Annotated in this window: 46 protein-coding genes and 1 pseudogene (2 of these 47 only partly in view); 27 read left to right on the top strand and 20 right to left on the bottom strand. The window is 70.2% G+C overall.

All coding sequences use genetic code 11. The features are described from left to right. The 6 genes and pseudogenes from ASE43_RS19800 to ASE43_RS19775 form a co-directional block, all read left to right on the top strand. Positions 1–1463, top strand: the 3' portion of a protein-coding gene (locus ASE43_RS19800) for a DEAD/DEAH box helicase (protein WP_057161663.1). 970 nt of this gene lie to the left of the window's left edge; 1463 of the gene's 2433 nt are visible here — the last part of the coding sequence; its start codon lies beyond the left edge, outside the window; the stop codon is at positions 1461–1463. Positions 1464–1582: 119 nt separating this feature from the next. Further along, positions 1583–2341 (top strand): annotated as a pseudogene (locus ASE43_RS19795) (ribonuclease H-like domain-containing protein); the annotation flags it as partial. A gap of 72 nt (positions 2342–2413) precedes the next feature. Further along, positions 2414–2710, top strand: a complete 297-nt coding sequence (locus ASE43_RS19790) for an I78 family peptidase inhibitor (protein ID WP_056177259.1) — start codon at positions 2414–2416, stop codon at positions 2708–2710. A gap of 96 nt (positions 2711–2806) precedes the next feature. After that, on the top strand, positions 2807–3127 hold the full coding sequence (locus tag ASE43_RS19785) for an I78 family peptidase inhibitor (RefSeq protein ID WP_082607400.1): 321 nt from the start codon (positions 2807–2809) through the stop codon (positions 3125–3127). 60 nt (positions 3128–3187) lie between these two features. Next, the gene (locus ASE43_RS19780) at positions 3188–3616 is read left to right on the top strand and encodes a ribonuclease domain-containing protein (RefSeq protein WP_057161661.1); all 429 of its coding nucleotides are present in this window, start codon (positions 3188–3190) and stop codon (positions 3614–3616) included. Next, positions 3613–4047, top strand: coding sequence for a barstar family protein (locus tag ASE43_RS19775; protein WP_057161660.1), 435 nt, complete (start codon positions 3613–3615; stop codon positions 4045–4047). The genes ASE43_RS19780 and ASE43_RS19775 overlap by 4 nt, the downstream gene beginning before the upstream one ends. Before the next feature lie 194 nt (positions 4048–4241). On the opposite strand, the gene ASE43_RS19770 is transcribed toward ASE43_RS19775, so the two are convergent. Next, complete coding sequence (locus ASE43_RS19770) at positions 4242–4490, bottom strand: hypothetical protein (protein ID WP_056177266.1); 249 nt, start codon at positions 4488–4490, stop codon at positions 4242–4244. A 68-nt stretch (positions 4491–4558) separates the two neighbouring features. Beyond that, on the bottom strand, positions 4559–5815 hold the full coding sequence (locus ASE43_RS19765; protein ID WP_057161659.1) for a TCR/Tet family MFS transporter: 1257 nt from the start codon (positions 5813–5815) through the stop codon (positions 4559–4561). A gap of 405 nt (positions 5816–6220) precedes the next feature. Between ASE43_RS19765 and gltB the strand changes: the two genes are divergently transcribed. Together gltB and ASE43_RS19755 are read left to right on the top strand one after the other, a co-directional pair. Then, positions 6221–10678, top strand: coding sequence for a glutamate synthase large subunit (gene gltB, locus ASE43_RS19760; RefSeq protein WP_057161658.1), 4458 nt, complete (start codon positions 6221–6223; stop codon positions 10676–10678). A gap of 277 nt (positions 10679–10955) precedes the next feature. Continuing rightward, entirely contained in the window at positions 10956–12479 is a 1524-nt protein-coding gene (locus ASE43_RS19755) for an FAD-dependent oxidoreductase (RefSeq protein ID WP_057161657.1), read from the top strand. A 160-nt stretch (positions 12480–12639) separates the two neighbouring features. Here the strand turns inward: ASE43_RS19755 and folE are convergent, their stop codons facing one another. From folE to ASE43_RS19705, 10 genes are all read right to left on the bottom strand, one after another. Continuing rightward, complete coding sequence (gene folE, locus ASE43_RS19750) at positions 12640–13233, bottom strand: GTP cyclohydrolase I FolE (protein WP_056177274.1); 594 nt, start codon at positions 13231–13233, stop codon at positions 12640–12642. Positions 13234–13319: 86 nt separating this feature from the next. Continuing rightward, entirely contained in the window at positions 13320–15005 is a 1686-nt protein-coding gene (locus ASE43_RS19745; RefSeq protein ID WP_056177277.1) for a diguanylate cyclase, read from the bottom strand. A gap of 116 nt (positions 15006–15121) precedes the next feature. Continuing rightward, complete coding sequence (locus ASE43_RS19740; protein ID WP_162258817.1) at positions 15122–16306, bottom strand: 7TM-DISM domain-containing protein; 1185 nt, start codon at positions 16304–16306, stop codon at positions 15122–15124. Positions 16307–16359: 53 nt separating this feature from the next. Next, positions 16360–17550: a 7TM-DISM domain-containing protein gene (locus ASE43_RS19735; protein WP_057161655.1), complete on the bottom strand. Its 1191-nt coding sequence runs from the start codon at positions 17548–17550 to the stop codon at positions 16360–16362. A gap of 389 nt (positions 17551–17939) precedes the next feature. After that, on the bottom strand, positions 17940–19403 hold the full coding sequence (locus ASE43_RS19730) for an efflux transporter outer membrane subunit (RefSeq protein WP_056177283.1): 1464 nt from the start codon (positions 19401–19403) through the stop codon (positions 17940–17942). Continuing rightward, a complete protein-coding gene (locus ASE43_RS19725) occupies positions 19397–20134 on the bottom strand; it encodes an SDR family oxidoreductase (RefSeq protein WP_057161654.1) in 738 nt (245 codons plus the stop codon). The genes ASE43_RS19730 and ASE43_RS19725 overlap by 7 nt, the downstream gene beginning before the upstream one ends. A 100-nt stretch (positions 20135–20234) precedes the next feature. Continuing rightward, positions 20235–23402 (bottom strand): multidrug efflux RND transporter permease subunit, encoded by a 3168-nt coding sequence (locus ASE43_RS19720; protein WP_056177287.1) that lies wholly within the window; start codon positions 23400–23402, stop codon positions 20235–20237. A gap of 172 nt (positions 23403–23574) precedes the next feature. Further along, the gene (locus ASE43_RS19715) at positions 23575–24801 is read right to left on the bottom strand and encodes an efflux RND transporter periplasmic adaptor subunit (RefSeq protein ID WP_082576406.1); all 1227 of its coding nucleotides are present in this window, start codon (positions 24799–24801) and stop codon (positions 23575–23577) included. Next, entirely contained in the window at positions 24798–25739 is a 942-nt protein-coding gene (locus tag ASE43_RS19710; protein ID WP_056177289.1) for an SDR family oxidoreductase, read from the bottom strand. The genes ASE43_RS19715 and ASE43_RS19710 overlap by 4 nt, the downstream gene beginning before the upstream one ends. Beyond that, positions 25736–26005: a DUF2798 domain-containing protein gene (locus tag ASE43_RS19705; RefSeq protein ID WP_056177290.1), complete on the bottom strand. Its 270-nt coding sequence runs from the start codon at positions 26003–26005 to the stop codon at positions 25736–25738. Before ASE43_RS19705 ends, ASE43_RS19710 begins: the two co-directional genes overlap by 4 nt. A 167-nt stretch (positions 26006–26172) precedes the next feature. Between ASE43_RS19705 and ASE43_RS19700 the strand changes: the two genes are divergently transcribed. Beyond that, entirely contained in the window at positions 26173–27258 is a 1086-nt protein-coding gene (locus ASE43_RS19700) for a LysR family transcriptional regulator (protein ID WP_056177292.1), read from the top strand. A 262-nt stretch (positions 27259–27520) separates the two neighbouring features. Here ASE43_RS19700 and recD read toward each other — a convergent pair whose 3' ends face one another. Genes recD through recC form a run of 3 tightly spaced genes read right to left on the bottom strand, consistent with a single transcriptional unit; the run spans position 27521 to position 36332 of the window. Then, entirely contained in the window at positions 27521–29338 is a 1818-nt protein-coding gene (gene recD, locus ASE43_RS19695; RefSeq protein ID WP_082607398.1) for an exodeoxyribonuclease V subunit alpha, read from the bottom strand. Then, positions 29335–32991, bottom strand: a complete 3657-nt coding sequence (locus tag ASE43_RS19690; protein ID WP_082607397.1) for an exodeoxyribonuclease V subunit beta — start codon at positions 32989–32991, stop codon at positions 29335–29337. The genes recD and ASE43_RS19690 overlap by 4 nt, the downstream gene beginning before the upstream one ends. Continuing rightward, a complete protein-coding gene (gene recC / locus ASE43_RS19685; protein ID WP_057161653.1) occupies positions 32988–36332 on the bottom strand; it encodes an exodeoxyribonuclease V subunit gamma in 3345 nt (1114 codons plus the stop codon). Before recC ends, ASE43_RS19690 begins: the two co-directional genes overlap by 4 nt. A gap of 464 nt (positions 36333–36796) precedes the next feature. Between recC and ASE43_RS19680 the strand changes: the two genes are divergently transcribed. The 6 genes from ASE43_RS19680 (at position 36797) to ASE43_RS19655 (ending at position 41293) form a co-directional block, all read left to right on the top strand. Then, entirely contained in the window at positions 36797–37585 is a 789-nt protein-coding gene (locus tag ASE43_RS19680; protein ID WP_056177298.1) for an ATP-binding cassette domain-containing protein, read from the top strand. Then, positions 37585–38334 (top strand): MlaE family lipid ABC transporter permease subunit, encoded by a 750-nt coding sequence (locus ASE43_RS19675; protein ID WP_056177300.1) that lies wholly within the window; start codon positions 37585–37587, stop codon positions 38332–38334. The genes ASE43_RS19680 and ASE43_RS19675 overlap by 1 nt, the downstream gene beginning before the upstream one ends. Positions 38335–38371: 37 nt before the next feature. Continuing rightward, the gene (mlaD, locus tag ASE43_RS19670; RefSeq protein ID WP_057161652.1) at positions 38372–38950 is read left to right on the top strand and encodes an outer membrane lipid asymmetry maintenance protein MlaD; all 579 of its coding nucleotides are present in this window, start codon (positions 38372–38374) and stop codon (positions 38948–38950) included. Beyond that, complete coding sequence (locus tag ASE43_RS19665) at positions 38947–39603, top strand: ABC transporter substrate-binding protein (RefSeq protein ID WP_056177305.1); 657 nt, start codon at positions 38947–38949, stop codon at positions 39601–39603. Before mlaD ends, ASE43_RS19665 begins: the two co-directional genes overlap by 4 nt. A gap of 2 nt (positions 39604–39605) precedes the next feature. Next, positions 39606–39887, top strand: a complete 282-nt coding sequence (locus ASE43_RS19660) for an STAS domain-containing protein (RefSeq protein ID WP_056177307.1) — start codon at positions 39606–39608, stop codon at positions 39885–39887. A gap of 74 nt (positions 39888–39961) precedes the next feature. Then, on the top strand, positions 39962–41293 hold the full coding sequence (locus ASE43_RS19655; protein ID WP_343123563.1) for a VacJ family lipoprotein: 1332 nt from the start codon (positions 39962–39964) through the stop codon (positions 41291–41293). 741 nt (positions 41294–42034) lie between these two features. Here the strand turns inward: ASE43_RS19655 and rmuC are convergent. Further along, the gene (gene rmuC, locus ASE43_RS19650; protein ID WP_057161651.1) at positions 42035–43390 is read right to left on the bottom strand and encodes a DNA recombination protein RmuC; all 1356 of its coding nucleotides are present in this window, start codon (positions 43388–43390) and stop codon (positions 42035–42037) included. A gap of 121 nt (positions 43391–43511) precedes the next feature. Here rmuC and ASE43_RS19645 point away from each other — a divergent pair, with 121 nt between their 5' ends. Continuing rightward, positions 43512–44081, top strand: coding sequence for a hypothetical protein (locus ASE43_RS19645; RefSeq protein WP_057161650.1), 570 nt, complete (start codon positions 43512–43514; stop codon positions 44079–44081). Continuing rightward, on the top strand, positions 44078–44440 hold the full coding sequence (locus tag ASE43_RS19640) for a hypothetical protein (RefSeq protein WP_057161649.1): 363 nt from the start codon (positions 44078–44080) through the stop codon (positions 44438–44440). The genes ASE43_RS19645 and ASE43_RS19640 overlap by 4 nt, the downstream gene beginning before the upstream one ends. Here ASE43_RS19640 and ASE43_RS19635 read toward each other — a convergent pair. Then, entirely contained in the window at positions 44437–45378 is a 942-nt protein-coding gene (locus ASE43_RS19635; protein WP_057161648.1) for a LysR family transcriptional regulator, read from the bottom strand. The two genes, ASE43_RS19640 and ASE43_RS19635, sit on opposite strands and share 4 nt — an antisense overlap. An 84-nt stretch (positions 45379–45462) precedes the next feature. Here ASE43_RS19635 and ASE43_RS19630 point away from each other — a divergent pair, with 84 nt between their 5' ends. From ASE43_RS19630 to ASE43_RS19620, 3 genes are all read left to right on the top strand, one after another. Further along, positions 45463–46398 carry a DMT family transporter gene (locus ASE43_RS19630; RefSeq protein ID WP_057161647.1) on the top strand — a complete coding sequence of 312 codons (936 nt, stop codon included), beginning with the start codon at positions 45463–45465 and terminating at the stop codon, positions 46396–46398. A 30-nt stretch (positions 46399–46428) separates the two neighbouring features. Continuing rightward, on the top strand, positions 46429–47127 hold the full coding sequence (locus ASE43_RS19625) for a hydrolase (RefSeq protein WP_200956290.1): 699 nt from the start codon (positions 46429–46431) through the stop codon (positions 47125–47127). A 114-nt stretch (positions 47128–47241) separates the two neighbouring features. Continuing rightward, positions 47242–47574, top strand: coding sequence for a hypothetical protein (locus ASE43_RS19620; protein ID WP_057161646.1), 333 nt, complete (start codon positions 47242–47244; stop codon positions 47572–47574). A gap of 659 nt (positions 47575–48233) precedes the next feature. Here the strand turns inward: ASE43_RS19620 and ASE43_RS19615 are convergent. Further along, a complete protein-coding gene (locus tag ASE43_RS19615) occupies positions 48234–49403 on the bottom strand; it encodes a class I SAM-dependent rRNA methyltransferase (RefSeq protein WP_057161645.1) in 1170 nt (389 codons plus the stop codon). Between the two features lie 138 nt (positions 49404–49541). On the opposite strand from ASE43_RS19615, the gene ASE43_RS19610 reads away from it, so the two are divergent. The 3 genes from ASE43_RS19610 (at position 49542) to ASE43_RS19600 (ending at position 51352) form a co-directional block, all read left to right on the top strand. Further along, a complete protein-coding gene (locus tag ASE43_RS19610) occupies positions 49542–50306 on the top strand; it encodes a rhomboid family intramembrane serine protease (protein WP_056177320.1) in 765 nt (254 codons plus the stop codon). Between the two features lie 81 nt (positions 50307–50387). Further along, complete coding sequence (locus tag ASE43_RS19605) at positions 50388–50759, top strand: hypothetical protein (protein ID WP_057161644.1); 372 nt, start codon at positions 50388–50390, stop codon at positions 50757–50759. A 20-nt stretch (positions 50760–50779) separates the two neighbouring features. Further along, entirely contained in the window at positions 50780–51352 is a 573-nt protein-coding gene (locus ASE43_RS19600; protein ID WP_057161643.1) for a cysteine hydrolase family protein, read from the top strand. Positions 51353–51362: 10 nt separating this feature from the next. Here the strand turns inward: ASE43_RS19600 and ASE43_RS19595 are convergent, their stop codons facing one another. Continuing rightward, positions 51363–53105, bottom strand: coding sequence for a phosphoethanolamine transferase (locus tag ASE43_RS19595; protein WP_082607396.1), 1743 nt, complete (start codon positions 53103–53105; stop codon positions 51363–51365). Positions 53106–53469: 364 nt separating this feature from the next. On the opposite strand from ASE43_RS19595, the gene ASE43_RS19590 reads away from it, so the two are divergent. From ASE43_RS19590 to ASE43_RS19580, 3 genes are all read left to right on the top strand, one after another. Then, a complete protein-coding gene (locus tag ASE43_RS19590) occupies positions 53470–55140 on the top strand; it encodes a M28 family metallopeptidase (RefSeq protein WP_057161641.1) in 1671 nt (556 codons plus the stop codon). After that, positions 55103–56002: a hypothetical protein gene (locus ASE43_RS19585; protein WP_157500127.1), complete on the top strand. Its 900-nt coding sequence runs from the start codon at positions 55103–55105 to the stop codon at positions 56000–56002. The genes ASE43_RS19590 and ASE43_RS19585 overlap by 38 nt, the downstream gene beginning before the upstream one ends. Positions 56003–56130: 128 nt before the next feature. Continuing rightward, positions 56131–56823 (top strand): aspartate/glutamate racemase family protein, encoded by a 693-nt coding sequence (locus ASE43_RS19580; RefSeq protein WP_057161639.1) that lies wholly within the window; start codon positions 56131–56133, stop codon positions 56821–56823. A gap of 136 nt (positions 56824–56959) precedes the next feature. Here ASE43_RS19580 and ASE43_RS19575 read toward each other — a convergent pair whose 3' ends face one another. Next, positions 56960–57436, bottom strand: a complete 477-nt coding sequence (locus ASE43_RS19575; protein WP_057161638.1) for an Lrp/AsnC family transcriptional regulator — start codon at positions 57434–57436, stop codon at positions 56960–56962. Between the two features lie 149 nt (positions 57437–57585). Here ASE43_RS19575 and phhA point away from each other — a divergent pair, with 149 nt between their 5' ends. Continuing rightward, positions 57586–57671, top strand: the 5' end (the start) of a protein-coding gene (gene phhA, locus ASE43_RS19570; protein WP_057161637.1) for a phenylalanine 4-monooxygenase. The gene runs 808 nt beyond the window's last position; the window shows 86 of its 894 coding nt (coding positions 1–86); the start codon lies at positions 57586–57588; its stop codon lies off the right edge, out of view.

Raw genomic sequence — 57671 nt, 5'->3', positions numbered from 1 at the left:
TGACCAAGTACCTCAAGGACGTGTTCGATCACGACCCGCGCAAGCCGGCGCGGATCCGCGCCTACCGCGGCGGCTACCTGCCCGGCGAGCGCCGCGAGGCCGAGCGGGCGATGCGCGACGGCCGCGTCGACGGCATCGTTTCGACCTCGGCGCTGGAGCTGGGCGTGGACATCGGCAGCCTGGATGCGGTGGTGCTCAACGGCTATCCGGGCTCGGTCGCCGCGACCTGGCAACGTTTCGGCCGCGCTGGCCGCCGCCAGCGCCCCGCTCTGGGCGTACTGGTGGCCAGTTCGCAGCCGCTGGACCAGTACGTGGTGCGGCATCCGGAATTCTTCGCCGATAGCCCGCCCGAGCACGCGCGCATCGCGCCCGACCAGCCGCTGATCCTGTTCGATCACATCCGCTGCGCGTCCTTCGAGCTGCCGTTCCAGGTCGGCGAGGCCTACGGCCCGATCGATCCGCAGGTGTATCTGGAGGCGCTGGCGGAAACCGAGGTGCTGCACCGCGAGGGCGAGCGCTGGGAATGGATCGCCGACAGCTACCCGGCCAATGCGGTCAGCCTGCGCTCGGTCGCCGACGGCAACTTCGTGGTGGTCGACCGCAGCGACGGCCGCCAGACCATCATCGCCGAGGTCGATTACTCGGCCGCGGCGCTGACCTTGTACGAAGGCGCGATCCACATGATCCAGTCCACGCCGTATCAGGTGGAGAAGCTGGATTGGGAGGGGCGCAAGGCCTACGTCACCCGCACCCACGTCGACTACTACACCGACTCGATCGATTACACCAAGCTCAAGGTGCTGGAGCGCTTCGACGGCGGCGAGGCCGGCCTGGGCGACAGCCACCACGGCGAGGTCCACGTGGTCCGGCGCGTGGCCGGCTACAAGAAGATCCGCTACTACACCCACGAGAACATCGGTTACGGCCCGGTCAACCTGCCCGACCAGGAACTGCACACCACCGCGGTGTGGTGGCAGCTGCCGGCGGCGGTGCTGCGCTCGGCCTTCGCCTCGCGCCAGGATGCGCTGGACGGTTTCCTCGGCGCCGGCCACGCCCTGCACGTGGTGGCAACGGTGGCGGTGATGGCCGACGCGCGCGATCTGCAGAAGGCGGTGGGCAACGGCGACGGCGCCTGGTTCGCCGCCGCCGATCGCAACGGCCGCGGCCAACTGCGCGGCGTCGAAGGCGGCGAGGTCGCCTTGCTGGAAGTGCAGCAGTTCGTGCCCACGGTGTATCTGTACGACAACTTCCCCGGCGGCGTCGGCCTGAGCGAACCGCTGTGGACGCGCCAGGCCGAATTGCTGACGCGCGCGTCCGAGCTGGTCGAGCGCTGCGACTGCCGCGCCGGCTGCCCGGCTTGCGTCGGCCCGGCCCTGGCCGCCGACGAACGCGACGGCACGGCCACGCCCAAGGCGCTGGCGCGGCAAGTGCTGAGCCTGCTGCGCGCGGACGCGGCGGCATGAGCGTCAGCGCCGAGAAGCTGCGCCTGCTGCAGCGACAGGCGCGCGGCGTGGCGGCGCCATCGTCCGTATCGGCGCCCGCGCCGGCCGCGCCGCCGGACGCGCAGCACAGCCTGGAACAACTGCGCCGCCTGCTCGGCGTGCGCGAACGCGCGCCGAACGCGTGGGCCATGCCGCGCGCACCGCTGGACCGCGACCTGCCCGGCGAAGAAATCGCGCCAGGCCTGCGCCTGATCCAGCAGCATCTGGCTTGCGAATCGCCCACGCAGGCGCTGTCGCTGGCCTTCGCCAAGCGCGCCGAGGACAGCGTCGATCCGCGCCGGCTGCTGTTCTTCGACACCGAGACCACCGGCCTGGCCGGCGGCACCGGCACCCGCGCCTTCATGATCGGCGCCGCCGACTGGCACCGCGATCCGCTGCACGGCGACGGTCTGCGCGTGCGTCAGTTGCTGATCGCCTCGCTCGCGGCCGAGCCGGCGATGCTGCGGGCTTTCGCCCAGTGGCTGCGGCCGGACACGGTGCTGTCCAGTTACAACGGCCGCTGCTACGACGCGCCGCTGCTGAAAACGCGCTACCGCCTGGCCCGCATCGAGGATCCGCTGCAAGCGCTGGACCACGTCGACCTGCTGTTCCCGACCCGGCGCCGCTACCGCGGCACTTGGGAGAACTGCCGCCTGGCCACGGTCGAACGCGAGCTGCTGCGCATCGTGCGCGAGGACGATCTGCCCGGCTCGCAGGCACCGGCGGCCTGGCTGCAGTACCTGCGCGGCGGCGGCGCCGGCCTGCTGCGGCGCGTGGTCGCCCACAACCACCAGGACGTGGTGACCTTGGCGCAGCTGATGCGACGCCTGGTCGAGGCCGAAGCCGCGAGCCCGCACTGAGGCGGCGCCTTCATGCCGCGCACACGCAGACCGCCGCAGGCTGCGTCCACCTCATCCTCGCGGAGCCGTGCCATGTCGCGCCTCGTCCTGCCCACCGTGCTGCTGTTGTCGATGACCGCCTGCGTCAGCGCCCCGCCGCCGCCCGGCGCCGCGGTCCCGCCCAGCGGGCAGTGCAATGCCGAAGGCGCGCGCTGGGCGATCGGCCGCGGCATCGACGACGACACCACCAACCGCATCCTGCGCGACACCGGCAGCCGCGACGCGCGCGTGCTCAAACCCGGCATGGGCGCGACCATGGATTACCGCCCCGACCGCATCAACATCGACCTCAACGACCGCGGCGCGATCACCGGCCTGCGCTGCGGCTGAGCGGTAGTTCGAAACGAGAACGCGCGGCGGCGGGTTAATCTTCGGCACAGCCACGGGCGCGCACCCTGAGCGCGCCCCACGAACCGGAGCCCCGCCATGCCCTCTATCCGTATCGCACTCGCCGTCGGCGCCCTCGCCGTGGTCGCCCTCGGCGCTTGCGCCAGCCAGGCCAATCCGCCGCAAATGTCGCGCCCGCTGCCGCCGGAAGAACTGACCTGCAACGCCGACGCCGCCAAGGCCGCCGCGCTGGGCAAAACCGCGAGCGCCGACGTGATCGAGCGCGCGCGCACCGATGCCGGCGCGCGCAATGCGCGTGTGCTCAAGCCGGGCCAGATGGTGACCATGGAGTACCAGGAAGGCCGGCTCAACATCGACGTCGACGAAAACAACGTCATCACCCATCTGCGCTGCGGCTGAGGCCGGCGCGCGGACGCCAGCGCGCGCTAGACTCGGCGACGACCCCGCTTGGAGTTCCGCATGCGTCGCGCGCCTTGGCTGATCGCCGCCGTCGTCCTGCTCGGCCTGTGGCTGTGGTCGCAGCGCCAGGCGCCCCTGCCTGCGCCGACCGCGTCACCCGCCGCTTCGCGTTCGGCGCCGGTGCCGGTCGCGGCGGGTAACGCCGCCACCGACTTCCTGCCGGCCGAAGCCCACGAGGTGCTCGCTCGCATCGCGCGCGGCGGGCCCTACCAGCATCGCCAGGACGGCGGCACGTTCCAGAACCGCGAACGTCGCCTGCCCCCGCAACCGCGCGGCTATTACCGCGAGTACACGGTCGAAACCCCGGGCGAGAACGACCGCGGCGCGCGCCGCATCGTCACCGGCGGCGATCCGCCCAGCGAGTACTACTACAGCGACGATCACTACCGCAGCTTCCGCCGCTTCGATCCCGGCCAGGCGCAGCCATGAAGACCCAGGAACTGCGCGAGCTGCTCGCCGATCCGGCCCAGGCCGGCGCCTATTTCGTCGACGCGGCCGATACGCAGGCCCTGGCCGAGGCCGGTGCCTTCCTGGAATTCGCGGTCGCGCGCATCGACCTGGACGGTTGCGGCGACAAGGGCGAACTGCTGCGGCGCGTGGCGGCGGCGCTGAATTTTCCGGACTGGTTCGGGCACAACTGGGACGCGCTCGCCGACAGCCTGGAAGATCTGTCCTGGTTGCCGGCCGGCGGCTATCTGCTGCTGCTGGAGCGCGCCCAGGATTGGCAGGCGCAGGCCGGCGAGGATGCCGCGGTGTTGCTGGACATCCTCAACGAGGCCTCGGCGCAATGGGCCGAGGCGCGCAAGCCGTTCTGGGCGCTGTTTCCGCTGCCCAGCGAACGCTTGGATGCGATGGGGTGATGGGCCGCAGAGCGTGCGGACGCCGCGCGCCGCGCAGCATTCGCCGCGATGGCGGGTTACGCGATGGTGCGGTCATCACCGCACCCTACGCAGAGGAGTCGGCCAGTGGATGCCGCAGGCTGCGGTAAGCCGCAGGCGCACCGCACCGACGCCCTCCACCGAACCACGCCGCGCGCATCGAGCGCGCGGAGACCTCAACGGCGATCGTCGCCCTTATCGTCCTTGCCCTTCAGATCGATCTTGTCTTCCTTGTCGCTCCAGCGCACTTCCTGCTTGCGCTCGCACCAGCTCGGCACCGGTTCGCCGGGGCGGTCGGGCTGGCTGGTGCATTCCGGACGCGCATCGACCGCGGCGTTGGTGTCCAGGTAATCGGGCGAGCTGGCGCAGGCGCCCAGCAACAGCAGCGGCGCGAGCAGGGACAGACGGGCGGGCAGCAGGGACATGGAAGGCTCCGTGACGAGGGGGAACCCGACCTTGCCGCAGCACCAGGCGCCGCGGCAAGGGCCGTCGGTCAGGCGGTCTCGGCGACCACGTGGGCCGGGACGGGTTGGGTGCGCGCGTAGCGCCAGGCGATCAGCACGCCCAGCACCAGCAGGCCCGAAGCGATGAACCAGGGCACGCCCGGCAGGTGCACCGGCGTGGACTTGCCGACGAAGTAACCGAAGCTGCCCGCGAACAGGGTCGGGCCGACGATACCGGCCAGGCTGATCAGGCTCATCAGCGCGCCCTGGATGCGGCCCTGCACGTCCGCGCCGACCTGGCGCGTGATCAGGGCCTGGGTCGCCGGCGCGGCCATCGCCCACAACGCGCTGATCGGCAGACCGATCAGGAACAGCCAGCCGACATCGGCGAAACCGTAGACCATGAAGCCGATCGCGCCGCAGCCCAGTCCCAGCAGCAGCGTGCGGCGTTCGCCGAACGCCTTCACCGCGCGTCCGATCAGAACCACGTTGACGATCACGCTGAGCACGCCGACCACGCCCAGCACGTAGCCCACTTCCTGCTCCTCCCAACCGTAGCGGTAATCGGCGAACAGCACGAACACGCTGGGATAGACGTAATGGGCAAGGTTGGCGATGAACACCACCGCGGCCAGGCCGAACACCTGCGGATAGCGCTTGAGCAGGACCAGCGAGCCGATCGGGTTGGCGTGCGACCAGTCGAACCTGGCGCTGCGCTTGTCCGGCGGCAGCGATTCGGGCAGCACGAACAGGCCATAGCAGAAGTTCAGCAGCGCCAGCGCGGCCGCGAACCAGAACGGCAACCGCACGTCGTAGTGGCCGAGCTGTCCGCCGATCACCGGACCGACGATGAAGCCCAGGCCGAACGCGGCGCCGATCATGCCGTAGCTCTTGGCGCGCTCTTCCGGCGCGGTGACGTCGGCGATGTAGGCGTTGGCGGTGCTGAAGCTGGCCGAGGTGATGCCCGAGATCACCCGGCCCACCAACAGCCACGGCAAGGTGTTGGCCAGGGCCATGAAGATGAAGTCCAGACCCAGCCCCAGGCACGACAGCAGGATCACCGGACGGCGCCCGTAGCGGTCGGATAGCGAACCCTGGATCGGCGCGCACACGAACTGGATCGCCGCGAACAAGGTGCCGAACACCGCGATCCAATAGGCCGCGTGTTCGGTGTCGCCACCGGCGAATTGTTTGATCAGTCGCGGCAGCACCGGAATGATCAGGCCGAACGACAACACGTCGATCAGCACGGTAATGAAAATGAAAACGAGCGCGGCGCGGCGCGCGCCGGGAACGGATGCGGTCACGAGGGGGGCGTCGAAGCGGAAGCGATGGCGCAGTCTAGCGCGCGCGACCCCAGGCGACCCGTGCCGGAGCGCCCACGGGGATGGTTTCCGACGTTACTAATTGCCCGCGTCGCGACGGATTTCACGATTGCGATCAGTCACTTGCGCAACCGGTGCGGAGCGCTGCGCAGGCGCTGCGCAGCCCCTTGCGGGCATGGCGCCCGAACGCATACCCGAACGAATTGCCGCATCGCACAAATTGTGATTTATTCGAATCACGCTCGGTCACGACACGCTGGTACGGGACATGTCCCGCGCCCTTGGCAGGTCTGCCCGCGCGTGCAGCTAGCCAGCGATCCATTCGTGTTCTTACGGGCCTGCGCCGACCGGCGCGGGCATGTTCACCGAGAGCCTTCCGGAGCAGCGATGCAAGCCAACCAGCAAGCGATGCTGTACGACCCTCGCGACGAGCGGGACAGCTGCGGCTTCGGCCTGATCGCGCAGCTAGACGACCGCCCCAGCCGCGCATTGGTCGACCGCGCACTGGAAGCGCTGGCGCGCATGACCCATCGCGGCGGCATCGCCGCCGACGGCCTCAGCGGCGACGGCTGCGGCCTGTTGATCCGCCATCCCGACAGCTTCCTGCGCACGCTCGCGCGCGAAAGCGGCATCGCCCTGGGCGCGCATTACTGCGCCGGCCTGGTGTTCCTGCCGCACGACGAGGCGCAGGCCGCGCAGGCGCGCGCAATCCTTACCGAAACCCTGGAGCACGAGAATCTGCGCCTGGCCGGCTGGCGTATCGTGCCGGTGGATCTGAGCGCCTGCGGCGAACTGGCGCGCAAGACCATGCCGCGGATCGAGCAGGTGTTCGTGGAGGCGGCCTCGCCCTTCGATCCGGCCGGCTTCCAGCGTTCGCTGTTCCTGGCCCGGCGCCGCGCCGAGCAGCGCCTGCGCGCGATCAAGGACTTCTACGTCGTCAGCCTGTCCTCGGCCAGCATCGGCTACAAGGGCATGGTCCTGCCCGACCGTCTGACCCAGTTGTATCCGGATCTGCAGCGCGAAGACCTGGTCGCCAGCGCGGTGGTGTTCCACCAGCGCTTCTCCACCAACACCACGCCGCGCTGGCCGCTGGCGCAGCCGTTCCGCCTGCTCGCCCACAACGGCGAGATCAACACCATCGCCGGCAACCGCGCCTGGGCGCAGGCGCGCGCGCACGCCTGGCGCACGCCGACCCTGGACCTGCGCGAGTTCGACCAGGTGGTCAGCACCGACGGTTCGGATTCGCAGAGCCTGGACAACATGCTGGAGGTGCTGCAGGCCGGCGGCATGGACCTGCTGAAGGCGATGCGCATCCTGATTCCGCCGGCGACGCAGTCGCTGGAATACAAGGACGCCGACCTCGCCGCGTTCTACGAGTACTACGCGCTCAACACCGAGCCCTGGGACGGCCCGGCCGGCATCGTCACCTGCGATGGCCGCTACGCCGCCTGCACCCTGGACCGCAACGGCCTGCGCCCGGCGCGTTGGCTGCGCTCGCGCGACCGCCATTTCCTGATCGCGTCCGAAGCCGGCGTGTGGGAACTGCCGGCCAGCGAGATCGAGGCCAAGGGCAAGCTCGGTCCGGGCGAGATGATCGCCGCCGATCTGTATCAGGGCGAGCTGCTGGACTCCGAGGCGATCGACCGCATCAACCGCGCGCGCGCGCCGTACAAGCGCTGGCTCAAGCAGGGCATGACCTACCTGCACAGCGAGCTGATCGATCCCAACCTGGCCGCCGAACCCTTCGATCCCGACACCCTGGCCGGTTTCCAGAAGCTGTTCCAGCTCAGCCGCGAGGAGCGCGAGCAGGTGCTGCGCCCGCTCGCCGAGACCGAGCAGGAAGCCACCGGCTCGATGGGCGACGACGTGCCGATGGCGGTGCTGTCGCAGCAGGTGCGTCCGCTCTACGACCATTTCCGCCAGGCCTTCGCTCAGGTCACCAACCCGCCCATCGACCCGCTGCGCGAGGACTGCGTCATGTCGCTGGCGGTGCAGCTGGGCCGCGAGGGCAATGTCTTCGTCGATGGGCCCGGCAACGTCGGCCACATCCACCTCAACTCGCCGGTGCTGGCGCAACGCAAGCTGCGTCAGCTACTGGCGCTGGCGCCGTTCGACCGCTCGCATCGCTTCATCGACCTCAACTTCGATCCGGCCGAGGGCCTGAAGGCCGCGCTGCACCGGATCTGCGCCGAGGCCGAAGCGGCCGCGCGCGAAGGCGTGGTGCTGCTGATCCTGACCGACCGCCGCCCGCGTCGCGACGCGCTGATGCTGCATGCCCTGCTCGCCACCGGCGCGGTCCACCAGCACCTGGTGCGCACCGGCCTGCGCTGCGAATCCAACCTGATCGTCGAGACCGGCACCGCGCGCGATCCGCACCACTTCGCCTGCCTGCTCGGCTTCGGCGCGACCGCGGTGTATCCGTACCTGGCCTATCAGACCCTGCACGACCTGGGCGTGCGCGGCATCCTCAAGACCAAACACGGCGAAGTCGCGCAGATCGGCCGCAGCTACCGGCGCGGGATCAAGAAGGGCCTGCTCAAGATCATCTCCAAGATGGGCATCGCGACCATCGGCAGTTATCGCGGCGCGCAGCTGTTCGAGATCATCGGCCTGGACCGCGAGGTGGTGGAGTTGTGCTTCGACGGCGCGCCCTCGCGCATCGGCGGCGCCGGCTTCGCCGAGCTGCAGGCCGACGCCGCGCACTTGGCCGCGCAGGGCTGGGACGCCAACCGACTGCCCGAGATCGGCGGCCTGCTGCGCTACGTGCCCGGCGGCGAATACCACCTGTTCAACCCCGACGTGGTCACGCGCCTGCAACGCGCGGTCGGCAGCGGCGATTGGGCGGATTGGCAGTCCTATGCCGAAGCGGTGAACGAACGCCCGACCGCGGCGCTGCGCGACCTGCTGCAGCTGCGCAGCGAAGGCGTGACGCCGATCGATGTCAGCGAAGTGGAACCGGTGTCGGCGATCGTCAAGCGCTTCGACTCGGCTGCGATGAGCCTGGGCGCGCTGTCGCCGGAGGCGCACGAGGCGCTGGCGATCGCGATGAATCGCCTGGGCGGGCGTTCGAACTCCGGCGAAGGCGGCGAAGACCCCGCGCGCTATCGCAGCGACAAGGTCTCCAAGATCAAGCAGATCGCCTCCGGCCGCTTCGGCGTGACCCCGGAGTACCTGGTCAACGCCGAAGTGCTGCAGATCAAGATCGCCCAGGGCGCCAAGCCCGGCGAAGGCGGTCAGCTGCCCGGCCACAAGGTCAACGAGCTGATCGCGCGCCTGCGCTTCGCCATGCCCGGCATCGGCCTGATCTCGCCGCCGCCGCATCACGACATCTACTCGATCGAGGACCTGGCCCAGCTGATCCACGACCTGCGTCAGGTCAATCCGCAGGCGCTGATCTCGGTCAAGCTGGTCTCGCACGCGGGCGTGGGCACTATCGCCACCGGCGTGGCCAAGGCCGGCGCGGATCTGATCACGGTGTCCGGCCACGACGGCGGCACCGGCGCCAGCCCGCTGTCGTCGATTCGCTACGCCGGCACGCCGTGGGAGCTGGGCCTGGCCGAGGCGCGCCAGGCCTTGATCGCCAACGACCTGCGCGAGCGGGTGATCCTGCAAACCGATGGCGGCCTGAAGAGCGGGCTGGACGTGGTCAAGGCCGCGCTGCTGGGCGCGGAAAGCTTCGGCTTCGGCACCGCGCCGATGATCGCGCTGGGCTGCAAGTACCTGCGTATCTGCCACCTCAACAACTGCGCCACCGGCGTGGCCACCCAGGACGACAAACTGCGCCGCGACCATTTCACCGGCCTGCCCGAGCGGGTGGAGAACTTCTTCCGCCTGCTGGCCGAGGAAGTGCGCCAGTGGCTGGCCGCGCTGGGCGTGCGCACGCTGGGCGAGATCGTCGGCCGCACCGATCTGCTGCTGCAAAGCGATGGCGACAGCGCGCGCCAGCAGCGTCTGGACCTGGCCCCGCTATTGGCTGGCTCCGGCCTCAGCCACGGCGGCCATTGCGGCATGCCGGCGCCGCCGATCGAGCCCGAGGGTCTGTCCGCGCAACTGGAGCTGGAACTGGCCGATGCGATCGCGCACAAGCGCGGCGGCGCGTACGCCTACCCGATCCGCAACACCGACCGCAGCATCGGCGCGCGTCTGTCCGGGCGCATCGCGCGCCTGCACGGCGACCGCGGCATGGCCGACGCGCCGCTGGACCTGCGCTTCACCGGCACCGCCGGCCAGAGCTTCGGCGCGTTCCAGGCCGGCGGCCTGCGTTTCGAACTCGAAGGCGAGGCCAACGACTACGTCGGCAAGGGCATGGCCGGCGGCCGCATCGTGCTGCGCCCGCCCAGCGGCGCGCGCTACGTCGCCCACGAGACGCCGATCCTGGGCAACACCTGTCTGTACGGCGCCACCGGCGGCGAGCTGTACGCGGCCGGCCGCGCCGGCGAACGCTTCGGCGTGCGCAACTCCGGCGCGACCGCGGTGGTGGAAGGCGCCGGCGATCATTGCTGCGAGTACATGACCGGCGGCGTGGTCGCGGTGTTGGGCCGCACCGGCCTGAACTTCGGCGCCGGCTTCACCGGCGGCATGGCCTATGTGCTGGACACCGAGCGCGATTTCGTCGACCGCTACAACCACGAGCTGATCGACATCCTGCGCATCTCCGCCGACGGCTTCGAGCACCACCGCTCGCATCTGCGCGATCTGCTGGAGACCCACGCCGAACTCACCGGCAGCGTGTGGGCGCGCCGGATCCTGGACGAGATGCGCGACTACATGGGCAAGTTCTGGCTGGTGAAGCCGAAGGCGGCGAGTTTGGAGTCGCTGGCGGAAACGCTAAGGAGCGCAGCATGAATTCGATCGTCTTCGCAGCAAGAGCAAATCCCCCCTCCCCCCCTTTTTCAAAGGGGGGGAGGGCAATTGCGTTTTCGTCGCCGCCTGAAGTCTGCGCCTCACGCCACAAACCGGTACGTCTCCCCCCTTTGAAAAAGAGTGAAGTGGCGTGCTTACGAACCGCAGGTTCGTACGCCAGCGAACGCCAGCAGGCTATGCCTGCTGGCCGGGGGGGATTTGCTTTCACCGCGAATACCCCAGACCGCACGCGACAACGCAGCCCACGGGGTCAGGCAGGATGAGTAAGAAGCAGGTGTTCCAATTCCGCGAAGCGCCGCGCGAGATGCCGGTGCGGATTCCGCTGGCGCTGCGTCAGGGCGGCGACTGGGGCGAGTTGTACGGGCGCTTCGGCGAGGCCGAGGCCAAGAAGCAGGCCGGCCGCTGTCTGGACTGCGGCAACCCCTACTGCGGCTGGGCCTGCCCGCTGCACAACTACATTCCGAACTGGCTGGAACTGGCGCGCGAGGGCCGCATCGACGAAGCCGCCGCGCTGTGCCACGAAACCAATCCGCTGCCCGAGATCTGCGGCCGCGTGTGTCCGCAGGACCGTTTGTGCGAGGGCAGCTGCACGCTCAACGACGGCTTCGGCGCGGTCACCATCGGCGCGGTCGAGAAGTACATCGTCGACAAGGCCCTGGACGGCGGCTGGCGTCCGGACCTGTCGACGGTGCAGCGCCTGGGCAAGCGCGTGGCCGTGGTCGGCGCCGGACCGGCAGGTCTGGCATGCGCCGACCGCCTGGCGCGCGCGGGCATCGACGCGGTGGTGTTCGACCGCTACGAGGCCATCGGCGGGCTGCTGCATTTCGGCATTCCCAGCTTCAAGCTGGAGAAGTCGGTGATCGCCACCCGCCGCGAGGTGCTGGAAGGCATGGGCGTGGAGTTCCGCCTCGGCGTCGAGATCGGCCGCGATATCGCCTTCGACACTCTGTTGGCCGACTTCGACGCGGTGTTCCTGGGCCTGGGCAGCTACCGCTATACCGACGGCGGCCTGCCCGGTCAGGACCTGGCCAACGTGCTGCCGGCGCTGCCGTTCCTGGTCCAGAACGGGCGCCTGGTGCAGGGCGAGGCGATGACCGCCGGCCGCGCGATCGCGGGCTGGGAGGATCACATCGAACTGCCCGACCTGCACGGTAAGCGCGTGGTCGTGCTCGGCGGCGGCGACACCGGCATGGACTGCGTGCGCAGCGCGGTGCGCCTGGGCGCGGCCGAGGTCAGCTGCATATACCGCCGCGACGAGGCCAACATGCCGGGCTCGGCGCGCGAGGTCGCCAACGCGCGCGAGGAAGGCGTGCGCTTCCTGTTCAACCGTCAGCCCTTGGCCTTGTTGGGCGAGGACCGGGTCAGCGGCGTGCGCGTGGCCGAGACCGTGCTGGGCGCGCCCGACGCGCGCGGCCGCCAGCGCGCCGAAATCGTGGCGGGCAGCGAATCGGTGCTGGACGCGGACGTGGTGGTGATCGCGTTCGGCTTCCAGCCCGATCCGCCGGCCTGGTTGGCCGCGCACGGCATCGAGCTGGAAAGCGACGGCCGCATCCGCGTGCCGAACACCGGCGGCTGCAAGTCGCGCCGCGAGGTGGCGGCGCAGACGCGGCCGTACCAGACCACGCATCCGCGGGTGTTCGCCGGTGGCGATGGCGTGCGTGGCGCGGACCTGGTGGTGACGGCGGCCTATGAGGGGCGTGAGGCGGCGGCGGGGATCGTGGCGTTGTTGCGGGAGGCGGCGGTGGTGGCGCCGCTGGAGATCTTGGCTACGGAAATGGGTTGAGAGTCTCAAGGTGAGTTTGCTGCCCCGCGCGCCCTCACCCCAACCCCTCTCCCGCTAGCGGGAGAGGGGCTTCAGAGCGGAAAAGACTGAAGCACGAAGCCTTGCCGTCCCTTCTCCCGCCTGCGGGAGAAGGTGCCCGGAGGGCGGATGAGGGCAGCCTTTACCGCCCTGGACCCACATCGATAAACCGCAGGAACTCCGCACGCGTGCGCGCGTCCTCGCGGAAGGTGCCGAGCATCTTCGAGGTGATCATGCTCACGCCGCGCTTGTGCACGCCACGCGTGGTCATGCATTCGTGCGCGCCTTCGATCACCACGCCCACGCCCAGCGGCTGCAGCACGTCCTGGATCGACTGCGCGATCTGCGCGGTCATCTTCTCCTGGACCTGGAAGCGGCGCGCATAGGTCTCGACCACGCGCGCCAGCTTGCTGATGCCCACCACCTTGCCGTTGGGCAGATAGCCGACGTGGGCCTTGCCGATGATCGGCGCCATATGGTGCTCGCAATGGCTTTCGAACTCGATGTCGCGCAGCACGATCAGCTCGTCGTAGCCGGCGACTTCCTCGAAGGTGCGCGCCAGGTAGTCGCGCGGGTCGTCGTCGTAGCCGCTGAACCAGTCGCCGTAGGCCTCGACCACACGCTTGGGCGTGTCGAGCAGGCCCTCGCGGGCGGGGTCTTCGCCGGCCCAGGCCAACAGCGTGCGCACGGCCGATTCGGCCTGTTCGCGGGACGGCTTGTTCTTGTCGTCGGCCATGACGCAGCCTCAGCAATGGGGGATGGGCATCCTACTCCACTGCGCTCGGGCATCGGAAACACACTGTGTTCCGTGCCCGCGCCGGCTCAGCCCGCTTCCAGCGCCGGCAGCGCCGCCGCGGGCGCGATGCCGACCGTGTTGCGGCCGGTGTTGCGGGCGCTGAGCAGGGCGTGCTCGGCGCGGTCGAGCAGGCTCTGCACGGGCTCGCCGCGCTGGGCCATGGCCAGGCCGACGCTGGCGCTGACCGCGATCTCGTGGCCGTCGATGCGGAACGGGCGCTGGCCGAAGGCGTCGGCCAGGCGCCGGCCCAGCAGCTCGCAATCCACACGCTCGCATTCGGCCACCACCGCGAAGCTGTCGCCGCCCATGCGCGCGATGGTGTCGTCCGGGCGCAGCACCCCGCGGATGCGCGCCAGCGCCTGCTGCAGCAGGGCGTCGCCGATCGCGCGGCCGTAGCGGGCGTTGATCTCGCCGAAGCCGTCCAGATCCAGCAGCAGCAGGCCGTGGTGCTTGAGCCCCAGGCTGCCGGGCGCCGACCAGGTCTCCAGCAGCAGGCGCAGCGCCGAGGCGTTGAGGGTGCCGGTCAGCGGATCGCGGTCGCCGGACTGGCGCGCCAGCAGGGACAGGCGGTGGCGGTTGGCCGCGTGCTGGCTCAGCGCCAGCGCGAGCACGCCCGATTCCAGCACCGCCGCCAGGGCCAGGCCGCGGTCGGCCCACTCGGCGCGACCGACGCCGAAGGGATAGGCCGCGAGCACACCGACGAACAGCAGCAGCGGCGTCCAGCCCAGCAGGTAATAGCCCGCATACGGCGCACCGCGGCGCCAGGCCATGATCGCGGCGGCGAACATCAGCGGAATGCCGACCAGCAGCAGGGCGTTGCCGCCGATGTACCAGAAGTCGTGCACGCGCTCGCGCAGCGCCAGCAGCACGGCCAGCCACAGGATGTTGGCCCACTGCACCGTGCGCACCAGCACCGCCAGGCGCGGCAGCAGGCGCGGCAACTCCAGGAAGCGCAGGCTGAAACCGAGCTGGAAGATCGTGGCCAGCGTGGCCAGGGTCCAGGTCACGGTCAGGCGGCCGCTGGCCAGCCCGGCCAGGCCCCACATCTCGGCCGCATCGCCGGACACCAGCAGCAGGTAGATCGCCGCGCAGGCCAGGTAGGCGCCGTAGGCCATGTAGACCAGGTCGCGGAAGGCGTACCAGATCGCGATCATCGCCACCGCCATCAACATCATCGCGGTGAACGCGGCGACCATGAAGCGCGAATCGCCGCGCTCCTGGCGCGCCAGCTCCGGCACGGTCGCCAGACGCAGGCTCAGCGCCTCGGCGGTATTGCCGCCCACGCGCAGATAGGCGACGTCGCCGCGGGTCCAGCCGTTGGGCAGCGGCAGCACCCAGCCGCGCCGCAGCAGCACCGGGCCGCCGTTCTCGGCGTCGTTGACGATGCGCGGCGGCGCGCCCGGCGGGTAATAGGTGACCGGCCCGCGCACACGCGCGCCGCGCAACACCAGCAGTTGGCTTTCGCTGGCGGCGATGTCGCGGTCGGTGGTCAGGCGGATCCAATAGCCGGCCTCGCGGCGCGGCATGGTCAGGTAGACCAGGTCGCCGGGCGCCTCGGCGACCGAGCGCTCGGTCACCGGCGCCGAGGCCGGTGGCCCGTCGAGTTCGCCCTCGGTCAGCAGCAGCTCGGCCTTCAACGATTGCGCCATGGCCGGCATGCAGGCGAACGCCAACGTCAGCGCGAGCATGGCGCTGCCCCAGATCCTGCGCATCCGTCGATTCCCCAGCGGCATGGACGGAGTCTAGCGTCTGCAGACGCGCTCGGCCGCATCGGCGGGTGACATTGCGCGATCGAGGCTCGCCGCGACCGCCGCGAGCAGCGGCGGCCTTAGCGGCGACCGCGCCCGCTGGCCTGACGCTGCTCGCGGCGGTGCCGTTCGGCCGCGCGCTGGGTCAGCGCGATCATCAGCACGCCGGTTTCCATCACCACCGCCAGCAGCAGTCCGCGTTCGATCAGGTAGGAGTTGCCGAGGCCGAAGGTCTTGGCCGCGACCAGCCCGGCGAACAGCATCAGCGGCGTCCAGCCGATCAGGTAATAGCCCGCGTACGGAGAGCCGCGCCGCCAGGCCACGATCGCCGCATAGACGATGATCGGGATCGACAGCAGCAGCAGGACGTTGCCGACCACGTACCAGTGTTGGTAGACGAAGTCGAACATCAACACCAGCGCCGCCAGCGCGAGCGCGTTAGCCCACACGATCGCGTGCAGCGCGGTCGCCGCGCGCGGCAGCAAGCGGGGAAGTTCGAGGAAGCGCACGGTGAAGCAAAGTTGGAACATCGTGGTCAAGGTAGCGACGAACCAGCCCGCACCGTCGCGCTGCACCGCCGAACCGAACCATTCGACCGGTATCTTGATCCAGGCCGTCATCAACAGCAGGTAGATCGACAGGCAGATCATGTAGCCGCAGTAGTACAGGTACACCGAATCGCGCGACGCCACCCAGAAGCCGGCGACCACCAGGGTCATCGTCAGCATCAAGGCGTACACGACGATCGCGAACCGACGATCGCTCTCCAGTTCGCGCATCAGAACGGCGCGATCGGCCAGAGCGATATCGAGCATGGTGTCGTTGCGTGCGGAAACCTGGGCGTAGGCGACGCTGTGGGCGCTCCAGCCCGCCTTCAGCGGCAGCGCCCAGCCGCGCCGCAGCAGTCGGGGGCCGTCGTCGCGCACATAGCCGATCAGCGACAGCCGCTCCGATCCAGGCGGATAGTAAGCGACCATGCCGTAGGCCTGCGGACTGCGCAGCACCACCACGCGCTGGCTGGCGGCGGGGATATCGCGGTCGATCGACAAACGCAGCCAGTGCCCATCCGGGCTGCGTGGCAGCTCGATACGCATAGGGACATCGGGGCCCGCGGCGGTCCAGCGCTGCACCGCCCGACTGGCATCGGGACGCGACCACCTGCTGCCGTCGGCCTGCAGACGTTCGACCGTCAGCGTCTGGGCGCCGGCCGCCGCCGCGAACAAACCGACCAGCACGGCCAGCATCGCGATCCATGCAGTCCTCATGTCCCTATGCATGCCGGTCTCTTGCCGTCTGTTCGTATCGGCAGTCTAACGATTCAGGGCGGCGCCGGCCTCGTTTTCAGCGTGTGCCGATGGCGTGCCGCCGCGCGCTGAGTCAGCGCCAACACCAGCACGCCCGATTCCAACACCACCGCCACCACCAGGCCGCGTTCGGCCCACTCGATGTCGCCCAAGCCGAAGGTCTTGATCGCGATCAGGGCGGCGAAGGCCATCAGCGGCGTCCAACCCAGCAGGTAATAGCCCGCGTACTCGGCGCCGCGGCGCCAGGCCACGACCGCCGAATACACCAACAGCACGATCGTCGCCAGCAGCAGGCCGTTGCCGCCCAGGTACCAGTACATATAGACCGTCTGAAATGCCGTCAGCAACACCAGTAGCCAGGCCAGATTGAGCCATACGATGGCGCGCAGGATCGCCGCGATGCGCGGCAACCAGCGCGACAGTTCGAGAAAACGCAGGCTGAAGGCGATCTGGAACACCGTCGCCAGGGTCGCGGCCGCCCAGGCCGCGCCGTCATGGCGCGCGGCCGAACTGCCCCAACTGATCGGAATTTCGATCAGCTTGGACAGCAGCAACAGGTAGCACGAGATGCACACCGTATAGCCGCAGTAGTACAGATATACCGCCTCGCGCGTCGTCGCCCACAAGCCGGCGACGAGCAGGGTCATCAGCAGCAAGGCCGAGTACGCCAGGATCGCGAAGCGGCGGTCGCTCTCGTGCTTGCGCGCCATCTCGGCGCGGGTCGACAGGCTCAGGCTGAGGGCGCTGGAAATATGTCCCTGCATGCGCAGATAGATCGCGTCGCCGTGCTTCCAGCCCTCGCTCAGAGGCAGATCCCAGCCCAACTGCAATAGAGTCGACTGGTCGTGCTGCACGGGACTGATCACGGTTCTGCGGGCGGACCCCGGCGGGTAGTAGCTCAGAGACCCGTAGGTGCGTGCGCCCGCGATGGAGACCGTGCGTCGTTCGCCGGCGCCGATGTCGCGATCGACGGTCAGGCGCAACCAGTGGCCGATGGGCTGGCGCGGCAGCTCGAGGCGGATCGTGTCCTTCGGCGTCGCCGCCGTCCAGCGTGCGAGCGTCGGCGCGCTCAGCGGCCGCTCGCGCTGCAACTGGTCCACGCGCAGCACTTCCACCGTGAGCGACTGTGCGGCGGCGGGCGTCGCGAACAAGGCGGCCAATGCGATCGACAGCGCGATCCAGGCCGATATCCAGCTTGCGCGCATACAGGGTCCCGACAGCGATGTCGGCGGGAAGTCTAGCCCTTGGGCATCGGGAATACAGTGAACCCGGCGCGCAAGCCGGACATCGCCACGCGCACCGCGTCGCACAGCGGGGCGATCGGGTAAAGAAAGCCGATGAGCCGGCGGCGACGCATTCGAGGGGGAGGGACTGACGCCATCCACCGGCTCATCGGTAAACAGACGGAACGACGGCGCGTCGGTCGCTCCATGGGTCCAACCATCGCGGCGAATGCGCGCCGGGCCGGCAGCGCATTACCGCGACATCGCGCGGCGTTCCGGTCGAGCGGAGCGCCGCGGCCGTGCGTAAAACCGGCCCGCCACCAGGAGGCGGGCCGTGCGACGGCCGGGCCGACCGCCGCAAAACCGTCAACTCAACGCGAGGCCACGTCTTCGCGCAGGGGCGTGCGCGAGGACCAACCGCCGGCCAGGGCCTTGTACAGCGCGACCGCGCCGGTGACGCTGCGGGTACGGCCGTCGGCGAAGGCGTCCTGCGCCTGCAGTTGGGTGCGCTCGGCGTCCAGCACTTCGAACAGGTCGGCCGCACCGGCCTCGTAACGCACGCGTGCGAGCTGCGCGGCCTTGGCGCTGTCGATCGCGGCGCGTTCCAGGTGGCCGTCCTCGACGCGCGCGCGGCCGTAGCGGACCAGCGCGTTCTCGGTGTCCTCCAGCGCCAGCAGCACGGCCTGCTGATAGCGCGCGAGTTCGCCGGCGGCGTCGGCATCGCTGGCGGCGATGCGCGCGCGCACGCGGCCGATGTCCAGGAACGACCAGTCGATGCCGAGTGCGACCAGGCGGGTTTCGCTGGCGCGTTCGAACAGCGCGCTGCTGTCGATCGCCTGACTGCCGATCAGCCCGCCCAGGGTGAAGCGCGGGAACAGGTCGGCGGTGGCCACGCCGATGCGCGCGGTGGATGCGTGCAGGCGGTGCTCGGCGGCGGCGACGTCGGGACGGCGGCGCAGCAGATCGCCGGGCGTGCCCGCGTCCAGCAGCGCCGGCAAGGCCGGTAGCGGCTGCTGTGGTTCCAACTGGGCGATCAAGGCGTCGGGGGTTCGGCCGGTCAGCACCGCCAGGCGGTGCATGGCGACGGCGACCTGGGCTTCCAGCGCCGGCACGCGCGACAGCGTGGCTTCGAGCTGCGCGCGGGCGCGCGAGGTATCGAACTCGGTGCCGCGGCCGGCGCTGAAGCGCGCGTCGACCAGGCGCAGGGTCTCGCGCTGGTTGTCGGCGTTCTCGCGCGCCACCCGCAGGCGTTCCTGCAGGCCGCGCAGTTCGACGTAGCCGCTGGCGACCTCGCCCACGATGGTGACCTGCAGGGCCTGCAGATCCGCCGCGGTGGCCCAGGTATCGGCGCGCTGGGCCTCGACGTTGCGGCGCACGCGGCCCCACAGATCGAGCTCCCAGCTGGCGTTGACGCCGGCGCTGTAGCTTTCGTTGTCGCGGCCGGCCGCGGGCACGCCCGGCAGCTGGTCGCTGCTGGAACGCGCGTCCTGGGCGTTGGCGCTGGCGGTCAGGGTCGGGAAGCGATCGAACTTGGCGCCACGCAGCAGCGCGTTGGCGCGGTCGTAGCGCGACAGGGCGATGCGCAGGTCGTGGTTGGCCGACAGCGCCTCTTCGACCAGTTGGGTCAGCATCGGGTCGTTGAAGCCGCGCCAGAACTCGACGTCGGTTTCCGGGCTGGCGGTGGTGGACGCCGCGGTGGCGGCGACCACGGCGGTTTCGCCGGCGTGGGCGAAGTGGTCCGGCGTGGCCAGGGTCGGGCGCACGTAGTCGGGGCCGACCGCGCACGCGCTCAGCAGCGCCGCGGCGACGCCGAGCGCCAGGGTACGGATCACCATGGCAGGGATTCCTCGAGGTGGTAGTAGCCGCCGTTGGGGCCGGCTTCGTCGATCAGCGCCAGACGCACGCTGGTGCGCGCGCCGTCGGGAATGCTCATGTCGCCGTTGGCGTTCATGTCGGTCTTCACCGAGCCGGGGTGCAGGGTGTTGACCTTGTGCGGGGTGTCGCGCAGCTCGTAGGCCAGGTGCGCGGTCCAGGCGTTCACCGCGGTCTTGGACACGTTGTAGGCCGGCACCTTGTAGTGATAGATCGGCGAGGCCGGATCCTGGTGCAGCGCGATCGAGCCCAGGATGCTGGACACGTTGACGATGCGCGCGGCAGGCGCCTTGTGCAGAAGCGGCAGGAAGGCCTGGGTGGTCGCGATCAGGCCGAACAGATTGGTGTTGAAGGTTTCCAGCCAGATGTCCAGGCTCTGCTGCGAGGGCTTGAGCTGGCCGTCGTCGCGGAACACGCCGGCGTTGTTGACCAGAATGTCGAGGCGGCCGTGCTTGGCGGCGACCTCGGCGGCGGCGGCGGCGATGCTGCTGTCGCTGGTGACGTCCAGCGCGATCGCTTCGACCGGCAGGCCCTCGGCCTGCAGCTGCAGCGCGGCCTCGACCGCCTTGCCGCGATCGCGGCCGGCCAGCAGCACGTGCACGCCTTCGCCGGCGAGCTGGCGCACGGTCTCCAGGCCGATGCCGCGGGTGGCGCCGGTGACCAGCGCGATCTTGGAAGCGTGTGGGTTAGCCATGGGAGAGTTCCTTGATTCGTGGGGGACGGACCGGATCCGGTCCGAGGGCCCGGCGGTGGAGGAGCCCACCGCCAGGCCTTGCATCGTGGGCGTGCGCCGATCAGGCATGCGCGGAGGCGGCGTGATCGGCCGAGTGGTTGACCAGCGGCTTGCTGCCGGCCAGCTTGCGCAGGGCGACGTAGAACACCGGGGTCAGGAACAGACCGAACAGGGTCACGCCCAGCATGCCGGCGAACACGGTGATGCCGGTGACCGAGCGGATTTCCGCGCCGGCGCCATGCGACAGCACCAGCGGCACGGTGCCGGCGATGAAGGCGATCGAGGTCATCACGATCGGACGCAGACGCAGGCGGCAGGCTTCCAGCGCGGCTTCGATGATGCCCTTGCCCTGCAGTTCCAGTTCGCGGGCGAACTCGACGATCAGGATGGCGTTCTTACACGCCAGGCCCATCAGCACGACCAGACCGACCTGCACGAACACGTTGTTGTCGCCGCCGGTCAGCCACACGCCGAGCAGCGCGGACAGCATGCACATCGGCACGATCAGGATCACCGCCAGCGGCAGGGTCCAGCTTTCGTACAGCGCCGCCAGCACCAGGAACGCGAGCAGGATGGCCAGCGGGAACACGATCAGCGCGGCATTGCCCTGGCTGGCCTGCTGGTAGCTCAGGTCGGTCCATTCGATTTCCATGCCGTGCGGCAGCACCTTGGCGGCCACGTCCTTGACCACGTCCATGGCCTGGGCCGAGGACATCACGCGCGGATCGACGTCGCCGGCGATGTCGGCGGCCGGGTAGCCGTTGTAGCGCAGCACCGGGTCGGGGCCGTAGGTCTGCTTGACGCTGACCATGGAACCGATCGGCACCATCTCGCCGCGGTCGTTGCGGGTACGCAGGTTGGCGATGTCCTCGACGCTGTCGCGGAACGAACCGTCGGCCTGGGCGATGACCTGCCAGGTGCGGCCGAACTGGTTGAAGTCGTTGACGTAGGCCGAGCCCAGGTAGGTCTGCAGGGTGTCGAACAACTCGGTCAGCGGCACGCCTTGCGCCTTGGCCTTGACGCGGTCGACTTCGGCGTCGAGCTGCGGCACGTTGGCCTGGTAGGTGCTGTTGGCGTAGCCCATGCCCGGGGTCTGCATGACTGTGCCCTGGAACGCGCTGACCGCGTTCTGGAGCGCGCCGTAACCCAGGTTGCTGCGGTCCTCGATGAACATCTGGTAGCCCGCGCCGTTGCCCAGGCCGAGGATCGGCGGCGGCATCAGGGCGAAGGTGAAGCCTTCCTGGAAGCCGCCGATCTTCTGGTTGAGCTCGGCGGTGATCTCCACCGCGCTACGGCTGCGCTCGCTGAAGGGCTTGAGCGGCAGGAACGCCACGCCGGTGTTGGGCGTGTTGGTGAACTGCACCGCGTTCAAGCCCGGGAAGGCCATGGTGTTCTGCACGCCGTCGATCTTGCCGGCGATGTCGGTGACCTTCTTCAGCAAGGCGTCGGTGCGCGCGATCGAGGAACCTTCCGGCAACTTCACCGCCGCGATCAGGTACAGCTTGTCCTGCAGCGGGATGAAGCCGGCCGGCACCAGCTTGAACATGAAGCCGGTCGCGACCAGCAGCACCGCGTACACCACGAACACCGCGCCGCGCTTGCCTAGCGCGCGCGAGACGGCACCCTGGTACTTCTGCGAGCTGGAGGCGAAGAAGCGGTTGAACGGACGGAAAATCCAGCCGAACAGACGATCGATCAGACGCGAGGGTGCATCCTTGGCGGCGCCGTGCGGCTTGAGCAGACGCGCGGCCAGGGCCGGCGACAGGGTCAGCGAGTTGATCGCCGAGATCACCGTCGAGATGGCGATGGTCACCGCGAACTGCTTGTAGAACTGACCGGTCACGCCCGACAGGAACGCCATCGGCACGAACACCGCGCACAACACCAGCGCGATCGCGACGATCGGGCCGGACACTTCCTTCATCGCCTGATGCGCCGCGGCCAGCGGGGTCAGGCCTTCCTCGATGTTGCGTTCGACGTTCTCCACCACCACGATCGCGTCGTCGACCACGATGCCGATCGCCAGCACCAGGCCGAACAGGGTCAGGGTGTTGATCGAGAAGCCGAGCAGGTACAGGGCGGCGAAGGTGCCGACCACCGAGACCGGCACGGCCAGCAGCGGAATGATCGAGGCGCGCCAGGTCTGCAGGAACAGGATCACCACCAGCACCACCAGCGCGATCGCCTCCAGCAGCGTGGTCACCACGGCCTTGATCGAATCGCGCACGAAGATGGTGGTGTCGTAGACGGCTTCGTACTTGATGCCTTCCGGGAAGCTCTTGGACAGGCGATCCATGTTGGCGATCACCTGCTCCTGGATCTCCAGGGCGTTGGCGCCCGGCGACTGGAAGATACCGATGCCGACCGCGTTCTTGCCGTCCAGCTGCGAACGCAGGCTGTAATCGCCGGCGCCCAGTTCCAGACGGGCGACGTCGGACAGGCGCACGATCTCGCCGTCGTTGCCGCTCTTGACCACGATGTTGCCGAACTCTTCCTCGCTCTGCAGACGGCCCTTGGCGTTGATCAGGGTCAGGAAGTCGCTGTTGGGCATGGGCTCGGCGCCGAGCTGGCCGGCCGAGACCTGCACGTTCTGCTCGCGCATGGCGCGCAGCACGTCGCTGGCGGTCAGACCGCGCGAGGCGATCTTGTCCGGGTCCAGCCACACGCGCATGGCGTAGTCGCCGCCACCGAAGATCTGCGCATCGCCCACGCCGGACAGGCGCGCCAGGGAATCCTTGACGTGCAGACGGGCGTAGTTGCGCAGGTACAGGGTGTCGTACTTGCCGTTGGGCGAGGTCAGGTGCACCACCATCAGGAACACCGGCGCCTGCTTCTGGGTCGTCACGCCTTGCCGGCGCACGTCCTCGGGCAGTCGCGCTAGCGCCTGGCTGACCCGGTTCTGCACGCGCACCGCCGCATCGTCCGGATCGGTGCCCGGGCGGAAGGTGACGGTGATGGCCAGCACGCCGTCGGAACCGGCGACCGACTTGATGTACATCATGTCCTCGACGCCGTTGATCGCTTCCTCCAACGGCGTGGCGACGGTTTCGGCGATGACCTTCGGGTTGGCGCCCGGGTACACCGTGCGCACCATCACCGAGGGCGGTACCACTTCGGGATATTCGCTGATCGGCAGGATCGGTATCGCGATCAGGCCGGCGGCGAAGATCACGATCGACAGCACGGCAGCGAAGATCGGCCGATCGATGAAAAATTTGGAAAAGTCCATAACGGATTCCTTGGTGCGGCATGTAGCCGCATGAGTCCCCGGCCGACGCCGCGGCGTCGGCCTTGATTGCGGAAACCTGGCCGGAAGGCGGCCGACGCCCGCGCGTGCGGGGCGTCGGCGGCCTGCCTGTGCTTGGTGTTCGGCTAGCGGTCCGCAGTCATACGGTCGTGCGTCACTTCGCGCCGGCGGTGCTGGCGACCGGCTGACCCGGCACCGGCGCGGATGCGCCCATGACGATGGTCTTCGGGGCCACCGGCGCGCCGGGGAAGAAGATCTTCTGCACGCCGTGCACGATCACCTTGTCGGTCGGCGCCAGGCCCGACTGGACCACGCGCAGACCGTCGATCATGCGACCGAGCACCACGTCCTTGCGGACCGCTTCGCTCTTGGCGCCGAGCACGTAGACGTACTTGCGGTCCTGGTCGGTGAGCACGGCCTTGTCGTCGATCAGCATGGCCTTGAAGTCGCCGCTGCCTTCCAGCTGCACGCGCGCGAACATGCCGGGCGTGAACATCCGGTCCGGATTGGCCACCACCGCGCGGGCGCGGATGGTGCCGGTGGTCGGATCGACCTGGTTGTCGGTGAAGTCGACCGCGCCTTCGTGCGGATAGCCGGCTTCGCTGGCCAGACCGACGCGGACCGGGTTCTTATTCTCGGCGCGCTCGCCCTTGCGGGCCAGGTCGTTGTAACGCGAGTAGGTCTGCTCGTCGCTTTCGAAGTAGATGTACATCGGATCCTGCGAGACCAGGGTGGTCAGCAGGGTCTGATCGGCCTGGGCCAGGTTGCCGACGGTGGTCAGCGCACGGCCCGCGCGGCCGCTGATCGGCGCGCGCACTTCGGTGAAGGTCAGGTCCAGCTGGGCCGAGGCCACCGCGGCTTCGGCGGCGCGCACGCCGGCGTTGCCCTGAGTGGTCGCGGCGCGGCGGGTCTCGAACTCTTCGCGCGAGATCGCCTTGGCTTCGACCAGGGTCTGGGCGCGCTGGTCCTGGGTCTGGGCCAGGCGCGCTTCGGCGCGCGCGCGTTCCAGTTGGGCCTGGGCGCGGTTGAGCTCGGCGCGGTAGCGGCGCTGGTCGATCACGAACAGCAGATCGCCCTTCTTGACCTCCTGGCCTTCCTTATAGGCGACGCGCTCGACGTAACCGCTGACGCGCGGGCGCAGTTCGACCGATTCCACCGCCGCGACGCGGCCGGTGAATTCGTCCCACTGGCGGACCTGCTTGCTCAGCACCTGGGCCACGCTGACTTCCGCCGGCGGCGGCATGCCGCCACCACCGGATTCGGCGGCCTGGCTGCCGCAGCCGGCCATGGCCAGCGCAATGACGACGCTCGCGGCCAGCGCGAGTACGGGGAGCCCGGGGCCGGCGCGGCCGGAGCGGGCGAGGACTTTGCGAGGGCTCATTGTGGGGAGGGTTCCTGGTTGGTTTTCGAAGTGGTGATCGCTTTCAGCAGCGCGCGTGCGTCTTGCAGACAGCGTTGCGTTTTGGAGTCGACGGGGCTATCCGGATCTTGCGTAGCGGTCGCTGGCGTCGTCGATTCGGCGGCGGCTGGCTGCAAGCGCGCGGTCTGGGCCGCGGGCGGTGCGGGTTCGCGGTCGATGTCGTCGGACAGATCGACCGCATAAGAAGGCAGCGTGCCGGGGCCGAGCGCGCGCGCGTAGGTGACGATGGCGCGCGCCGGTTCGCTGCGTTGTTCGGCCTGTTCGATCAGCGCCAGCGCGCGCTGGCCGATCGACAGGGCGCTGGGCCATTCCGGGCAGGCATGGCAGCCGTTGAGCTCGGTGCGCACCGGCATGTCGACCGCGAGCAGTTGCACGCGCACCGACATCTGCCGGGCTTCGTCGTGCAGCACGCGCGCCAGCATGCGCAGCGCGGCCGCGCCTATCGAGCGATGGCCGTAGCCGGCCCAGGGGTGTTCGCTACCGGGGCCGCCGATCAGCACGTAGCTGCCGCCGCGGTCGCCCTCGGCCAGCAGCGGCAGCAGGTGGCGGGCGGCGGCCAGGTGCGGCAGCAGGTCTTCGTCGAGCTTGCGGCGCAGGAACGCGGCCGGGTGATCGAGCAGGCGGCCGCGCTCGTTGCTGCCGCAGACCGCGGCGACCACGCCGGCCAGCGGGCGCCCGAGCTTGCGCAGGGCGCGCGCGAGCTTGGCGCCGTCGGCGTCGCTGGCGACCGAGCCGCTGAGCACGGTCAGGTCGGCCTCGGGATAGGCCGCCCGCAACAGCTTGAGCTCGCGGCCGCCGCGGGCCACCGCGATCACCGGCCAGCCGGCCTTGATCGCGGCCTGGACCACGCCGCGGCCGACGCCGCCGGTGGCGCCCAGGATCACCAGGGGGGATTTCATTGTCCCGCTCCCGGGATTTTTTCTCCCATCAGCGGGATGGTTTCGCGGCGGGTGTGGTGGGACAGCAGGGCGCCGATCGCCGGCAGCACCAGCATCGCGGTCGGCAGGGCGACCGTGAAAGCCAGCACCCAGGCCAGCATCCAGGCCTCTTCCGTGCCTTCGGACAGGCCTTGGCGGAACACGATGGCGGCCAGCACGATCAAGGCTGACATCGCTATCATCATCAGCGGCAGGAAGGCGAGGCGGGCTTGGCGGGCGGTCAACATGGGGCGGCAGGGGGTTCCGGGTGTGCGACAAAGACTAGGCGCACGAACGGCACTTGATTAGCCGTTGATTCAGGGAATAATTGTCCCGACATCGGGCTAATGCCCGGCTCGGCCCCCTAGCCAGTCCCGAGACGGCCCCTCCCGTCATCCCACATCCGGAGTCCCCCATGGCCCGCGATCTCAACGACACCCTGATCTTCGTCAAGGTGGTCGAGCACGGCAGCTTCATCTCCGCGGCGCGTGCGCTGCGGCTCCCCAAGACCACGGTCAGCCGCAAGGTGCAGGACCTGGAGGCGCGCCTGGGCGCGCAGCTGCTGCATCGCACGACCCGCAAGCTCGGCCTGACCGAGGCCGGCAACATCTATTACGAGCACTGCCAGCGCATCGCGCGCGAGCTGGACGAGGCCGAAAGCGCGGTCGGCCAGCTCCAGGGCGGCCCGCGCGGCTGGTTGCGCTTCACCGCGCCCTACTCGGTCGGCATCACCTGGATCGCGCCGCTGCTGGGCGAGTTCCACGCCCGCCACCCCGAGGTGCGCCTGGAGATGCTGCTGACCAACGAACCGCTGGACATCATCGACAAGGAAATCGACGTCGCCCTGCGCGTGGGCGAGCTGCCCGACTCCAACCTGATCGCGCGCCGCCTGGCGGTGTTCCGCACCCAGGTCTACGCCAGCCCGAACTACCTGGCCCGCCACGGCGAACCGCTGCACCCGGACGATCTGCAGCATCACCGTACACTGGCGATGCAGAAGTCGCGGCGCAACGGCGCCTACGTGTGGACGCTAAGCGACGGCGACCGCAGCATCGACTACCGCGTCGATCCGGTGCTGGTGGCCAACGACCCGGGCGCGCTCAAGGGCGCGCTGCTGTGCGGCGAGGGCCTGATGCTGGCCAGCGACGTCACCGTCAAGGCCTATGCCGAACAAGGCTACGTGCAGCGCGTGCTGGCCGGCTGGACCGGGCCGGAGATGGACTTCAACGCGGTGTTCCCGCGCGGCCAGGTGCAGTCGCCCAAGGTGCGCGCCTTCGTCGACTTCCTGGTCGAGCGGCTGAACTTCGACGCCGACTACATGCAGGTGCTGTGCCCGGACCGCCAGCGCTTCCGCAAGGCCTCGGAGGACGCCTCGGCGGCGATCGCGGCCGAGCTGGCCAAGGTCGCCAAGCAGCGCCCCAGCAAGGCCTCGCCGGAAGTCGAGGTCGATGCGATCGTGGCAGGCGCGGTGCACGACAGCGAGGATGCGGAGCTGGCCTGAGCCGGCTTCGAATGCGACTACGGTCGTAGGGTGCGGTGAGCGTAGCGAACCGCACCATCGCCATACCCGGCCGGCCGCGCCGGTGCGGTTGTCGCCGCGCCCTACCAGTCCGATGTGCTCCTTCTTTCTTTAGCCCCTCTCCCGCTGGCGGGGTGAGGGTCGGTGCAGGCGCGTGGCTTCAAGCTCATGCGCTGCCCTCATCCGCCCTTCGGGCACCTTCTCCCGCAAGCGGGAGAAGGGACGGCTAGTGGCGGGAGCGGGGCTAGCGCAAGCGCGCCGCCAAGCCCGACACCCGCATCGCGTGCCGCGACAAGGCCGCGCGCAGCACCGCCTCGCTCGCGCACAGATGCAGCTCGCGGCGCGCGCGGGTCATGCCGGTGTAGAGCAATTCGCGCGACAGGCTGCGCGCATCCGCGCGCGGCAGTTGCAGCCACACCCGGTCGAACTCCGAGCCCTGGGCCTTGTGCACGGTCATCGCGAACGCGCCCGTGTGGGCGGGCAAGGCGGCCGGGTAATAGCCGCGCACGCCTTCGCTGCCGCCGGCGAACCAGACCACGCTGCCCTCGCCGTCGGCGGGGCGCAGACAAACGCCGATGTCGCCGTTGAACAGACCGTGGCGGTAGCTGTTCTCGGTGATCAGCAGCAGACGGCCATGGAAGTAGGCCGCGCGATGACTGCCGGCCAGCGCCTCTTCGATGCGCGCGTTCAAGGGCGCGGCGCCCTGCGCACCGTCGCGCAGCGCGGTCAGCAGGCGCACGCGGCCGGCCAGGGCCAAGGCCTGCAGGGGATCGTCGACCGCGGCCAACGCGCGCCATTCGCCGAGCAGGCGCTCGCGGCCGGCACCGGCCAGCGGGTCGATCGCGTCCTCGTGGAAACTCACGCCGCGCAGCGCGCCGTCGCGCAGCAGGGCCAGCGCGGCGTCGGCATCGCCGGCGCGGGTGGCTTCGGCCAGCGGCGCCAGGTCCAGGCTGTCGGCCTGGCGGTAACCGCGTTGCAGGTGCACGCGGTGGCCGGCCAGCGGCGCGGCGGCGGTTTCCGCGATCGGCCCCTCGCCGAGCAGCGGTTGCAGCAGGCGTTCGATCGGCGCCGGCAGCGCCTCGTCTTCGCCGGCCGCGTCGACGATCGCGGCCAGCACGTCGCCGGCTTCCACCGACGGCAGTTGGTCGCGGTCGCCGAGCAGGATCAGGCGCGCGCCGTCGGGCACGGCCTCGACCAGCTTGCACATCAGCGGCAGATCGACCATCGAGGCTTCGTCGATCACCACCGCGTCGTAGGCCAGCGGATCGCGCGCGTCGTGGCGGAAGCGCGGGCTGTCGGGCAGGCTGCCGAGCAGACGATGCAGGGTGCGCGCCTCCACCGGCAGCGCATCGCACCAGGCCGGGTCGACGCCGGGCAGCAGGCGCAGGGTGGCGGCGGCGGCGCGCAGGCTTTCGGCCATGCGTTCGGCGGCGCGGCCGGTCGGCGCCGCCAGCGCGATCCGCGGCGGCGGCGCGCCCGCGCGCTGCGCCTGCGCGATCAACAGCAGCAACAGACGCGCGACCGTGGTGGTCTTGCCGGTGCCGGGCCCGCCGGTGACCAGCAGCAGCGAACGCGCCAAGGCCAGCGCGGCCGCGCGCGCCTGGCGGTCGCCGTCGCGTGCGTGCGGGAACAAGCTCGCGAACAGGGGCGCGAGCGCGGCGGTGTCGGCCGGCGGCGGCGCTTGCGCGGCCAGCGCGCGCAGGCGCGCGGCCAGGCGGCGTTCGTATTCGCGGTAACGGCGCAAATAGAGCAGACCGCGCTCCAGCACCAGCGGTGCGCCCGGATCGGCGATACCGTCGTCGCCGGGCTGGGCGATCCAGGGCGAGGCGCGCAACGCCGCCAGCCATTGCGCGGGTTCGACCAGCACCGCCGCGCCGATGTCCTCGCCGGGTCGGGCGACATCGAACGCCGCATGGCCATCGGCGATCGCGCGCGCGGCCAGCGCGGCGCCGGCCTGCACCAGCTCGGGCGTGGTCGGATCCAACCGGCGCAGCGATTGCGCCAGCGCGTGATCGACGCTGCGCACCAAGCCGCGCCGCAGCAGGGCGTCGAGCAGGTTCATGGCGCGCCACCCGCGCCGCCGAACAGCGCGTCCAAGGCCTCGACCAGCGCGCGCGGCGGCACCTCGGCGTGGATGCCCGCGCCTTCTTCATCGGATCGCATCGGATCCAGACCGCGGCAGAACAGATAACGAGTGCCGCCGAAATCGCGCGCGTAGTCGTAGTCGGCGCCGAGCCGGAAGCGCAGCCAGCGGTGCAGGGCCAAGGTGTAGATCAACGATTGCAGGGTGTACTCGCTGTCGTCCATCGCGCGTTCGATCGCGGCCGCGTCGTAGGACGGCAGACGGTTGGTCTTGTAATCGAGCAGGTAATAGCGCCCCGCATGCGCGTAGACCAAGTCGATCTTGCCGGTCATCAGGCCATCGAGCCGGCGCCGATGGCCGAAGGCCTGGCGCGCGCGCAGCCAGCCGTGGGCGTGCAGCAGTTCCAGCAGGGCCGTGGTGGAGGCATCGTTGAGCGCGAAATGGAATTCCATCTCGGCGCGCAAGGCGGCCGGCGGCAGGTCGGCCAGGCGCGCGCCTTCGGGCAGGGTCGCGGTCAGGGTCGCGCCGACCAGGCGCGCCAGCGTGTCCAGGCCGCCGTCGTCGACGTCGGCCTCGGTATAGCCCTGTTCGTGCAGGGCCGTGCGCAGCAGCGCCTCCTGTCCGTCGGGTATCGCGCCCAGGCGGCGCCAATCGCCCCAGGCGGCGAAGTCGCAGCGCTCCAGCGCGGTGTGCACGGCGTTGCCGAAGCGGCTGCCGGAGAAGCGCAGCTCCATCGCGTCGATCGGCAGCTCGCTGGGCGCGGGCAACGCCAGCGGCTCGGGTTCGTCCTGCGCGCCGTGTTCGTCCTGGACCCTGCTGCCGGCGTCCTCGCGGGTGAGCTGGGTGAAGCTGTGCACCCACCAATCGCGCGGCAGCCCGCGGCGCAGGCTGCGCGCGGGCGGCACCGCCGCGGGCGCGATCGCAGGCAGCGGCGCGGGGCGCGGCTCCAGCGCGCGATCGTCGATCTCGATATCGCCGGCGTCGCCGCTGTCCAGCGCCTCGGGCGCATCCAGCATCGGCGCCAGCGGCGTCGATGCGCTCAGGTACAGCGGCCCGGTCGCCAGCCACAGCGCGTGGCGGGCGCGGGTCAGGCCGACATAGAGCAGGCGCGCATCCTCGGCGGCGGACTCGCGGGCGCTGCGGATTCGCGCTTCGCTCCAGGCCGGCGTGCCGGCGTCGTCGTGCTCGCCTTCCAGTTGCAGCACGCGGCCGTCGTCGTCGGGGTACTCGCAATGGCGCCCGCCGCGCGGCTCGCGACCGATCGCGGCGAACGGCAGGAACACCAGGCCGAACTCCAGGCCCTTGCTCTTGTGCAGGGTCAGGATCTGCACGCGACGCGCGTCCGATTCCAGTCGCAGCTGCTGTTGTTCGTCGTTGTCGTCGGCCTCGGCGATGCGCAGGCGCAGCCAATCGACCAGGCCGTGCAGGCCCAGCGCCTGGGCGTCGGCCTCCTGCAGCACTTCGCCCAATTGCAGCAGATTGGTCAGGCGGCGTTCGCCGTCGCCCAAGGCGAGCAGGCGCGGCGCCTGCTGCGCGCACAGGTCGGCGACCAGGGCCAGCGGGCCGTGACGCTGCCAGCGTTCGCGCCATTCCAGCGCGCGCAGCTGCCAGTCGCGTTGCCAGGCGTCCTCGGCGTCCATGCGCGCGATCGCACGCGCGTCCAGGCCCAGGAACACGCTGGCCAGGGCGCCGCGCAGGCGGCCGTGATCGCCGGGTTGGAGCAGGGCCTCGAACAGCGCCAGCAACTCCAGGGCCTGCTCGGTCGCGAACACGCTCTGGCGTCCGGCCGCGACCGCGGGGATGCCGGCGGCGACCAGGGCGCGCTGCATGCGCGCGGCCTCGTCGTGGCTGCGCACCAGCACGGCGATGTCGGCCGGTTGCAGCGCGCGCCCGTCCAGCGTGGCCTGCCCGGCGCGCGCGTCGGCGAGCCAGGCGTGGATCGCGGCCACGCAGGCGCGCGTGGCCAGCTCGCGCGACTCCGGTGCGCTCCATTGCGCGCGGCTTTTCGCGGCGACGCCGTCGTCGGGCGCGGGCAGGCGGCGCAGGGTCAGCGCGGGCGCGCGCCGGCCGTGACGCGACAGGGCCGCGTCGGCGACGCTGCCGCCGGGCTCGACTGCGAGGAAGCGGATGCGCGCGTCGACGAAGGCGTCCGCACCCGCGCGTTGGTACAGGGCCTGCACCGCGCGCAGCAGCGACGGCCGCGAACGGAAATTGCGCAGCAGCGGCGGCGCCAGCTCGGCCTGGGCCGCGGCCGCCAGATAGGTGTGCACGTCGCCGCCGCGGAAGCCGTAGATCGCCTGCTTGGGATCGCCGATCACGAACAGGCTGCCGCCTTCGCGCCCGTCGGGCCCGAACACACGTTCGAAGATCGCCCACTGGCGCGCGTCGGTGTCCTGGAATTCGTCGACCAGGGCGACGGCGTACTGCGCGCGCAGCCGCGCGACCAGGGCGCCGGCATGCGGGCCGCTCAAGGCCTGGGCGACACCGTCGATGAGATCGTCGTAGGTCTGCACGCGGCGCACGCGCTTGAGCTCGGCCAGGCGCGCGGCGGCTTCCTCGCGCACGCGGTGGACCAGGGCCAGGCCCTGCGCGTCCAGCCATTGCGCGCGCGCGGCCGCGGCCTCGAGATAGTCGGCGATGGCGACGAACAGCGGCGAGCTCGGGGTCTGCGCCTGCTTGCCCTTGTTGGTGCGCTCGGCGAGCGCGGCCGGGGTCATGCGGTCGATGCGCGGCTCGATGCGCGCGGCGGCGTCTTCGTTCGCGCACCAGCGCGTCAGCGCCTCGCGCAGCGCGCCCGGCAATTCGGCGCGCCAGGTCTGGCCGTTGAGCACCTTGGCGGCCATCGCGGCTTCGATATCGTTGAAGGCCTGTGCGCCGTGCTGGCGATAGCGCTCGCGCAGGGCGGCCGCGCGCGCCTGCAGCAGCGGCAAGGGATCGGGCGTGGGCGCGGGCAGCGCGGGCTTGAGGCGTGCGGCGCGCAGCAGCGGCCCCAGGTCGGCGGCCAGGGCGGCGGGACCGGCGGGCCAGCGCGCCTGCAGCAGTTCGGCCGCGACCGCGTCGGTGCCCAGCGAGCGCCACAGATCCACCGCGACCTCGTCGCGCAGGTCGCGATCGCTGCCGATCATCTCCGGGGCCAGGAAGGCTTGGCCGGTCTCCAGCGCGTGTTCGCTGAGCACGCGCGCGCAGAAGCCGTGGATGGTCACCACCGCGGCCAGGTCGATCTCGCGCGCGGCGCGGGCCAGGCGCGCGCGCAAGGCCGACGGGGCTTCCTCGCGCAAACGCGCGGCGATCAGCGCGCGCGTGACCGCGCGTTCGCCGTCGTCCTCGCCGATGGCCAGGGCCGGATCGTCGGCGGCGATGCGCGCGGCCAGCAGCAGGCGCTTGCGCAGGCGCTCGCGCAGTTCCTGGGTGGCCGCGTCGGTGAAGGTGACCGCGAGGATCTGGCCCACGCGCAGGCCGCGCTCGATCACCAGGCGCGTGACCAAAGTGGCCAGGGTGTAGGTCTTGCCGGTGCCGGCGCTGGCCTCGATCAGCTGCAGGCCGTGCAGCGGCAGGCGCAGGTAGGCGTCGTCCGCGCCGGGCTCGGGCGCCGGCGGCAGCTCGTCGAACAGATCGCGCGTATGCCCGCTCATCGCGCGTCCTCTTCGCTGCGCGCATGCACCACGGCGTCGAATACCAGCCGCGCGATCGCGCGGAATTCTTCGGCCAGGTCGGCGCCGTCCGCGTTCGCCGCGGCGAACGGGTCGCGGCCGCGCAACGCCAGGCGCGCGCCGCTGGCCTCGGCTTCGCTCCAGCTGTGAGTGCCGCCGTGCCATTGCAGCGCCGCCTGGTTCCAGGCGTCGCGGCCCTCCGCATCGGCCGCGTACCACAGCCAGCCGGCGCGCGGCAGGAACGGCAGCGGCTCACGCAGACCGTGCGCGCGCAGACGCAGCAGCGCGTCCAGCGCGGCGCGCGCCCGCGCGGGCGATGCGGCGGCGCGCAGCTGCGGACCGACGCCACCGGCGGCCTCCGCGAACTGCGCCAAGGGACGCGCATCGCCCAGCGCCGACAGCACCAGCCAGTCCAGCCCGTGGGCGATCTGCGCGGGCCCGTGCAGTTTGCCGAAGCGCAGGCGCGCCAGCCCGGCGGCGTAGAGATCGTCGACGCGGCCGTGCAGGCGGCCGGCACCGAGCTCGAGTTCGAAGTGCTGCGACTGCGGCGCCTGCTGTTCGCACCACTGCGCGAAGGCCTCGGCATAGGGGCGCACTTCCGCGAGCAGGCTGTCGAGCTGGCGCCGGCCCAGCGGACCGGACGGCAGCAAGGCGCGCGCGCGCAGTTGCGCCTGCAGATCCTCACCGCGTCCGGCCAGCAGGGCCTCGTACACCGCGTACTGCAGTTGCTGGCGCTGCAGGCCGCGACCGGGCAGCAGCAGCGGCTCGACATCGTCGACGGCGGCGCCGGCGTCGGGCAGGCGCAGGTTGAGGCGCTGGCGCAGGAAGGCGCCGGGCGGATCGCGCAGGAAGGCGCGCAGATCGGCCAGGGCGATGGCCGGCGCGGTCGCATCCATCGGCGCCAGCGGCCCGTCGATCCAGGGCCCGAGCTCGATGCGGGCCTCGCCGCCCGCTTGCGCGGCCGGCTGCCACTCGCCGCGATAGCTGTAGCGGCGCGGTTCCGGCGCGGCCTCGCCGTGGTCGCCGGCGCCGAACGCGGCCGGCGAGAACGGCTGCAAGGGCTCGCGCACGGTCAGCGCGGCGCGCGCGACGTCCGGTGCCTGGTGGTAGCGCGCGGCCACGTCCAGCAGTTCCGACACCAGCGGCGAGGGCTCGCGCAGGCTGCCGTCGCGCGGGTCGGCACCCAGGTAGCTCAGGTACAGCACCTCGGAGGCGGCCACGAACAACTGCAGGAACAGGAAACGGTCGTCCTCGCGCAGCGAACGGTCGCCGTGGCGGCGCGCGGCGGTGCCCAGCTCGGCGGCCAGGCGGTTGAGGCCGCCGACCGGATCGCGGCGCGGGTAGTCGCCGTCGTTCATGCCGAGCAGGCAGATCGCGCGGAACGGGATCAGGCGCATCGGCACCATGCGGCCGAAGCTCACGCCGCCGGTGAGCAGCGGCGCGCGCGTGTCGGCCTCGCTGAGGGCGGCGCGGAAATGCGCGCGCACCACCTCGGCCGGCACTGGCGCATCGAAGCCGGCGCGGGCGGCATCGCGCGCGAAGGTCTCCACCAGCAGACGCAGGCGCTCCAGGGTGCGTTGATCGCCGGCGTCGTGCGGGCGCCGCGGCAGCAGCGCCTGCAGCAAGCCGAGCAGGCGGTCGCGCCACTGCGCCGGCGGCATCGCCGCGCTCAGCGCGCGTTCGTTGCGCGCCAGCACGCGCAGCAAGCGGATCAGCGCGTCCAGGGCGTCCAGGGCGCTGCCTTCGAGCTCGGTATAGGGCGCGACGCCCGCGATGGCCTCGTCGGCGCCGCTGGCGTGCCCGATCAGCAGACGATCCAGAGCGAAACGCCAGGTGTAAGCGTCGTCGGCCGGAGCGTCGTGGCGTGCGCGGTGGGCGTCGTCGATGCCCCAGCGCGCACCGGCCTCGTGCAACCAGGTGTGCAGGCGCTCCAGCGCCGGCGCATCCAGGCCGGCGGCGGCGGCGATCGCCGGCGCGGCCAGCAGGTCGAGGATCTCGCTGAGGCCGAAGCGCGACACCGGCAGCGCCAGCAGGCGCAGAAACACGTCGGCCAGCGGCTCGGCCGCGAGCGGGCTCACGTCGGCCAGCGCATACGGAATGAAGCCCGGGCGCCCGGCCAGGCCGCCGAACACCGCCGCGATGTGCGGCGCGTAGGGATCGATGTCGGGCGCGAGCACCGCGATCTCGCGCGGCTGCAGCGGCGGATCGAAGCGCGGGTCCTCGAGCAGGCCGCGCAGTTGATCGTGCAGCACCTGCACCTCGCGCAGGCGGGTGTGGCAGGCATGCACCTGCAGGCTGGGGTCGGCGCTATCGACCGCCGCGCGCCAGCCCGGCACCGCCGGCGCGCGCCGATGCAGCAGGTCGCGCTGCAGGCGCCGCAGCAGGCTGTCGCGCGCGGGATCGTCGGCGGGGTCGGTTTCGGGGTCGGCGTAGGCCGCGATCTCGCCCGAGGGGTGCACCACCTCGTAACCGCCCAGCACCGCCATGAAGTCGCGACCGGCCGCGCCCCAGGCCTGCAGCAGCGGGTTCTCGTCCGCGTCCTGCGCCGACGCGTCGGCATCGAGCAGGCGCAGGCGTTCGCCGTAACTGGCCAGATCGCCCCAGTACTTGCGGCTGGGCGTGGGCAGATAGAAATGCAGCACGCCGGCGCGGGCCTGGGTGGCGATCACGCGCAGCACGTCGGGCGAGACGTTGAGGGTGGCGAAGGCGAACAAACGCGGCGGCAAGCCCTCGGGCACCTCCGCGCCGTCGCCGCCGTAGCGCGCCAGATAGTCGCCGATGCGACGCGCGCGGTAGCGGCTGCCGCCGGCGACGCGGCGCCACAGCGCGGCCTGAGCATCGTCGCGGTCCTGGCCTTGGTCCCAGGCGCGCAGCCAGTCGCGGCGCCAGGCCTGGTATTTCTCGAACAGGCCCGCCAGCTCACCGGCCAGCGACCAGGGCTTGAGCGGGTCGGCGCCGGACAGATAAGCGCGCAGCTCGGCCAGCGCCGGTTCACGCAGCGCGGCCGGATGCGAGAGTTCCTTATAGAGCCGCCAGCGCAGCGCCTCGGCGCCGATGTCGTCCTCGATGCCGGCCACGTTGGCGTCCAACGCGCGCTGCACGAACTCGCCGGGGGTCAGGAATTCCAGGTTGGCGGCGATCCCGTAGGTCTGGGCCAGGGTCGCCTGCAACCAGCGCCGCATCGCCACCTGCGGGATCAGCACCACCTCCGGTGCCAGCACCGACCGCCCGGGCACGGACGTGCGCAGTTCCTGTGCCAGCAGTCCAGCCAGCACGTCCAGCGCATTGGAGTGGTAGAGGCGGAAGTCGGGACGGCCGGGCATCGCGACATCTTGCCGGAATCGGGATTGGGGAATGGAGAATCGGGACTGGCTACGACGACCCGCGTCACCCCGATTCGTCATTCCCGCGAAGGCGGGAATCCAGTGACTTGGTCGACCTGCCGCTGGCGACGCGACCGCCATAGCGCCGTGGAAATCATCTGTCTCGGCCATTCGCGCACGACGCCGGCACACGCGCTGAAGTCACTGGATCCCCGCCTTCGCGGGGATGGCGGATCGACAGTGACGACGCGACCGGCTGGAACACGGCGCTTAAAACCTTCTTAATCCGGGCCGTCCAGGATCGGCCGACACGATGACGACACCGCCTTGCGTAGCGTCGCCGCCGAACCTGCGACAATGACCGCACTGCATCCCCCGTTCAGCCTCAGCCCGCCAAGCTGCCGAAACTTGCGACCCCGCGCGGGCCGCGTGCGGCCGCACCTCTCCGGATGACGCCCCCCAGCATGACGACCGAAACGCCCATCGTCCGCCTGACCGACCTGCGACTGGATCGCGGCGGCCGCGCCGTGCTGCGCGACATCAACCTGTCGGTGCCGCGCGGCAGCATCGTCGCGGTGCTGGGCCCCTCGGGCAGCGGCAAGTCGACCCTGCTGTCGGCATTGACCGGCGAACTCGCGCCGGCCGCGGGCCGGGTCGAAGTGCTGGGCCGCGAAGTGCCGCGGCCCTCGCGCGCGCTGCTCGAACTGCGCAAGGGCCTGGGCGTGCTGCTGCAGGGCAACGGCCTGCTCACCGACCTGACCGCGGCCGAGAACGTGGCCCTGCCGCTGCGCACGCATACCGATCTGCCTGACGCGCTGATCCGCCGTCTGGTGCTGATGAAGCTCAACGCGGTCGGCCTGCGCGCGGCCGCCGACGCCTATCCGCGCGAACTCTCCGGCGGCATGGCGCGCCGGGTCGCGCTGGCGCGCGCGCTGGCCCTGGACCCGCCGCTGATGATCTACGACGAACCGCTGACCGGCCTGGACCCGATCGCCTCGGGCGTGGTCATGAGCCTGGTGCGCCGCCTCAACGACACCCTGGGCCTGACCAGCATCATCGTGACCCACCACGTGCACGAAACCCTGCCGGTGGCCGACCACGCCATCGTGATCGCCAACGGCGGCATCGTCTTCTCCGGCACCCCGGCGGACCTGGAAGCCAGCAGCGACCCGCTGGTGCAGCAGTTCCTGCGCGGCCAGCCCGATGGGCCGATCGCGTTCGACGCCGCGCCGCGCACGGCGGAGGCCGCGTGATGGCCTTCGTCGACGCCACCCGCCAGCTCGGCCGCGCCGGCCTGTTCACCCTGTCGGTGTTCCGGGCCTCCAAGCCGACTCCGGACTTTTTCCGCGAGCTGATTCGCGAAATCTACAAGATCGGCGCACGTTCGCTGCCGATCATCGCCGTTGGCGGCGCGTTCGTGGGCCTGGTGCTGACCCTGCAGGGCTACCGCACGCTCGCCACCTTCGGCGCCAGCAACTCGCTGAGCACCCTGTTGGGCCTGTCGCTGTACCGCGAACTGGGCCCGGTGCTGACCGCGCTGCTGTTCATCGGCCGCGCCGGCAGTTCGATCGCGGCCGAGTTGGGCCTGATGCGCGCCACCGACCAGATCACCGCGCTGGGCCTGATGGCGATCGACCCGGTCGGCAAGGCGGTCGCGCCGCGCTTCTGGGCCGCGGTGCTGAGCGTGCCGCTGCTGACCGGTTTCTTCTGCAGCTTCGCGATCGCCGCCAGCTATCTGGAAGCGGTGCATGTGATCGGCCTGGACCCGGGCTATTTCTGGCCCGCGCTGAAGGACAACGTCGATTTCGTCGACGACTTCTGCGTGGCCCTGTTGAAGTCGGGCGTGTTCGGCGCGATCGCGGCGCTGGTCGCGGCCTACGTCGGCTACCACGCCGAGCCGACCATCGAAGGCACCTCGGTCGCGACCACCAAGGCGGTGGTCAACGCGTCCTTGCTGGTGCTGATGTTCAACTTCGTCATGTCCGCGTTGTTGTTTAAGTAAAGCATCGCCCGCGCATAGAGTTTCGGAGACCCACCTCATGTCCGTCCGCAGTCCCCGCATCGAATTCGCCGTCGGCGCGTTCCTGTTGCTCGCCCTGGCCTCGCTGCTGGTGCTGGCGATCGCCTCCACCAACGGCAAGTGGGGCTTCGGCGGCGACAGCTACGCGCTCAAGGCCCGCTTCACCACCATCGGCGCGCTGCGCCCGAACGCGCCGGTCAAGATCGGCGGCGTTGCGGTGGGCCAGGTCGCCAACATCGAACTCGACCCCAAGACCTTCGAATCCAAGGTCACCCTGGCGATCAACAGCCAGTACAAGGACCTGCCCGCCGACACCTCGGCCGGCATCTTCACCAGCGGCCTACTGGGCGAGAGCTATATCGGCCTGACCCCGGGCGGCGATCCGGAGCCGCTCAAGCCCGGCGACGAGATCTTCCTGACCCAGCCGGCGGTGGACTTGATCCAGCTGGTCGGCAAATACATGTTCAGCGGTGGCGGCGCCCAGGGCGGCGACAAGAAGGAAGCCGCGACCCCCGCCGCCGAAGACGTGCCGGCGTATTTACAAGGCGATGCCCCCAAGGGCGACGCCGCCCCCACCCACGACGAGAGCAAGCCATGAAGCGCAACCTCATTTCCCTCGTAATCGCCTCGGCGCTGCTCGCCGCCGCGCCGGCGATCGTGTTCGCGCAGTCCGCGCAACCGGCCGCGACCGCGCCGGCCGGATCGCCCAGCCAGATGGTGCTGAGCAACAGCACCCGCATCCTGAGCACGCTGGAGGCGCGCCGCGCCGAGTTCACCAAGAACCGCGGCGCGCTGAGCAAGTTCATCGCCACCGAGTTCAACCAGATGTTCGACCGCGACTACGCGGCGCGCCTGGTCCTGGGCGCGCACGGCCGCGGCGCCTCCGACGCCGACGTCAAGCTGTTCGCCGACGCGCTCAGCACCAGCCTGATGCAGCGCTACGGTTCCTCGCTGCTGGACTTCAACGCCAAGCTGCAGGTGCGGATCAAGTCCGAGACTCCGCTGCGCGGCGGCGCTATCGTCAAGGTGTCCAGCGAATACCTGCGCCAGGGCGGCGAGCCGGTGCCGGTGGATTACCTGATGCGCAAGGTCGGCGCGAACTGGAAGGTGTTCGACGTGATGGTGGAAGGCGTGAGCTTCGTGCAGACCTTCCGCAACCAGTTCGACACCCCGCTCAAGCAAAAGACCATCCCCCAGGTGGCCGCCGACATCCAGGCCGGCCGTCTGCAGGCCCAGGCCCAGGGCAACTGAGCATGAGCGCGGCCACGGTCCGACGCGAAGGCGAGGCGCTGGTGTTCGCCGGCGCGCTCGAGCGCGCGGCGGTGGCGGCGTTGTGGCGGCAGGCGCAGCCGCTGTTGAAGGACCTGCGCCGGCTGGACCTGAGCGCGGTCAGCGAGGTCGACAGCGCCGGTCTGGCGCTGTTGGCCGAACTCGCCGCGCGCGCGCCCGGCGTTAGCGTGATCGGCACCCCGCCCGGCCTGACCGAGCTGCGTGCCGCGTACCGACTCGACGAGGGATTGGGCTTTTCCAGCTGATCCCGAACACACCGTTGCGGTCGCCATCGCCTCAGGGACATGGCCGGGCCGCCCTTAGCGAATAGACTGCGACCATGCGCTCCCCCACCCCCGTAATCGCTCTCGCCCTCGTCCTGTTGCCGTTGGCGGCCAACGCACAACAGATGTCGGCGCAGCAGCGCGAGACCTTCGAATCCTGTCTGGCCGCCGGCGACGGCAGCGCGGACGCGGCCCTGGCCTGCCGCCGAAAGATCGAGGACGGCGCGACCCAGCCGACCGTCGCTACGCCCGCCGAAGCGGACGCGGCCGCGCAGGCACGGTCGGCCGCCATGGCCGAAGCGGAAGCCGCCGACGCCGCCCAGCGCGCCGCCGCGGCCGCCGCCGACGCGAGGGCCTCCGCCACCGCGGCAGCGCAGGCGTCCAACGACGCGTCCGTCTCCGCGCTGGACGCTTCCACGCCGGCCGACATCGAGGCGGTGGCCGACACCGCGACCGCGGCCGGCGCGGCGGCAGCGGCGGAAGCCGCGCAGCAGGCGGCCCAGGACGCGGCCGCGGCCCCGGCCGTCGACGCCACCGCCGCAGCGGACGCCGGCGTAGCCAGTCCGGCCGATCAGCGCACGCAAGCCGAGCGCGATTTCGACGCGCTCTACGGCGCGCAGTCGCAGGAATACGATCCGGTCGCCGACCCGACGCTGCCCGCGCCGGCCTCGCTGCCGACCATCTACGACCCGTGGGAGCGCTACAACCGCAAGATGCACCGCTTCAACAACGCGGTGGATCGCGTCATCGCCAAGCCGCTCGCGCGCGCCTACGTGCGCGTGGTGCCGCGGCCGGTGCGCCTGGGCGTGAGCAACTTCTTCAACAACCTCGGCCAGCCGGTGTCGGCGGTCAACGCCCTGCTGCAGGGCAAGCCCAAGCAGGCTGCGCAGTCGCTGGGCCGTTTCGCGCTCAACAGCACGGTCGGCATCGGCGGCATCTTCGACCCGGCCAGCGACGCCAAGCTGCCCAACCGCAGCGAGGACTTCGGCCAAACCCTGGGCATCTGGGGCTGGAAGCGCTCGCGCTACCTGGAACTGCCGCTGTTTGGCCCGCGCACCGTGCGCGACGCCTTCGGCGCGGTCGGCGACGCGCCGCTGAGCCCGTTGCGCCAGGTCGAACGCGACCGCATCCGCATCCCGATCCAGGGCCTGCAGCTGGTCGACGTGCGCGCCCAGCTGATGCCCACCGACGCCCTGCGCGAAGGCGCCGAGGACGACTACACCCTGGTCCGCGATTCCTGGATGCAGCGCCGCGACTACCAGATCTTCGGCGACCGCATGGACGCCGAAGACCAGGGCCTGCCGGACTACCTGCGCGACGATAGCAACCCCAGCGTGCCGGCCGATGCCATGCCGCTGATGCCGACGGACGCGAATTACAACCGTTGAAGCTCAGTAGCGCGGGTCGAGCATTCCACGCGATGTGCTCCTCTCCCGCTGGGAGTAGGGAAAACAAAGACCCGACGCCATCTAGCCCCTCTCCCGCCTGCGGGAGAGGGGTTGGGGTGAGGGCCGCCGCAAGCGCGCAGCCTTAACCTCGACCGCTGCCCTCATCCGCCCTACGGGCACCTTCTCCCGCCAGCGGGAGAAGGCAAATCAAAGGCTCTGCGTACTGAGCCCCTCTCCCGCTTGCGGGAGAGGGGTTGGGGTGAGGGCCGCCGCCGCAGGCGCTTAGCTCCAACCGCAGTCGCTGCCCTCATCCGCCCTGCGGGCACCTGCTCCCGCCAGCGGGAGAAGGGAAATCAAAGGCTCTGCGTACTGAGCCCCTCTCCCGCTTGCGGGAGAGGGGTTGGGGTGAGGGCCGCCGCAGGCGCTTAACTCCAACCGCAGTCGCTGCCCTCATCCGCCCTGCGGGCCCCTTCTCCCGCCAGTGGGAGAAGGGAAATCAAAGGCTCTGCGTACTGAGCCCCTCTCCCGCTTGCGGGGTGAGGCGCGGCGCGAGCCACTGGCTCGCGCTGGGCCGAACGCCCGAGCGCTGTGCGGTCGGGCCGGGGTGTGGGTTGGGGTGAGGGCCGCCGCAGGCGCTTAACTCCAACCTCAGTCGCTGCCCTCATCCGCCCTGCGGGCACCTGCTCCCGCCAGCGGGAGAAGGGAAATCAGAGGCTTTGTTTCTGAGAGCGTCGCCCACCCTCAAGTCTCATCGTCGCCCTCAGCGAGATCATCCGCCCCCAGCAACCGCCGCGCCTCGTCTGCCGGCAGTGTCTCCACGCCCTTCAATTGCCGCTCGATCGCGCGCGTGCGTACGCCCGCGGCGTCGATGCTGTTGCGCACCGTATCCAGCTGCGTGCGGGTCTTCTCCAGCACGCCGGCGAACTTGCCGAACTCGTTCTTGACCGCGCCCAGCAGCTGCCAGACTTCGCTGGAACGCTGTTCGATCGCCAGCGTGCGGAAGCCCATCTGCAGGCTGTTGAGCAAGGCCAGCAACGTGGTCGGCCCGACCAATGTGACGCGGAAATCGCGCTGCAGCGTTTCGAACAGCCCCGGCCGGCGCAACACCTCGGCGTACAAGCCTTCGGTGGGCAGGAACAGCAGCGCGAAGTCGGTGGTGTGCGGCGGCGCCAGGTATTTGTCGCGGATGCGCTTGGCTTCGACCTTGACCTGACGCTCCAGGCCGGCGGCGGCGATCGCCAGCGCCTCGGGATCGGCGCGGTCCTGGGCATCGAGCATGCGCTCGTAGTCTTCGCGCGGGAACTTGGCGTCGATCGGCAGGCGCACCGGTTGTTCCGGCGTGGTGCCGGGCAGGCGCACGGCGTATTCGACGCGCTCGCCACTGCCGGGAACGGTGGCGACGTTGCTGTCGTATTGCTCGATCGTGAGCACCTGCTCCAGCAGCGCGCCCAGCTGCACTTCGCCGAAGGTGCCGCGGGTCTTGACGTTGGTCAGCACGCGCTTGAGGTCGCCGACGCCGTTGGCCAGCTGCTGCATCTCGCCCAGGCCGCGCTGGACCTGTTCCAGGCGCTCGGATACCAGACGGAAGGATTCGCCCAGGCGCGTTTCCAGCGTGGTCTGCAGCTTCTCGTCCACGGTCGCGCGCATCTGCTCGAGCTTGGCGGTGTTGTCGGCCTGCAGCTCGCGCAGACGCTGTTCCAAGGTGGTGCGCAGCTCGCCCAGGCGCAGTTCGTTGCGCTGGGTGAGCTCGTTGAGGCGCTGGCCCAGGCCTTCGGCAAAACGCTGCTGCAGCTCCGCCGCCTCGCCGCGGCCCTTGCGCGCATCGTCGGTCAGGGTGACCACCAGCTGATCCAGGCGTTGGTCGGTACGCTGGGTGAGTTCGGTGAGGCGGCCGCCGAAGCCCTCGATGCGCTGCTCCTGCGCCGACGACAGGCTGTCGAGCTGCTGGCGCAATTCTCCGCGCCCCTCGCGCTGTTCCTCGCGCAGCGACTGCTCCAGGCGCCCGTCGGGCTTGCGCAGCAACAGCACGATCAGCAACACGATCGCCACCAGCACGGCGATCAACAACAGGGTCAGCAGCAGCGGGGTTTCGGCCATGGCGACAGTGTAGCCCGCTGGGTCTCAGGGGCTAAGAAGCGGCTTGCCGGGAGGGCGATCGGGTTGAGATAGTGCCGCGCATCGTCGTCGCACTCCGCGTCGTCCAAGGCCGGAAACCCGCATGCGTATCAAGTCGCTCGCGCTGCTGTTGTCGATCGCATGCCTGGGGACCGCGGCGCAGGCCGCCGAGCCGGCCGCGGAGTCCGACAGCGCCAAAATGATCCGCCTGACCCGGGCGCTGGAGCACGACCCGCTGGGCGATACGGACAATTCCATGCGCGCCTGGTTGCTGGATTGGCTGATGCAGATGCCCGATCACACCGTCGTGGTCTGCGACGCAGTGAGTCTCCCGGTCAAGGACGACCGTAAACCGAATGTCGGCATTTACGTGCTGCAGCAGATGTTCGGCAACGGCGCCTATCAGATCGAACACCCGGACGATAAGGATGCGTCCGCGCCACTGCTGGCCGGCGTCGAAAGCATGCTGCGCGCCTATAGCGCCGTACTGACCAAGGAGCCGCGGTCGCGCATCGCCTATTTGGACACGCTGCTGGAACAAGAGAAGGCTGGCACGCTCAAGCAGTACATGACGCCGATCCTCGACGAGAAATGTGCGAAGAACCGACCGTCAAACCGGACGTCCGATCGTCGCCGCGGCACCCAAGCCCATCCCCCCGCCGTTACGCCATGACCTCGACTACGCGCCAACGCCTGACCCAGACCGCGCGCATCGGCCTTGCGATCAAAGTGGCCGTGATGATGCCGGCCTTGACGGCCTGCCTGGTGGTCTTCTTTGGCAAACCCGGCGGCGAATCGGCATTCGTGGCCTGGTGCTTCGACTACTGGTGGGCGGCGCTGCTGTCAGGCGTGTTTGCCCTGGTCGTCATCGAGCTGGTGGTCGTGCTGTTCATCCGCTGCCCGCATTGCAAGTTCCGCCTCGCACGCGCGCACGGCCCGAGCTGGGCGTTCTTCGTCCTCAATGCGCACATCCGCTACTGCGCGCACTGCGGGCGGTCGCTGGACGAAGCCAAGACCACCGCCGTTCGCTAGCGCGTCGCGCCTAGCCAGCCCGGATTCTGCTTCCACCGCGCCTCCAAAAACTCCACGAACGCGCGCACCTTGGCCGGCACGTAGCGCCGCTCCGGCATCACCGCGTGCACGTCCAGGCCGGCGATCTTCCAGTGCGGCAGCACGCGCTGCATGCGGCCGTCGCGGATCTCGTCGGCGATGGCGAATTCGGGGATGCGCGCGATGCCGGCGCCGGACAGCACCGCGGCTTTCAGGGCCAGGCTGGAATTCGCGTCCAGGCGCGCGCCCAGGGCCACGCGCACGACCTCGTCGCCATGGCGCAGCTCCCAGGTGCGGCCGGTCGCGGCCAGGCTGAAATGCAGGCAGTCGTGCGCGGGCAGTTCGTCGGGGCGCTGCGGGTGGCCGCGCCGCCGCAGGTATTCGGGCGAGGCGCATAGCCAGACGCGACTGTAGGAGATCGTGCGCGCCACCAGGCTGGACGCTTCCAGCCGGCCCAGACGGATCGCCAGGTCCTGGCTTTCCATCACCAGGTCGGTGGGGCGGTCGTCCAGCTGCAGGTCCATGTCGATCTGCGGGTACTGGGTGAGGAAGTCGCCCACGTGCGGGGCGACGTGCAGCACGCCGAAGCTCATCGGCACCGACACGCGCAACCGTCCCTGCACCACTTCGCCGGTGCCGGCGACGGCATCCTCGGCCGCGCGCGCCTCGGCGAAGGCCGACTGGGCGTGGCGCAGATAGGCCTGGCCGGCCTCGGTCAGGCTGAGCCGGCGCGTGGTTCGGTGCAGCAGGCGCGTGCCCAGCCGCCCTTCCAGCGCCGAGACCTGCTTGCTGACCGCGGCCTTGGACAGGCCCAGGGCGTCGGCCGCGCGCACGAAGCTGCCCAGCTCGGCCACGCGCAGGAAGGCGAGCAGGCCGGCGAGGTCGGGGACGGGCAGGCGCCCTTGTGGGATTGTTGACATTGGGAAACAGTTTAACCACGTCCGGGCCGATTATCCGCAGGCCCGGAATCCGTAACTTGGCCTCGTCCCCACCGGTACGACGCCATGAACCTCACCACGAAGCGCTTAGTCCTCACTCTGCTGGCCGGCAGCCTGGTCGGCGCCATCTTCGTGATCGGCAAGCTGCTGCTGGGGCGCGGCCTCAGCCCGTTGATTGTTTCCCTGATCCAGACCGCGGGTGCCGCCGCGGTGCTGCTGACGGTGCAGCGCGCGCGCGGCGAACGCCTGCCGCTGGACCCGGCCTCGCGCCGTTTCTACCTGATCGCCGCCCTGATCGCGGTGGCCGGCTCGGCCCTGCTCGGCAACTGGGTGCTGGCGCGCATCCCGGCCGGCATCTTCACCGTGGTGGTCACGCTATCGCCGATGTTCACCTCGCTGTTCAACGCCCTGGTCGAACGCCGCTGGCCGTCCCCGACCGCGATGCTGGGCACCGGCCTGGGCCTGCTCGGCGTGCTGCTGGTGCTGGTGCCGCGCGCCAAATCGGTCGAGGCCGAGCAGGCGCTGGCGCTGACCGTGGCCCTGGGCGTGCCGGTGCTGCTGGCGATCGGCAACGTCTACCGCAGCCGCTACTGGCCCAGCGGCCTGAGCGCGCCGATGTCCAGCGCCGGCACGATGCTGGTGCAGGCGCTGGCGGTGCTGCCGCTGATCGCGGTGAGCGGCCAGCGCGCGAGCGTCGAGCAGCTGGCCGCGTCCTGGCCGCTGCTGCTGGCGATGGTGCTGGTGACCCTGTCGGCCAACGTCGCCGCCGCCGCCCTGCAACGCATCGCCGACTCCGTCGCCTACAGCCAGATCGGCTACGTGATCGCGCTGACCGGCGTGGTCTGGGGCGCCGTGCTGTTCGGCGAGCGCCTGGGCTGGAGCTTCGTGCCGGCGCTGGCGCTGGTGTTCGCCGGCGTCGTGCTGGCCAACCGTCGCGTCGTCGCCGCCCCTGCGGCGGTCCCCGCCAATGCCGCGCTGCCCGCTCTGAGCGGCGCGCGCTGAATCTCCCCACCCTCCATTCGGAATCCCGTCATGCGTCTCTCGCCAGTCCGTTACGCCCTGGTCTCGATGTTCGCCCTGTTCGCCGCCGCGCCCGCCCACGCCGATCTGCGCGACCCGCTCACGCGCGACAACAGCGCGGTGCTGATGGTCGACTACCAACCGCAGTTCGTGTTCTCGGTGCAGTCGATCCCGGTGCTGGAGCTGATCAACAACGCGGTCGGGTTGAGCAAGGCCGCCAAGGCCTTCGAGGTGCCGACCTTCTACGCCACCATCAGCGCGCAGCGTTTCGGTGGCCTGTTCTTCCGCCAGCTCACCGACGCGCGTCCGGAACTGACGCCGTTCGATCGCACCTCGATCGACGCCTGGCAGGAACCGCGCCTGCGTGCGGCGATCGCGGCCACGGGGCGCAAGAAGCTGCTGGTCAGCGGCCTGTGGACCGACAGCTGCGTGACCCTGCCGGTGCTGTCGGCGCTCAAGGACGGTTACGAGGTGTACGTGGTGGTCGACGCCAGCGGCGACGTCAATCGCGAATCGCACGAGATGGCGGTGCAGCGCATGATCCAGGCCGGCGCGGTGCCGGTGACGTGGATGGCGGTGATGCTGGAATGGCAGGGCGATTGGGCGCGCGGCAACACCGGCGCGCAGGTCCAGAAGATCGCCCAGGAACATGGCGGCGGCTGGGGCCAGGGCATCGACTACCACCAGTCCATGGTCGCGCCGCGCAAGTAAGCGCCCGCGCGCGCTCGACGGCCGCATCGCCACACGGCGTTGCGGCCGTCGGCGTTACAGTGACGGCTTCCTTAGCAATCGCGGCGCAGTCCACGCTCGCCGCCCGGAGTTGTCATGGCCGCCTGGTTCACCGTCGCCGCCCCCTTGATCCCCGAAATCCTGCGCCTGGCGCGGCCCTACTTCACGCGCGCGCCGCAGCAGACCAACGCCGCTGTTTCCGATGTGGTCGCGGTGCAGATCACCGAGCTGCAGGACGTGGCTGCGCAGAACGCCGAGTCGATCAAGGTGCTGGCCGCGGAGATGCAGAAGACCCTGGCCACGCTGCAGGAAGCGTCGATGACGCTGGAGCAGCGCCTGCGCCGAGCGCGGCGTTTGAGTTGGGTGTCGTTGGCGGTGGCGGGCGTATCGCTGGCGGTGGCGGTGGCGAGTTACGCGCTGGCGACCTAGCGGCGCGCGTGGCCGCGCCTGCGGCGCTTGCTGTGGGAGCGGCGTGAGCCGCGATGCCCGTGATGCCTTCTGTGGGAGCGGCGTAAGCCGCGATGCCCGTGGTGCCTTCTGTGGGAGCGGCGTAAGCCGCGATGCCCGTGGTGCCTTCTGTGGGAGCGGCGTGAGCCGCGATGCCTGTGATGCTTTCTGTGGGAGCGGCGCGAGCCGCGATGCCCGTGATGCTTTCTGTGGGAGCGGCGTAAGCCGCGATGCCCGTGGTGCCTTCTGTGGGAGCGGCGTAAGCCGCGATGCCCGTGATGCTTTCTGTGGGAGCGGCGTAAGCCGCGATGCCCGTGATGCTTTCTGTGGGAGCGGCGTGAGCCGCGATGCCCGTGATGCTTTCTGTGGGAGCGGCGTAAGCCGCGATCGCGACAAGGCGCGCGGCCGCGGACCTCACCTTCGCGCGTGCACCGCGTGCGGATTCGTGCGGATCGCAGCGACGCCGGCGGGCGATCGCGGCTTACGCCGCTCCCACAGGAAGCGAGGGCCGCGGTCGCTCTTACGAAAGCGGACGCGAGAGATCGTCGTCGTGGGCTCTTCGCGGTCGCGGCTTGCGCCGCTCCTGCAGGGCGCGGGGGCTGCGCCACGCCTGCCGGTAGCAGCAGGCGCGGCGCGGTCGGTCAGTCCAGGACGCGGCAGAACACCGCCTTGAGGTAGCGCGACTCGGGCACCTGGGCCAGCCAGGGGTGGTCGGCGCCGGCGCCGGAGACTTTCAGCACCTGCACGGTGCGGCCGGCGTAGAACGCGGCGCGGCGGACCATGTCGAGGAACTGCTCCTCGCTGACCAGGCCGGTGCAGGAGAAGGTCGCGAACAGGCCGCCGGGCTTGACCACGCCCAGGGCCAGCTTGTTCATGTCGAGGTACTTCTTCAGCGCCGGGATCACCTGCTCGCGGTCGCGGGTCATCTTGGCCGGGTCCAGGATCACCACGTCGAAGCGCTCGCCCGCGTTACCCATGTCGCGCAGGTAGGGGAAGATGTCGGCCTGGACGAACTTGACGTGGGCGTTGTTGAGCTTGGCGTTGGCCTTGGCGATGTTGATCACGTCGGCGTCGATGTCCACGCCGATCACTTCCTCGGCGCCGCGCGCCTTGGCGTAAACGCCGAAACCGCCGGTGTTGCAGCACAGGTCGAGCACGCGCTTGCCGGCGACCTGACGCGACAGCCACTCGCGGTTCTCGCGCTGGTCGGCGAAGAAACCGGTCTTGTGCGCGCCGGCCGGGTCGGCGCGGAAACGGATGCCGTATTCGGTGATCGTGGCCGGCGGCACCGCCTCGGTGCCGCGGAAGTCGAAGCTTTCCTGCTTTTGCACGTGCTCGTCGGCGAAGGCGTAGAAGCGGCAGCCCGGGAACTGCGCGCGCAGGGCGTCGTAGATCCATTCGCGGTAACGGAAGGCGCCGGCGCTGAAGTACTCGACCACCAGCAGATCGCCGTAACGATCGACGACCAGGCCGCTGAGGCCGTCGCCTTCGCTGTGGACCACGCGCCAGGCGTCGCTGACCTCGTCCAGGCGCAGCACGTCGCGGCGCAGCGAGACCGCGGCGGCGATCTTGCGCGCGAACCAGTCGGCGTCGATGGTCGCGTCGGGGTCGTTGTCGAGCATGCGCAGAGCGATGCGCGAATGGCCGTTGTAGAAACCGCGGCCGATCCACACGCCGTCGACGCCGACGACGTCGACGATGGAGCCGGGTTTGGGGCGCTGGGCGGGCTTGTCGACCAGGCGCTGGAAGATCCAGGGATGGGTGGATTTCCAGGCGTTCTTGAGGCGTACGGTAGGCAGATCGTTGTTCATCGCCGCATTTTACGCGGGTTGGACGCGGCTCCGGGGGTTTGGCTGCGGCGTGCGCCGGCCCGCGCGTCCCATCGGCGGGACAAACTGGCCCGCCTTGCCCGGCTTGTATTCGCGCCCGGCGGTGCCAATCTCGCAAACATGCACCTGCCCACTCCCGATGCCCCGCCCGACACCCCGGCCCAGCGCGCGGCCGACCGCGGCCGTTTCGTACGCGCCCTCAACGCCAGCCTGGCCTTCGTGCTGGTGCTGGCGGCCGTCTACAGCGCGCAGGGCCAGTTCGATGTCGGCGCCTGGTCGGTCCAGCCCTGGTCGCTGGAGGGCCTGCTGGGCCTGCTGACCGCGCCGCTGCTGCACGGTTCGATCGAGCACCTGGCCACCAACGCGATCTCGCTGCTGATGCTGGGCCTGCTGGCCGGCGGGGTCTACCCGCGCGCGACCCTGCGCGCCCTGCCGCTGATCTGGCTGGGTTCCGGCCTGGGCGCCTGGCTGCTGGGCAGCGCGGGCAGCCATCACCTGGGCGCCAGCGGCCTCACCCACGGCCTGATGTTCCTGGTGTTCGTGCTGGGCCTGCTGCGTCGCGACCGGCCTTCAATCGCCGCGGCCATGATCGCCTTCATGTTCTACGGCGGCATGCTGCTGACCATCCTGCCGCGCGAACCCGGCATTTCCTGGCAGGCCCACCTGGGCGGCGCGGTCGCGGGCGTGATCGCGGCCTTCCTGTTCCGCCGCAGCGACCCCTTGCCGCCGCGCAAGCGCTACAGCTGGGAGGACGAGGAAGACAGCATGGTGCCGGCCAACGACGAACTGGAACCGCCCAGCCCGCGCGAGGTGCCGGTGCTGTGGAACCGCCCCGATCCGGAGCAGGGCGTGGTCCTGCGATTTCCGCCGCGGCGCGAACCGTGAAGACCCCGGCTTAACCCGGTCGCGGCGGCAGGCTAGAGTGGCGCATCGACCGCAGCCCTTGCGGCCACAAGGATCCGCCCGATGCGCTTCGTTTCCCGTGCCCTGGTGCTGAGCGCCCTGCTGCTCGCCAGCCCGCTCGTCGCCGCCAAGGGCGCCTGCCTGATCCAGGGCCAGCTCTCCGGCATGTCCTTCACCGACTGCAGCGAAGTCGACGCGGCCAGCCCGGACGGCGCCTACAAGATGCAGTGCGAATCCAACGCCGCCTCGATCAAGTCGGTCGGCGGCAACGCCACCGCCACCGTCAGCGGCGCCTGCCCGGCCGACCCGCAGGGCATCTGCGAGAACCCGATGGGGCGCAAGGTGCGCACCTACTACTACGGCCGCAACGCGCAGACGCTGGTGGTCACCCAGCGCAGCTGCGAAAGCGCGGGCGGCACCTGGCGCTCGCCCTGAGCGCGGCGAGCGAATCGGCCATGACCTGCGCCCTGCTGGTGATCGACGTGCAAAGCGGCCTGTTCGACGGCGAACCGCGCCCGGACGACGCCGACGCCGTGATCGCGCGCCTGAACGCGCTGATCGCGCGGGCGCGCGACGCCGGCACGCCGGTGATCTTCATACGTCACGAACGCATCGGCACTCTGCTGGAACCGGGCGCGCCCGGTTGGGCGTTCCAGGCCCAGCTCGACGTCCACGACGACGACCTGATCGTCGGCAAGACCTCGCCCGACGCCTTCCTGCGCACCTCGCTGGAAAGCCTGCTGCAGTCGCTGGACGTCGACCACCTGGTGATCGGCGGCTACGCCAGCGATTTCTGCGTCGACACCACCACCCGCCGCGCCGCCGCGCTGGGCTATCCGGTGACCCTGGCCGCCGACGCCCACACCACCCACGACAAGCCGCACCTCACCGCCGCGCGCATCCGCGAGCATCACAACGTCACCCTGTCGGACATCGTCAGCTTCGGCGTCGAGATCCGCGCGCTCGACAGCGCGCAGATCCAGTTCGAACGCAGGCACCCCGGCGACCGCAACACCGCGCTGCGCTGAGGGTTGCCGGCTACTCGCTGGCGCGCACCGCCGGCAATCCGTTCGAACGCAGCTGCGCGTAGACGCTGCGGTCGCGATCGAGCTCGCCCAGGCTGGACAGGCCGCCGAGCACCAAGCGGCCGTCGCGCACGCTGACCCCGCGGAACGGGTTGTCGGTGTACAGATTGGAGCCTTGCAGATAGTCGATGCCGGGCTCGGCGTTGGGGTTGTCGATGCGATAGCCCAACTGCCCCATCAGGGCGCGGCCGAGGCCGTAGTGGCTGATCCAGCCGCCGTTGCCGGGCGGCAACCGATCGACCAGGCCGCGGCTGCGCACCAGCACCGGCACCCGCGCGACCTGCGGGGTGAGCACGTTGTGGCCCCACACGCCGCCCTCGCCCAGCATCTGGCCGTGGTCGGAGGTGACCACGAACACGCCCTTGCCGGGCAGACGTTCGAAGCGCCGGTACAGCTGCGCGGCCAATGCGTCCTGATACAGCAGCGAGTTGTCGTAGGCGTTGCGTTGGCGGGTCGCGAACGGCAGGGTCGCGGCGGTCGGCCAGCGCGCGTAACGCTGGCCGTGCTGGGCGTAGTTCTTCTCGTAGGGCAGATGCGCCGAGCGCAACATCATCACCACGAAGTTGCGCGTGCCCGGGGTGATCCGCTTGGCCATGTCCAGCACCGCGTCGTCGCGCGCCTCGATCACCCGCTTGGTGTCGGTATCGCGCGTGCGCACCACGTCGATGCTGGCCACGTCGAGCTCGTTGAGCAGGTTGCCGCTCTGCGTGGACAGCCAGTAGGTGCGGTAGCCGGCGCGCTTGGCCAGGCGCATCAGATTGGTCTGGTAGGAACGCTGCTGTCCCAGGTTGCCGGGCTCGCGCACGCCGTTGATCAGCAGCGCCAGCGAGGCCGAGGTCGCGGTGGCGCCGGCGATGCCGTGGTGCCAGCGCGCCTGGCCGTCGCGCACCCATTGCGACATCGTCGGGGTGGTGTCGCGCGCGTAGCCGGTCAGGCCCCAGTGATCGCTGCGGGTGGAATCGAAGATCACCAGCCACACGTTCTGCGGCAGGTCCTGCTCGGCGACCGGCACGCGCGCAACCCGATAGGGCTGGTACTGCAGGTCGTAGGACTGCACCGATTTACCGACCAGATTCACCGCGTAGAAGCTGAAGGTATTGATCGAGTTGTGCAGCGAGCTGCGCGCGGGCGCCGGCATGTACTGCGGCATCGCGCGCTGGCTGGCCTTGTAGGGCTTGGTCGCCAGCACCAGGGCCAGCACCAGCAGCGCGATCGGCGCGCGCGGCAGCGGCAGGCGCGGCAGGCCCAGGTTGTAGAGCGCGAACAGCAGCGCATAGGGCAGGGCGCCGGTCAGCAGGGTCGGCCAGTGCGCGCGCGCGCCCGCCAACGTGGCCTCGGCGATGTCCGGGGTCTCGCGCGGAATCATCGCCAGGTCCACCGGCGTCAGCGGCCGGCCCATCGCGGCAATGTGGCACAGCTGCAATAACTGCATCAGCGCGAACACGCTCAGCAGCGCGTTGGCGGCCCAACGGCGGCCGCCCAGCCACAGGCACAGGTGCATGAAGAACAGGCCCAGCACCCACGGCAGCTGCAGGCGCGCCAGGTTATGCGGGCTGGTGAGCTGCTGCAGGAAGTCGTCGCTGAGCATCAGCGCCGCGCTCAAGCCGGCGACCGCGATCAGAATCGCCCAAGGCCCGAGCCGGACCCGCCAGCCCGGTCCAGGAGCGGGCGCTATCGCGGTCGCGCCGATCTTCATGTCGCCACTCTCCAAACCCAAGTGGCGTTGGAAGGTAAGTAGGTGATTTCACCTACGCGTTAAGGAATTGCTGGCCCACATAGAAAGGGCACATGAAGTGCGCTGTCGCTTGCAGTGATGTGTGCGCCGTAGGCGCCGAGCCTTAACGAGGATTCAGCCGCTGCCGATGCGGCGCATGCCTGCGAGCGCAGCTAAGCCTCTGACCCAGATGAACTTCGCGAATCTCCGGCGAGCGGCCGACGGCTTCGGCTTATGATCGCGCCAACTATTTTCACGTTTTCGTCACATTGGCGATCCAGCGGCCAGCCGCGGGACGCCGCCCGCGATGCTAGCGTCGCGACCGATCACGCGACCGGAACCCCTGATGCGCATCGCCGCCGCCGCTGCCCTGCTCGTGTTCGCACTGACCGCCTGCCAGCGCGCGCCCGAGAGCGCCGGTGAGGGCTACGACGAGTCGGCCGCGGCCGATGCGCGCCGGATCGAGGCCGACGTGCGCTATCTCGCCGACGACCTGCTCGAAGGCCGCGAGACCGGCAGCCGCGGCCACGACCTGGCCGCGTTGTACGTGGCCCAGCGCCTGCGCGCGATGGGCCTGCGCCCGGCCGGCGAGAACGGCGGCTACACCCAGCGCGTGCCGCTGCTGCGCGCGCAGCGCCTGCCCGAGGGCAACGAACTGGTGATCGAACGCAACGGCGCCACCACCGCGCTGCGCTTTCGCGATCAGTTCCTGCCGCTGCTCAATTTCGACCTGCCGCAGGCGCGGGTGGAGGCGCCGGCGGTGTTCGTGGCTCAGGCGGTGCACGCGCCCGAGTTGGGGCACGACGATTTCGCCGGCCTGGAGGTGCGCGGCAAGATCGCGGTGCTGTTCGGCGGTGCGCCGGCGCGCTTCGCGCCCGACCAGCGCGCGTTCTATTCCAGTACCGACGAGAAGCTGCGCGCGCTGGCCGAACGCGGCGCGGTCGGCGCGGTGTTCGTGGCCACCACCGGCGACGAACAGACCTACCCCTGGGCGCGCTCGGCCGAGGATTGGCAGCGACCGGGCATGCGCCTGCGCGGCGCCGACGGCCGCGCGATCGACAGCACGCCGCAGCTGCAGGTGGTGGCGCGGGTCAGCGCGGCGGTGGCCGACGTGCTGCTGGCCGGCAGCGGCCATACCGCGGCCGAGCTCTACCAGGCCACCGACGCCGGCCGCCTGCGCGGCTACGCGCTGCCCGGCCGCATCGTGCTGGCCGCGCGCAACCGCATCGCGCCGTTGGAATCGCGCAATGTGGTCGCGCGCCTGCCCGGCCGCGACCGCGCCCTGACCGACGAGCACGTGGTGTTCAGCGCCCACCTCGACCACGTCGGCCTGGGCCCGCCGGTGGACGGCGATGCGATCTACAACGGCGCGATCGACAATGCCCTGGGCGTGGCGGTGATGCTGGAGGCCGCGCGCAAACTGGCTACCGCGCCGAAGGCGCTGCGCCGCTCGATGCTGTTCGTCGCGGTCACCGGCGAGGAGCAGGGCCTGCTGGGCGCGCAATGGTTTGTCCGGCACCCGACCGTGCCCGGCGCGCTGGTGGCCAACCTCAATCTGGACATGCCGCTGCTGCTGACGCCGACCCGCGACGTGGTGCCGATCGGAATCGAGCACTCCAGCCTGGCGCCGCTGCTGCGCCAGGCCGCTCAGGACACCGGCGTGAAACTGTCGGCGGACCCGGCGCCGGAGCTGAGCATGTTCGTGCGCAGCGACCAATACGCCTTCATCCGCGCTGGCGTGCCCGCGGTCTATCTCAACGGCGGCATCGAGGGCGCAGGGCTGGGCGACGATCCGCGCGCGGCCCAACGCGAGTACCTGCGCCTGCGCTATCACCAGCCCAGCGACGACACCCGTCAGCCCATCCACTACGCCGACGCCGCGCGCCTGGCCCGGCTCAACGCGCGCCTGGGCCAGCTGATCGGCGACGCGCCGCAGCGCCCGGTCTGGAATGATGGCGACTTCTTCGGCCGGCGCTTCGGTGCCGGCGCACAACCAGGGAAGACGAATGCGCATTGAGCCTGCTCACCGACTCGCACCGCTGCTGCGCTGGCCGTTCCTGCTGGCGCTGGGGTTGCTGATCCTCAACGATGCGGTGCTCAAGAGCGCCTGGCATAACGCCTTCACCGGCAAGCTCTCGGACTTCGCCGGCGTGTTCGCGTTCGCCTACTTCTGGGCGGTGGCGATCGGGCGTGGGCGCATGGCGGTGCATGTCGCGGTGGGGCTGGCGTTCGTGTGGTGGAAGTCGTCGTGGTCGACCTCGGCGATAGACGCCTGGAATGGCTTGCCGCTGTTCGATGTGGCACGCGTGGTCGACTACGGCGATCTGTTGGCCCTGGCTGTACTGCCGTTGTCGTGGTGGTGCCTGGCACGAGGTGCGCATCCGAACCCTCGCGACGGCGTTACGCCGGCCTGGCCCCAGTTGGCGGTCGCGGCCATCGCGCTGGTGGCGTTTACGGCGACCAGCCGCCCGTTGACGACGATGACGATCAAGGGCGGCGTCGTGTACCTGGTGCCGCTGTCACCGGAGCAGATGCTGCAGCGCTCACGCGACTATCTCTACGATGAGCGACACGATCCGGAGCTTTATCCGGTAGGGTTCGACTGGTCGGACTGCGCGGTCACGGCCGAGTTCGAACTGCACAGCGCCGACGCCATGACACAGATGACCCTGCGTAAGTTCACCAGCCGCAGCTGCGACATACGCGATGCCAAGCCCGCCGAACTGTTCCGGGCGATGCAACCGGAACTGCGCTCGCGCCTGGGCGCGCGGCTACTGCAACCCTACGCCATGCCCAATCACACAGAGCTCGAAGCCCGATACGGCGGTCCGCCGAGATGTTGCGAGGCTGATGAGGAAGTCGAAGCAGCGAAACCGTAGGATGCGGTGAGCGCAGCGAACCGCATCGGCGCGCATGCTCGCATTGGCGTTGCGGTGCGGTTCGCTGCGCTCACCACACCCTACGCGGCGCTGACGCAACGACAGCGCGCCATCCCTATACTCAAGCCATGAAAACGCTGGGCCTGCTGGGCGGGATGAGTTGGGAATCGACGGTTCCCTATTACCGCCAGATCAACGAGACCGTGAAGGAACGCCTGGGCGGTCTGCACTCGGCGCGGTTGCTGTTGCACAGCGTCGACTTCGCGCAAATCGAACGCCTGCAGCATGCCGGCGACTGGGAGCAGGCCGGGCGCGTGCTGGGCGAGGCCGCGCACGGTCTGCGCCTGGGCGGCGCGGAGCTGCTGGTGATCTGCACCAACACCATGCACAAGGTGGCCGCGCAGGTCGAAGCGATCTCGGGCCTGCCGCTGCTGCACATCGCCGACCCCACCGGCGCGGCGATCCGCGCCGCCGGTCTGCAGCGCGTCGCCCTGCTGGGCACGCGCTTCACCATGGAGCAGGACTTCTACCGCCAGCGCCTGAGCGAACGCCACGGCCTGGAGGTGCTGGTGCCGGATGCGGACGAACGCGAACGCGTGCATCGGGTGATCTACGACGAGTTGTGCCTGGGCACGATCCGCGAGGCCTCGCGCCAGACCTACCGCGAGATCATCGCCGGGCTGGTCGCGCGCGGCGCGCAGGGCGTGATCCTGGGGTGCACCGAGATCGGCCTGCTGATCGGGCCCGACGATGTCGCGGTGCCGGTGTTCGACACCGCGGCCCTGCATGCGCGCGCGGCGGCGTTGGCGGCGATCGAGTAAGGGAGCGGCGCGGGCGTTCGGCTTGGCGCGATGATGCGGTTCGCTGCGCTCACCGCATCCTACGAATGCGCATGCCTACGAGGTCGACCGTAGGATGTGGTGAGCGCAGCGAACCGCATCGCCACCATCGACACCATCAACGCGCCGGCAACGGCAACCCGCGGAACGCCTTGACCGTGCGCAGCACGAAGCTGGAGTTCACGTCGGCCACGCCGGCCTGGTTGAGCAGGCGGTCGAGCAGGAAGTGCGAGAAGTGCTCCAGGTCGCGCACCGCGACCAGCAGCAGATAGTCCATGTCGCCGGTCAGCGCGTGGCAGGTGACCACCTCGTCCCATTCGTTGACGAAACGGCGGAACAGCTCCAGCGCGTCGGTGTCGTGGTGGTTGAGCTGCACGCGCACGAAGGCCTGCAGGCCCAGGCCGATGCGCTCGGGGTCGACTTCGGCGCGGTAGCCGGCGATCACGCCCTCGCGCTCCAGGCGCTGGACCCGGCGCAGGCAGGCCGAGGCGGACAGATGCACGCGCTCGGCCAGCTCGGCGTTGGTCTGGCGGCCCTGGCGCTGGAGTTCGGCCAGCAGCAACAGGTCGGTGCGATCCAGCTCGATGGCGGGCATATTCGTGCAACCAAATCGTTAAACACGCAATAATCATGCGCCGTAACCGAGTTCTAGCGCAACAACGCAAGCTTATTGCGCGAATCCGGGGCTACAGTCCTAAGTCGAGCCGCGATCCAACGAATCGCGGATCCACCCGGAATCCCGCCATGAACGACACCACGCCGCAGCGCGTCGAACACCAGCTCACCGACAAGGGCTACGTGCCGGTCTATACGACCGCCGTGGTGGAGCA

The sequence above is a fragment of the Lysobacter sp. Root983 genome, assembly GCF_001429345.1.
In the GTDB taxonomy this organism is placed as follows: domain Bacteria; phylum Pseudomonadota; class Gammaproteobacteria; order Xanthomonadales; family Xanthomonadaceae; genus Lysobacter.
The sequence above is the reverse complement of the archived record's forward strand: the minus strand, read 5'-3'. Positions and strand labels throughout refer to the sequence as shown.

Bases quoted from the DNA above. Each gene is read 5' to 3' on its own strand.
- ASE43_RS19790 (WP_056177259.1), top strand. From the start codon at position 2,414: ATGTCGCGCCTCGTCCTGCCCACCGTGCTGCTGTTGTCGATGACCGCC.
- ASE43_RS19785 (WP_082607400.1), top strand. From the start codon at position 2,807: ATGCCCTCTATCCGTATCGCACTCGCCGTCGGCGCCCTCGCCGTGGTC.
- ASE43_RS19780 (WP_057161661.1), top strand. From the start codon at position 3,188: ATGCGTCGCGCGCCTTGGCTGATCGCCGCCGTCGTCCTGCTCGGCCTG.
- ASE43_RS19775 (WP_057161660.1), top strand. From the start codon at position 3,613: ATGAAGACCCAGGAACTGCGCGAGCTGCTCGCCGATCCGGCCCAGGCC.
- ASE43_RS19770 (WP_056177266.1), bottom strand. From the start codon at position 4,490: ATGTCCCTGCTGCCCGCCCGTCTGTCCCTGCTCGCGCCGCTGCTGTTG.
- gltB (WP_057161658.1), top strand. From the start codon at position 6,221: ATGCAAGCCAACCAGCAAGCGATGCTGTACGACCCTCGCGACGAGCGG.
- ASE43_RS19755 (WP_057161657.1), top strand. From the start codon at position 10,956: ATGAGTAAGAAGCAGGTGTTCCAATTCCGCGAAGCGCCGCGCGAGATG.
- folE (WP_056177274.1), bottom strand. From the start codon at position 13,233: ATGGCCGACGACAAGAACAAGCCGTCCCGCGAACAGGCCGAATCGGCC.
- ASE43_RS19745 (WP_056177277.1), bottom strand. From the start codon at position 15,005: ATGCGCAGGATCTGGGGCAGCGCCATGCTCGCGCTGACGTTGGCGTTC.
- ASE43_RS19740 (WP_162258817.1), bottom strand. From the start codon at position 16,306: ATGAGGACTGCATGGATCGCGATGCTGGCCGTGCTGGTCGGTTTGTTC.
- ASE43_RS19735 (WP_057161655.1), bottom strand. From the start codon at position 17,550: ATGCGCGCAAGCTGGATATCGGCCTGGATCGCGCTGTCGATCGCATTG.
- ASE43_RS19730 (WP_056177283.1), bottom strand. From the start codon at position 19,403: ATGGTGATCCGTACCCTGGCGCTCGGCGTCGCCGCGGCGCTGCTGAGC.
- ASE43_RS19725 (WP_057161654.1), bottom strand. From the start codon at position 20,134: ATGGCTAACCCACACGCTTCCAAGATCGCGCTGGTCACCGGCGCCACC.
- ASE43_RS19720 (WP_056177287.1), bottom strand. From the start codon at position 23,402: ATGGACTTTTCCAAATTTTTCATCGATCGGCCGATCTTCGCTGCCGTG.
- ASE43_RS19715 (WP_082576406.1), bottom strand. From the start codon at position 24,801: ATGAGCCCTCGCAAAGTCCTCGCCCGCTCCGGCCGCGCCGGCCCCGGG.
- ASE43_RS19710 (WP_056177289.1), bottom strand. From the start codon at position 25,739: ATGAAATCCCCCCTGGTGATCCTGGGCGCCACCGGCGGCGTCGGCCGC.
- ASE43_RS19705 (WP_056177290.1), bottom strand. From the start codon at position 26,005: ATGTTGACCGCCCGCCAAGCCCGCCTCGCCTTCCTGCCGCTGATGATG.
- ASE43_RS19700 (WP_056177292.1), top strand. From the start codon at position 26,173: ATGGCCCGCGATCTCAACGACACCCTGATCTTCGTCAAGGTGGTCGAG.
- recD (WP_082607398.1), bottom strand. From the start codon at position 29,338: ATGAACCTGCTCGACGCCCTGCTGCGGCGCGGCTTGGTGCGCAGCGTC.
- ASE43_RS19690 (WP_082607397.1), bottom strand. From the start codon at position 32,991: ATGAGCGGGCATACGCGCGATCTGTTCGACGAGCTGCCGCCGGCGCCC.
- recC (WP_057161653.1), bottom strand. From the start codon at position 36,332: ATGCCCGGCCGTCCCGACTTCCGCCTCTACCACTCCAATGCGCTGGAC.
- ASE43_RS19680 (WP_056177298.1), top strand. From the start codon at position 36,797: ATGACGACCGAAACGCCCATCGTCCGCCTGACCGACCTGCGACTGGAT.
- ASE43_RS19675 (WP_056177300.1), top strand. From the start codon at position 37,585: ATGGCCTTCGTCGACGCCACCCGCCAGCTCGGCCGCGCCGGCCTGTTC.
- mlaD (WP_057161652.1), top strand. From the start codon at position 38,372: ATGTCCGTCCGCAGTCCCCGCATCGAATTCGCCGTCGGCGCGTTCCTG.
- ASE43_RS19665 (WP_056177305.1), top strand. From the start codon at position 38,947: ATGAAGCGCAACCTCATTTCCCTCGTAATCGCCTCGGCGCTGCTCGCC.
- ASE43_RS19660 (WP_056177307.1), top strand. From the start codon at position 39,606: ATGAGCGCGGCCACGGTCCGACGCGAAGGCGAGGCGCTGGTGTTCGCC.
- ASE43_RS19655 (WP_343123563.1), top strand. From the start codon at position 39,962: ATGCGCTCCCCCACCCCCGTAATCGCTCTCGCCCTCGTCCTGTTGCCG.
- rmuC (WP_057161651.1), bottom strand. From the start codon at position 43,390: ATGGCCGAAACCCCGCTGCTGCTGACCCTGTTGTTGATCGCCGTGCTG.
- ASE43_RS19645 (WP_057161650.1), top strand. From the start codon at position 43,512: ATGCGTATCAAGTCGCTCGCGCTGCTGTTGTCGATCGCATGCCTGGGG.
- ASE43_RS19640 (WP_057161649.1), top strand. From the start codon at position 44,078: ATGACCTCGACTACGCGCCAACGCCTGACCCAGACCGCGCGCATCGGC.
- ASE43_RS19635 (WP_057161648.1), bottom strand. From the start codon at position 45,378: ATGTCAACAATCCCACAAGGGCGCCTGCCCGTCCCCGACCTCGCCGGC.
- ASE43_RS19630 (WP_057161647.1), top strand. From the start codon at position 45,463: ATGAACCTCACCACGAAGCGCTTAGTCCTCACTCTGCTGGCCGGCAGC.
- ASE43_RS19625 (WP_200956290.1), top strand. From the start codon at position 46,429: ATGCGTCTCTCGCCAGTCCGTTACGCCCTGGTCTCGATGTTCGCCCTG.
- ASE43_RS19620 (WP_057161646.1), top strand. From the start codon at position 47,242: ATGGCCGCCTGGTTCACCGTCGCCGCCCCCTTGATCCCCGAAATCCTG.
- ASE43_RS19615 (WP_057161645.1), bottom strand. From the start codon at position 49,403: ATGAACAACGATCTGCCTACCGTACGCCTCAAGAACGCCTGGAAATCC.
- ASE43_RS19610 (WP_056177320.1), top strand. From the start codon at position 49,542: ATGCACCTGCCCACTCCCGATGCCCCGCCCGACACCCCGGCCCAGCGC.
- ASE43_RS19605 (WP_057161644.1), top strand. From the start codon at position 50,388: ATGCGCTTCGTTTCCCGTGCCCTGGTGCTGAGCGCCCTGCTGCTCGCC.
- ASE43_RS19600 (WP_057161643.1), top strand. From the start codon at position 50,780: ATGACCTGCGCCCTGCTGGTGATCGACGTGCAAAGCGGCCTGTTCGAC.
- ASE43_RS19595 (WP_082607396.1), bottom strand. From the start codon at position 53,105: ATGAAGATCGGCGCGACCGCGATAGCGCCCGCTCCTGGACCGGGCTGG.
- ASE43_RS19590 (WP_057161641.1), top strand. From the start codon at position 53,470: ATGCGCATCGCCGCCGCCGCTGCCCTGCTCGTGTTCGCACTGACCGCC.
- ASE43_RS19580 (WP_057161639.1), top strand. From the start codon at position 56,131: ATGAAAACGCTGGGCCTGCTGGGCGGGATGAGTTGGGAATCGACGGTT.
- ASE43_RS19575 (WP_057161638.1), bottom strand. From the start codon at position 57,436: ATGCCCGCCATCGAGCTGGATCGCACCGACCTGTTGCTGCTGGCCGAA.